The organism is Halobellus sp. GM3 (assembly GCF_052545375.1).
Map to the genome: position 1 here is coordinate 57672 of NZ_JBQWLT010000009.1, position 55203 is coordinate 112874.

At 65.9% G+C, this 55203-nt stretch carries 55 protein-coding genes, 2 tRNA genes and 1 pseudogene (2 of these 58 running past the window's edge); 31 read left to right on the forward strand and 27 right to left on the reverse strand.

Annotated features, from left to right (window positions below; genetic code table 11):
• Positions 1 to 1293, reverse strand: partial view of a NosD domain-containing protein gene (locus tag ACT3HL_RS14025; protein WP_445087397.1) — the 5' portion only. It extends 825 nt beyond the left edge of the window; 1293 of the gene's 2118 nt are visible here — the first part of the coding sequence; it begins with the start codon at positions 1291 to 1293; the stop codon falls past the left edge of the window.
• Positions 1293 to 1907, reverse strand: a complete 615-nt coding sequence (locus ACT3HL_RS14030; RefSeq protein WP_445087398.1) for a nitrous oxide reductase accessory protein NosL — start codon at positions 1905 to 1907, stop codon at positions 1293 to 1295. Before ACT3HL_RS14030 ends, ACT3HL_RS14025 begins: the two co-directional genes overlap by 1 nt.
• Before the next feature lie 230 nt (positions 1908 to 2137).
• Here ACT3HL_RS14030 and acs point away from each other — a divergent pair, with 230 nt between their 5' ends.
• Together acs and ACT3HL_RS14040 are read left to right on the forward strand one after the other, a co-directional pair.
• Positions 2138 to 4120, forward strand: a complete 1983-nt coding sequence (acs, locus tag ACT3HL_RS14035) for an acetate--CoA ligase (protein ID WP_445087399.1) — start codon at positions 2138 to 2140, stop codon at positions 4118 to 4120.
• A gap of 80 nt (positions 4121 to 4200) precedes the next feature.
• Positions 4201 to 4659 carry a pyridoxamine 5'-phosphate oxidase family protein gene (locus ACT3HL_RS14040; protein WP_445087400.1) on the forward strand — a complete coding sequence of 153 codons (459 nt, stop codon included), beginning with the start codon at positions 4201 to 4203 and terminating at the stop codon, positions 4657 to 4659.
• 15 nt (positions 4660 to 4674) lie between these two features.
• Here ACT3HL_RS14040 and ACT3HL_RS14045 read toward each other — a convergent pair whose 3' ends face one another.
• A complete protein-coding gene (locus tag ACT3HL_RS14045) occupies positions 4675 to 5433 on the reverse strand; it encodes a GNAT family N-acetyltransferase (protein WP_445087401.1) in 759 nt (252 codons plus the stop codon).
• A gap of 215 nt (positions 5434 to 5648) precedes the next feature.
• Here ACT3HL_RS14045 and ACT3HL_RS14050 point away from each other — a divergent pair, with 215 nt between their 5' ends.
• Positions 5649 to 6080 (forward strand): DUF7510 family protein, encoded by a 432-nt coding sequence (locus ACT3HL_RS14050; protein ID WP_445087402.1) that lies wholly within the window; start codon positions 5649 to 5651, stop codon positions 6078 to 6080.
• 33 nt (positions 6081 to 6113) lie between these two features.
• Here ACT3HL_RS14050 and ACT3HL_RS14055 read toward each other — a convergent pair whose 3' ends face one another.
• Positions 6114 to 7139: a glycosyltransferase gene (locus ACT3HL_RS14055; RefSeq protein ID WP_445087468.1), complete on the reverse strand. Its 1026-nt coding sequence runs from the start codon at positions 7137 to 7139 to the stop codon at positions 6114 to 6116.
• A gap of 103 nt (positions 7140 to 7242) precedes the next feature.
• Between ACT3HL_RS14055 and ACT3HL_RS14060 the strand changes: the two genes are divergently transcribed.
• Entirely contained in the window at positions 7243 to 7941 is a 699-nt protein-coding gene (locus ACT3HL_RS14060) for a 2,5-diamino-6-(ribosylamino)-4(3H)-pyrimidinone 5'-phosphate reductase (protein WP_445087403.1), read from the forward strand.
• 159 nt (positions 7942 to 8100) lie between these two features.
• Positions 8101 to 8439, forward strand: a complete 339-nt coding sequence (trxA, locus tag ACT3HL_RS14065) for a thioredoxin (RefSeq protein WP_445087404.1) — start codon at positions 8101 to 8103, stop codon at positions 8437 to 8439.
• Between the two features lie 62 nt (positions 8440 to 8501).
• On the opposite strand, the gene ACT3HL_RS14070 is transcribed toward trxA, so the two are convergent.
• The gene (locus ACT3HL_RS14070) at positions 8502 to 8714 is read right to left on the reverse strand and encodes a hypothetical protein (RefSeq protein ID WP_445087405.1); all 213 of its coding nucleotides are present in this window, start codon (positions 8712 to 8714) and stop codon (positions 8502 to 8504) included.
• 133 nt (positions 8715 to 8847) lie between these two features.
• On the opposite strand from ACT3HL_RS14070, the gene ACT3HL_RS14075 reads away from it, so the two are divergent.
• Positions 8848 to 9573, forward strand: a complete 726-nt coding sequence (locus ACT3HL_RS14075) for a ribosome assembly factor SBDS (RefSeq protein ID WP_445087406.1) — start codon at positions 8848 to 8850, stop codon at positions 9571 to 9573.
• Positions 9574 to 9618: 45 nt separating this feature from the next.
• On the opposite strand, the gene ACT3HL_RS14080 is transcribed toward ACT3HL_RS14075, so the two are convergent.
• Positions 9619 to 9951, reverse strand: coding sequence for an FUN14 domain-containing protein (locus tag ACT3HL_RS14080; RefSeq protein ID WP_445087407.1), 333 nt, complete (start codon positions 9949 to 9951; stop codon positions 9619 to 9621).
• A 122-nt stretch (positions 9952 to 10073) separates the two neighbouring features.
• On the opposite strand from ACT3HL_RS14080, the gene ACT3HL_RS14085 reads away from it, so the two are divergent.
• Positions 10074 to 10559: an Lrp/AsnC ligand binding domain-containing protein gene (locus ACT3HL_RS14085; protein ID WP_445087408.1), complete on the forward strand. Its 486-nt coding sequence runs from the start codon at positions 10074 to 10076 to the stop codon at positions 10557 to 10559.
• Positions 10560 to 10765: 206 nt separating this feature from the next.
• Here the strand turns inward: ACT3HL_RS14085 and ACT3HL_RS14090 are convergent.
• Positions 10766 to 10839, reverse strand: a tRNA-Lys gene (locus ACT3HL_RS14090).
• A 133-nt stretch (positions 10840 to 10972) separates the two neighbouring features.
• On the opposite strand from ACT3HL_RS14090, the gene ACT3HL_RS14095 reads away from it, so the two are divergent.
• The 4 genes from ACT3HL_RS14095 (at position 10973) to dpsA (ending at position 15374) form a co-directional block, all read left to right on the forward strand.
• The gene (locus tag ACT3HL_RS14095) at positions 10973 to 12424 is read left to right on the forward strand and encodes an NAD-binding protein (protein WP_445087409.1); all 1452 of its coding nucleotides are present in this window, start codon (positions 10973 to 10975) and stop codon (positions 12422 to 12424) included.
• A gap of 168 nt (positions 12425 to 12592) precedes the next feature.
• Positions 12593 to 14449, forward strand: a complete 1857-nt coding sequence (locus tag ACT3HL_RS14100; RefSeq protein ID WP_445087410.1) for a cation:proton antiporter domain-containing protein — start codon at positions 12593 to 12595, stop codon at positions 14447 to 14449.
• A gap of 107 nt (positions 14450 to 14556) precedes the next feature.
• A complete protein-coding gene (locus ACT3HL_RS14105; protein WP_445087411.1) occupies positions 14557 to 14754 on the forward strand; it encodes a hypothetical protein in 198 nt (65 codons plus the stop codon).
• An 89-nt stretch (positions 14755 to 14843) separates the two neighbouring features.
• Entirely contained in the window at positions 14844 to 15374 is a 531-nt protein-coding gene (gene dpsA / locus ACT3HL_RS14110) for a DNA starvation/stationary phase protection protein DpsA (protein WP_445087412.1), read from the forward strand.
• A gap of 11 nt (positions 15375 to 15385) precedes the next feature.
• Here the strand turns inward: dpsA and ACT3HL_RS14115 are convergent, their stop codons facing one another.
• From ACT3HL_RS14115 to ACT3HL_RS14140, 6 genes and pseudogenes are all read right to left on the reverse strand, one after another.
• Positions 15386 to 15838, reverse strand: coding sequence for a metal-dependent transcriptional regulator (locus ACT3HL_RS14115; protein ID WP_445087413.1), 453 nt, complete (start codon positions 15836 to 15838; stop codon positions 15386 to 15388).
• A gap of 36 nt (positions 15839 to 15874) precedes the next feature.
• Positions 15875 to 16042, reverse strand: coding sequence for a hypothetical protein (locus ACT3HL_RS14120; RefSeq protein WP_445087414.1), 168 nt, complete (start codon positions 16040 to 16042; stop codon positions 15875 to 15877).
• 233 nt (positions 16043 to 16275) lie between these two features.
• Positions 16276 to 16512: pseudogene (locus ACT3HL_RS14125) on the reverse strand (DUF7552 domain-containing protein); the annotation flags it as partial.
• Between the two features lie 9 nt (positions 16513 to 16521).
• Positions 16522 to 16755, reverse strand: a complete 234-nt coding sequence (locus tag ACT3HL_RS14130) for a hypothetical protein (protein ID WP_445087415.1) — start codon at positions 16753 to 16755, stop codon at positions 16522 to 16524.
• Between the two features lie 281 nt (positions 16756 to 17036).
• Positions 17037 to 18242, reverse strand: a complete 1206-nt coding sequence (locus ACT3HL_RS14135; RefSeq protein WP_445087416.1) for an ABC transporter substrate-binding protein — start codon at positions 18240 to 18242, stop codon at positions 17037 to 17039.
• Between the two features lie 507 nt (positions 18243 to 18749).
• A tRNA-Leu gene (locus ACT3HL_RS14140) sits at positions 18750 to 18832 on the reverse strand.
• Between the two features lie 82 nt (positions 18833 to 18914).
• On the opposite strand from ACT3HL_RS14140, the gene ACT3HL_RS14145 reads away from it, so the two are divergent.
• Positions 18915 to 19223, forward strand: a complete 309-nt coding sequence (locus tag ACT3HL_RS14145) for a transcription initiation factor IIB family protein (protein ID WP_445087417.1) — start codon at positions 18915 to 18917, stop codon at positions 19221 to 19223.
• A 130-nt stretch (positions 19224 to 19353) separates the two neighbouring features.
• Here the strand turns inward: ACT3HL_RS14145 and ACT3HL_RS14150 are convergent, their stop codons facing one another.
• The 5 genes from ACT3HL_RS14150 to ACT3HL_RS14170 form a co-directional block, all read right to left on the reverse strand.
• Positions 19354 to 19866: a pantetheine-phosphate adenylyltransferase gene (locus ACT3HL_RS14150; RefSeq protein WP_445087418.1), complete on the reverse strand. Its 513-nt coding sequence runs from the start codon at positions 19864 to 19866 to the stop codon at positions 19354 to 19356.
• Positions 19867 to 20007: 141 nt separating this feature from the next.
• Positions 20008 to 21075, reverse strand: coding sequence for a tyrosine-type recombinase/integrase (locus ACT3HL_RS14155; RefSeq protein WP_445087419.1), 1068 nt, complete (start codon positions 21073 to 21075; stop codon positions 20008 to 20010).
• Positions 21065 to 21487, reverse strand: coding sequence for a DUF5805 domain-containing protein (locus ACT3HL_RS14160; protein WP_445087420.1), 423 nt, complete (start codon positions 21485 to 21487; stop codon positions 21065 to 21067). Before ACT3HL_RS14160 ends, ACT3HL_RS14155 begins: the two co-directional genes overlap by 11 nt.
• A 1819-nt stretch (positions 21488 to 23306) precedes the next feature.
• Positions 23307 to 24791, reverse strand: a complete 1485-nt coding sequence (locus ACT3HL_RS14165) for an MATE family efflux transporter (RefSeq protein ID WP_445087421.1) — start codon at positions 24789 to 24791, stop codon at positions 23307 to 23309.
• A complete protein-coding gene (locus ACT3HL_RS14170) occupies positions 24791 to 25390 on the reverse strand; it encodes a TetR family transcriptional regulator (RefSeq protein ID WP_445087422.1) in 600 nt (199 codons plus the stop codon). Before ACT3HL_RS14170 ends, ACT3HL_RS14165 begins: the two co-directional genes overlap by 1 nt.
• Before the next feature lie 185 nt (positions 25391 to 25575).
• Here ACT3HL_RS14170 and ACT3HL_RS14175 point away from each other — a divergent pair, with 185 nt between their 5' ends.
• Positions 25576 to 26166: a TetR family transcriptional regulator C-terminal domain-containing protein gene (locus tag ACT3HL_RS14175; RefSeq protein ID WP_445087423.1), complete on the forward strand. Its 591-nt coding sequence runs from the start codon at positions 25576 to 25578 to the stop codon at positions 26164 to 26166.
• Positions 26167 to 26292: 126 nt separating this feature from the next.
• Here the strand turns inward: ACT3HL_RS14175 and ACT3HL_RS14180 are convergent, their stop codons facing one another.
• Positions 26293 to 26949, reverse strand: coding sequence for a TRIC cation channel family protein (locus ACT3HL_RS14180; protein WP_445087424.1), 657 nt, complete (start codon positions 26947 to 26949; stop codon positions 26293 to 26295).
• Between the two features lie 269 nt (positions 26950 to 27218).
• Between ACT3HL_RS14180 and ACT3HL_RS14185 the strand changes: the two genes are divergently transcribed.
• Positions 27219 to 27389 carry a DUF5786 family protein gene (locus tag ACT3HL_RS14185; protein ID WP_445087425.1) on the forward strand — a complete coding sequence of 57 codons (171 nt, stop codon included), beginning with the start codon at positions 27219 to 27221 and terminating at the stop codon, positions 27387 to 27389.
• A 15-nt stretch (positions 27390 to 27404) separates the two neighbouring features.
• Here the strand turns inward: ACT3HL_RS14185 and deoC are convergent, their stop codons facing one another.
• Positions 27405 to 28046, reverse strand: coding sequence for a deoxyribose-phosphate aldolase (deoC, locus tag ACT3HL_RS14190; protein ID WP_445087426.1), 642 nt, complete (start codon positions 28044 to 28046; stop codon positions 27405 to 27407).
• A gap of 104 nt (positions 28047 to 28150) precedes the next feature.
• A complete protein-coding gene (locus ACT3HL_RS14195) occupies positions 28151 to 29305 on the reverse strand; it encodes a mechanosensitive ion channel domain-containing protein (RefSeq protein ID WP_445087427.1) in 1155 nt (384 codons plus the stop codon).
• A 173-nt stretch (positions 29306 to 29478) separates the two neighbouring features.
• Between ACT3HL_RS14195 and ACT3HL_RS14200 the strand changes: the two genes are divergently transcribed.
• The 8 genes from ACT3HL_RS14200 (at position 29479) to ACT3HL_RS14235 (ending at position 39098) form a co-directional block, all read left to right on the forward strand.
• Entirely contained in the window at positions 29479 to 32592 is a 3114-nt protein-coding gene (locus ACT3HL_RS14200) for a right-handed parallel beta-helix repeat-containing protein (protein WP_445087428.1), read from the forward strand.
• 151 nt (positions 32593 to 32743) lie between these two features.
• A complete protein-coding gene (locus ACT3HL_RS14205) occupies positions 32744 to 32899 on the forward strand; it encodes a rubrerythrin-like domain-containing protein (protein ID WP_445087429.1) in 156 nt (51 codons plus the stop codon).
• A 490-nt stretch (positions 32900 to 33389) separates the two neighbouring features.
• Positions 33390 to 33980, forward strand: a complete 591-nt coding sequence (locus tag ACT3HL_RS14210; protein WP_445087469.1) for a hypothetical protein — start codon at positions 33390 to 33392, stop codon at positions 33978 to 33980.
• Between the two features lie 387 nt (positions 33981 to 34367).
• The gene (locus ACT3HL_RS14215) at positions 34368 to 35189 is read left to right on the forward strand and encodes a DUF63 family protein (RefSeq protein ID WP_445087430.1); all 822 of its coding nucleotides are present in this window, start codon (positions 34368 to 34370) and stop codon (positions 35187 to 35189) included.
• Positions 35190 to 35426: 237 nt separating this feature from the next.
• Positions 35427 to 36290, forward strand: coding sequence for a PfkB family carbohydrate kinase (locus tag ACT3HL_RS14220; protein WP_445087431.1), 864 nt, complete (start codon positions 35427 to 35429; stop codon positions 36288 to 36290).
• Positions 36291 to 36295: 5 nt separating this feature from the next.
• On the forward strand, positions 36296 to 36802 hold the full coding sequence (locus ACT3HL_RS14225) for a hypothetical protein (protein WP_445087432.1): 507 nt from the start codon (positions 36296 to 36298) through the stop codon (positions 36800 to 36802).
• 66 nt (positions 36803 to 36868) lie between these two features.
• Complete coding sequence (locus tag ACT3HL_RS14230) at positions 36869 to 37597, forward strand: phosphorylase family protein (protein WP_445087433.1); 729 nt, start codon at positions 36869 to 36871, stop codon at positions 37595 to 37597.
• 4 nt (positions 37598 to 37601) lie between these two features.
• A complete protein-coding gene (locus tag ACT3HL_RS14235) occupies positions 37602 to 39098 on the forward strand; it encodes a universal stress protein (protein ID WP_445087434.1) in 1497 nt (498 codons plus the stop codon).
• 12 nt (positions 39099 to 39110) lie between these two features.
• Here the strand turns inward: ACT3HL_RS14235 and ACT3HL_RS14240 are convergent, their stop codons facing one another.
• Both ACT3HL_RS14240 and ACT3HL_RS14245 read right to left on the reverse strand, forming a co-directional pair.
• Entirely contained in the window at positions 39111 to 40421 is a 1311-nt protein-coding gene (locus ACT3HL_RS14240) for an NAD-binding protein (protein ID WP_445087435.1), read from the reverse strand.
• Positions 40422 to 40498: 77 nt separating this feature from the next.
• On the reverse strand, positions 40499 to 40771 hold the full coding sequence (locus tag ACT3HL_RS14245; protein WP_445087436.1) for a DUF7511 domain-containing protein: 273 nt from the start codon (positions 40769 to 40771) through the stop codon (positions 40499 to 40501).
• 218 nt (positions 40772 to 40989) lie between these two features.
• Here ACT3HL_RS14245 and ACT3HL_RS14250 point away from each other — a divergent pair, with 218 nt between their 5' ends.
• The 9 genes from ACT3HL_RS14250 to ACT3HL_RS14290 all read left to right on the forward strand — a co-directional run bounded on the left by ACT3HL_RS14250 (position 40990) and on the right by ACT3HL_RS14290 (position 50277).
• Positions 40990 to 42048 (forward strand): phosphate ABC transporter substrate-binding protein PstS family protein, encoded by a 1059-nt coding sequence (locus ACT3HL_RS14250; RefSeq protein WP_445087437.1) that lies wholly within the window; start codon positions 40990 to 40992, stop codon positions 42046 to 42048.
• A 33-nt stretch (positions 42049 to 42081) separates the two neighbouring features.
• The gene (pstC, locus tag ACT3HL_RS14255; protein ID WP_445087438.1) at positions 42082 to 43017 is read left to right on the forward strand and encodes a phosphate ABC transporter permease subunit PstC; all 936 of its coding nucleotides are present in this window, start codon (positions 42082 to 42084) and stop codon (positions 43015 to 43017) included.
• Positions 43017 to 44732, forward strand: coding sequence for a phosphate ABC transporter permease PstA (pstA, locus tag ACT3HL_RS14260; protein WP_445087439.1), 1716 nt, complete (start codon positions 43017 to 43019; stop codon positions 44730 to 44732). Before pstC ends, pstA begins: the two co-directional genes overlap by 1 nt.
• Positions 44733 to 44735: 3 nt before the next feature.
• On the forward strand, positions 44736 to 45614 hold the full coding sequence (gene pstB / locus ACT3HL_RS14265; protein WP_445087440.1) for a phosphate ABC transporter ATP-binding protein PstB: 879 nt from the start codon (positions 44736 to 44738) through the stop codon (positions 45612 to 45614).
• Between the two features lie 2 nt (positions 45615 to 45616).
• The gene (phoU, locus tag ACT3HL_RS14270; protein ID WP_445087441.1) at positions 45617 to 46288 is read left to right on the forward strand and encodes a phosphate signaling complex protein PhoU; all 672 of its coding nucleotides are present in this window, start codon (positions 45617 to 45619) and stop codon (positions 46286 to 46288) included.
• Positions 46289 to 46290: 2 nt separating this feature from the next.
• On the forward strand, positions 46291 to 47388 hold the full coding sequence (locus tag ACT3HL_RS14275) for a PhoU domain-containing protein (protein WP_445087442.1): 1098 nt from the start codon (positions 46291 to 46293) through the stop codon (positions 47386 to 47388).
• 6 nt (positions 47389 to 47394) lie between these two features.
• Positions 47395 to 48660 (forward strand): TrkA C-terminal domain-containing protein, encoded by a 1266-nt coding sequence (locus ACT3HL_RS14280; RefSeq protein WP_445087443.1) that lies wholly within the window; start codon positions 47395 to 47397, stop codon positions 48658 to 48660.
• The gene (locus ACT3HL_RS14285) at positions 48657 to 49907 is read left to right on the forward strand and encodes a potassium transporter TrkA (protein WP_445087444.1); all 1251 of its coding nucleotides are present in this window, start codon (positions 48657 to 48659) and stop codon (positions 49905 to 49907) included. Before ACT3HL_RS14280 ends, ACT3HL_RS14285 begins: the two co-directional genes overlap by 4 nt.
• 100 nt (positions 49908 to 50007) lie before the next feature.
• Complete coding sequence (locus tag ACT3HL_RS14290; RefSeq protein ID WP_445087445.1) at positions 50008 to 50277, forward strand: ubiquitin-like small modifier protein 1; 270 nt, start codon at positions 50008 to 50010, stop codon at positions 50275 to 50277.
• Between the two features lie 73 nt (positions 50278 to 50350).
• On the opposite strand, the gene ACT3HL_RS14295 is transcribed toward ACT3HL_RS14290, so the two are convergent.
• The 4 genes from ACT3HL_RS14295 to ACT3HL_RS14310 all read right to left on the reverse strand — a co-directional run.
• Positions 50351 to 50710 carry a MarR family transcriptional regulator gene (locus tag ACT3HL_RS14295; protein ID WP_445087446.1) on the reverse strand — a complete coding sequence of 120 codons (360 nt, stop codon included), beginning with the start codon at positions 50708 to 50710 and terminating at the stop codon, positions 50351 to 50353.
• Positions 50711 to 50927: 217 nt separating this feature from the next.
• The gene (locus ACT3HL_RS14300; protein ID WP_445087447.1) at positions 50928 to 51737 is read right to left on the reverse strand and encodes a CPBP family glutamic-type intramembrane protease; all 810 of its coding nucleotides are present in this window, start codon (positions 51735 to 51737) and stop codon (positions 50928 to 50930) included.
• Between the two features lie 272 nt (positions 51738 to 52009).
• Positions 52010 to 54025: a SpoVR family protein gene (locus tag ACT3HL_RS14305; protein WP_445087448.1), complete on the reverse strand. Its 2016-nt coding sequence runs from the start codon at positions 54023 to 54025 to the stop codon at positions 52010 to 52012.
• 16 nt (positions 54026 to 54041) lie between these two features.
• Positions 54042 to 55203, reverse strand: the 3' portion of a protein-coding gene (locus tag ACT3HL_RS14310; protein WP_445087449.1) for a DUF444 family protein. Its footprint extends 203 nt past the window's final position; only the last 1162 of its 1365 coding nucleotides appear in the window; its start codon lies off the right edge, out of view; its stop codon occupies positions 54042 to 54044.

Here is a 55203-nt window from a genome sequence, read left to right on the forward strand (position 1 = left end):
CATGAAGCCGTCCCGCGCGGTCTCGGCCCCGCGGACGGTCAGCCCTTCCACGGACGAACCGGGGCTCTCCCGGGCGACGACGCCGCTCGCCGGCGTCTCGATCGCGACGTTTGAGACAGACGCGCCGGCCGCGCCGTCGAGGACCACGGCGGCGTCGCCGTAGCCGTACGCCAACTGCACGGTCGTGTCCCAATCGGCCGTGTCGTTCCGGAGCTCGCGCCCGCGGCTCCCAACGTCCCCGACGCCGGTGATCCGCAGGTCGGCGACGGCCGCGCCGTCGGCGCGGACGAAGACGACGCTCCCGTTCCCGTCGCCGCGGAGGACGGTCTCACGTTCGTCAGATCCTGCGGTGTCGCCCCGCTCGGCGCCCGCTCCAGCGAGCGTCACCGAGCGGTTCACCACCACGCGGTCGACCTCGTACGTTCCCGGCGGCACGTAGACCGTCGTGTTCGGAGGCGCGGCGGCGAGCGCCGCCGAGACGGTCGGCGCGCTCGCGACGTCCTCGGCAACCGGGTAGTCACCGCTGTCGGCGATCCGATAGCCACCCGCGTCGTCGCCGGTAGCCGCTTCCGACCCGTCGGTGTCGGTCGGGAGAGTCGGGGCGTTCGAGCCGACCACGACGCTCACTGGCCGCTCGCGCCGCGCGGACGCGGCCGCGACCGTCTCGTCGGCCCACGCGCGGCGCTCGTCGATCGACGACTCGAACCGCTCGATCCGCGCTGGGAGCGGGTCGCCGACGCGGGTCTGAAGCGTCTTCCAGTCGACGACCTCCCCGCCGTGATCGGCGGCGAACCGCTCGGCGTCGGCCCGGTCGGAGAACGGAAGCGTCACCGGGCCGGACGGCACCGCGGCGTCGCTCCCCACGACGAAGTGCGCAGACCCCGCGGGCGTCCAGCCGACCGCGCGGCCGCGCGCCGGCACGACGAACCCGTCTTCGGTCAGACTCGGCTCGACGTCCGAGAAGTCGGAGACGTAGACGGCCAGCGGATCGCCGAACTGCCGCTGGGCGCTCGCGTCGCCGAGCTCGCTCGCGGCCGTCTCGACGCCGACGTAGCCGACGACGTAGCGGTAGCCCGAGTAGAACACCTCAACGCGCGGGATCTCGAACCCCTCCGCGTCGGCGCGACGGGCGTCCACTCCCGTCCCGCCCATACTTACCGTGTCCGCGAAGTCCACCGGACGCAGCGACTCGCCGCTTTCGGGCGTCACCGCGAACGAGAGGCTCGCGACGACGAGCGCCCCGGTCACCGCGACGGTGAGCCATCGGGTCCCCGTCGGCGAGAGGACCGCCATCACATTCCGAGGCCGGCGACGACTTCCGGCGTGACGCCGTCGTGCGCCGTGAGCGACCCGCCGTGTGACGACTGGAACGACTCGGCGTCGGCCCGGTCCGAAAAGCCGATCAGGTCCCGGCCCATCGTTCCCTTCACCTCGGAGTCGACGACGTACGTCACGTCCGCCGCGGGGGCGAACATCGACGCCTCGTAGTGCCGCGTGATGAGGGTGTCGCCGCCGTCCTCGAACACCTCGTACTCGACGGCGGAGTAGTCCGTGACGTAGAACGCGACGTCCTCCCAGCCCTCGTCGTCCCGCTCGAACTCGTACTGATAGGCCTCCCACGTGCTGTCGAACCGCGCGGGGTTCTCGTGGTCCTCGGGCTCTCGATCAGCGTAGAATATCTCTGCCGTCGGCCCCGGGTGCTGTCTGATCACCATCCCGCAGACGTCGCAGGTGGCGTCCTCCGGGACCGTGACCGCGGCCGGCGCGTCGCCGTCGCCCCCGCCACTCCCTCCGAGACACCCGGCGACTGACGCCGCCGCGGTTCCCGCGCCGGCGAGCAGGAACCGCCGGCGGCGCATCGAGACGTGGTTTCCGCGGTCGAGCCCTCCACCTTGCTCATCGCACATACCGGGGGCTACGAGCGTGTTCGATAAAACACTCCGGACGATTCCAGCGGTTCGGGAGGCGCGAACCGGGGGGCGCTGACGTCGGCACCGGTCCGTGGGCTGGCGCCGCGGCGGTCCGAAACAGAGTGGATATTCGACGGTTGACACCGGTGCAGTCACCCGGTTCGGTTCCGGTTCCGGGACGGCGTCGCACAGATTTATGAACCGCTATCCGAATACTGTGAACGAACATGAGCAACGACGACGGCGACGGCGACCTCGAAGCACGGCTGGTGGAGCAGGAAGCCTTCGAGCCCCCGGCGGAGTTCGTCGAGCAGGCGAACGTCTCCGAGGAATCGATCTACGAGGAGTTCGAGGAGAACTGGCCGCGCTCGTGGACTCGCGCGGCGGACCTCCTCGATTGGGAGACGGAGTACAATCAGGTGCTCGACGAGTCGAACGGACCGTTCTACGAGTGGTTCGCGGACGGTACGCTGAACGCCGCGTACAACTGCGTCGACAGACACGTCGAAAACGGCGACAAGAACCGCGTCGCCATCAAGTGGGAGGGCGAGCACGGCGAGACCCGGACGTACACCTATCAGGACCTCTACCGCGAGGTCAACGAGTTCGCGGCGGCGCTGCGCGATCTGGGCGTCGAGGAGGACGACGTCGTCACGCTGTACATGCCGATGGTCCCCGAACTGCCCATCGCGATGCTCGCGTGCGCCCGCATCGGCGCGCCCCACTCGGTCGTCTTCGCGGGCTTCTCCGCGGACGCGCTCGCGACGCGGATGAACGCCGCGGACTCGCGGTATCTGGTCACCTGCGACGGCTACTACCGCCGCGGCGACGCGCTCGATCACCTCGCGAAGGCCAACGAGGGCCTCGGGGGCGTCGACCACGGCGTCGACGCGGCGGTCGTCGTCGACCGCCTCGGCGACGACGGCTTCGGCCACGACCTGAAGGGCAACCAGTACGACTGGGACGACCTGCTCGCCGCACACCAGGGCGACCGCGTCGACCCCGTCGAGCGCAGCGCCGAGGACATGCTGTTCCTGATGTACACCTCGGGAACGACGGGCCAGCCCAAGGGCGTCAAGCACACGACGGGCGGGTATCTGGCCTACACCGCGTGGACCTCCCACGCGGTCCTCGACCTCAAGCCGGAGGACACCTACTGGTGCTCCGCGGACATCGGGTGGATCACGGGGCACTCCTACATCGTCTACGGGCCGCTGGCGCTCGGGACGACGACCGTGATGTACGAGGGCACGCCGGACTACCCGGAGCGGGACCGCCTGTGGGAGATCGTCGAGAAGTACGCCGTCGACGTGTTCTACACCGCGCCGACGGCGATCCGGGCGTTCATGAAGTGGGGCGGGGAGTTCCCCGAGCGACACGACCTCTCGAGTCTCCGCCTGCTCGGGACGGTCGGCGAGCCGATCAACCCGCGCGCGTGGAAGTGGTACTATAAGCACATCGGAGACGAGTCGTGCCCGATCGTCGACACGTGGTGGCAGACCGAGACTGGCGGGATGATGGTCACGACGCTGCCGGGCGTCGGCACGATGAAGCCCGGCTCTGCGGGCCCGCCGCTGCCGGGGATCGACGCGCGCGTCGTCGACACCACCGGCGAGGAGGTCGACGCCGGCCGCGCGGGCTATCTCACGGTCAACAAGCCCTGGCCGGGGATGTTGCGGACGCTGTATAACAACGACGAGCGGTTCCTCGAGGAGTACTGGGAGGAGTACTCCGACGCCGACGCCGACGAGTGGGTGTACTTCCCGGAGGACGGCGCGAAGATCGACGACGACGGCTACATCACGATCCTCGGCCGCGTCGACGACGTGCTCAACGTCTCCGGACATCGGCTGGGGACGATGGAGATCGAGTCCGCCATCGTCGGCGTCGAGGGCGTCGCGGAGGCGGCGGTCGTCGGCGGCGACCACGAGGTGAAAGGCGAGGCCGTCTACGCCTACGTCATCCTCGAGGACGGCTACGAGGGCACAGCCGAGATGCGCGATCAAATCGTTGCCGGCGTCGAGGACGCCATCGGGCCGATCGCGCGCCCCGAGCAGGTGATCTTCACCCCCGAACTGCCGAAGACGCGCTCGGGGAAGATTATGCGGCGCCTCCTCGAGGAGATCGCAAACGGCGAGGAACTCGGCGACACTACGACGCTGCGCAACCCCGATATCGTCGGCGAGATCCAATCGAAAGTTCAGAAGTAACGCGCGCTCGGACACGGGGCCGAACGTGACGGCGCGGCACCGCCAGAGTATTTACCGATACCCGCGAACCGCTTCAGTGAATGAAGCGTCTCGACGACGACGAGATCGAGGAGATGCTCATCCGAAACGGTATCGGGCTCCTCGCGATGGTCGACGAGGGGAAGCCGTACGCGATCCCGATGTCGTTCGGCTACGACGCCGGTCGGACGGTGTTGCCGATGCAGTGGGGCGGCGGCTACAACAGCCGCAAAGACCGGGCCATCGAGTCGAACCCGAGCGTCTGTCTCACCGTGTACGAACAGGACCCCGACGACGGGGCGGTCTGGCGGAGCGTCATCATCGAGGGAGCGGTGTACGAGGTCCCCGAGGAGGACACAGACCGGGCGTTCGCGGCGCTGGCTGCGAACGCCGAGTTCCCGGCCGACCTCGGCGTCTGGGGGATCCCGTTCGACGACGTCGAGTTCCGTCTCTTCGGGATCGACATCGAGAACCGCACCGGGCGGGAGTTCGCGACGGAGTACGGCGGTCGAGAGAAGTGATCCGCTAGGGGGAGTTCACAGGTACGCCGCGTCCCACCGGACGGGCTTGCGCCTGTTTCCACAGTCGTTGCACTCTAAGCGTTCCATCGTGTCGATGGCGACGTCGAAGCTCTCCTCGTTGCCGCAGAGCCACCCGTACCGCTCGGTCCGGTCCTCGTCGAGATAGACCGCGAAGAAGGGAGCGTCCGACCCGCGAACGGACTCGTCGTAGGCGACGTACGCGGTCGTTCCGTCGGGGGTCAGCCGCTCGACGAGTTCGGCCGGGTCGCTCTCGCTCTCGTCGAGGGACGTCGAGTAGACCCGCTCCGTGAAGGACTGATCGCGGATGTCGACCGTCCGCTCGCCGATCTCCTCGAACCCCCGCTCGGCGTAGAAGGCCACGCCCTCCTCGTTCTCAGAGAGCACGCGACCCTCGAGTCGATCGACGCTCTCACCGACGAGGTCGCGTCTGAGGCGCGCGAGCAACTGCGAGCCGATTCCCTCGCCGCGGTAGGACGGGAGGACGTGGAGCCAGTCCAGATAGCCCACCGTCTCGCGTCCGTCCGCGATCTCGCTCTGGGCGAATCCGACGACGGCGTCGCCGTCGACCGCGAGGACGAACACCTCGCGATCGTCGCGCAGGGCCGCGGTCAGCCGGTCGGTGCCGTACCACTCGTCGACGGCGGCGGTGAGCGTCTCATCGTCGATCGCGTGTCCGTACGAGGCGCGGAGCGATTCGCCGGCGACCCCTCGGACGTCGTCGACGTCCTCCGCCGTTGCGTCTCGGACGTGCATACCCCCAGTTCGACGTCTTACTACTTTACATTCGGGGTCGATAAATTCCGATAGTTGTACGGGGAGCTACGATACTCTCGGATATCGAAACACTCGGGGAGGGCGGGGCGTTCGATCGTTCGGGCTGGTCGGGCGTCCGTCACGCCCCCGCTACGCCCTCCCAACGGGTCCCGCCGCCCGACACTATAAGTACGAAGCCGACGATCTATCCCGGTATGGACACACGCGGAGACGGCTCCGTCGACGCCGAGGAGGGCAGCGACGGTCGTCCGGAGCGAGTCAACTTCGCCGTGAACGTCGAGAACGGCGAGACGGTGATCACGATGCGGGGCGACCGCGACACGGCCGTGATCGTCCGCTCGGCGGCCGGCGAGCGGATCTATCTGCCGCCGGAGGACTTCGACCGCGAGGCGAGTGGGCGGGACGACAGCGCCTACCAGTCCGACCGCGACGACAGCGCCTACCAGCCCGCTCACGACGAGAGCCCCTATCGCGGAGCTCGGGCCAGCCCGTACCGGGGCGTCGAAGACGAGAGCCCCTATCAGGCCGCGAGACAGGGGCCCCCGAAGGAGGGGCTCGTGCCGACGGCCGACGGGTACCGGATCCGTCACCCCGAGCCCGCGACCGACGTCCGGCTCCTGCGGTAGCGAACGGGGAGAACGGAAGCGAACGCGACGCGGCTACAGAACCCGGTCGTAGAACGCGAGCGTCTCCTCGACGACCTCGTCCCACGTGACCGGGTCGTACGCGGGAGCGCCCTCGAGTGCGAGCCCCCGCTCGATCCCGTCGGCGATCGACCCCGACTCCGGTTCCACCTCGACGACGCAGCCCTCCGGGAGCACCTCGTTGACGCCGCTCTCGGTCGCGACGACGCGGGTGCCGGCCGAGAGCGCCTCCGTGATCGTGATGCCGAACGGCTCCGCGAGCGACGGCGAGACGAACAGGTCCGCGGAGGCGTAGTAGTCGCCGAGCACCTCCTCGGGGACGTAGCCGACCCACTCGATCCGGTCGGCGACGCCCAAGAGCTCCGCGAAGCGCCTGAGCTGCTCGGTGAGGTGCCCGGAGCCGCCGATCACGAGCGTGACGTCGTCGCGGCGGAGTTTCTCCATCGCGTAGACGAGGTGGGCGATACCCTTCTGATCGGTGTGCCGACCGACGAAAAACAGCATCCCGCCCTCGATCCCGAGCTCCGATTTGAAGTCCCGCCCGGTCGTCTCACACGTCGAGAAGCCGTTGTAGATGACCTCGCAGTCGGCCCCGTACTGCTCGCGGACGTGGGAGGCGGTGAGTTCACTGACCGCGATGTGGTGGTCTGCGCGCTCTGCGAGCCGACGCTCGGTCTCGACCTCGCGCGTCGGCGGATCGAGGTTGCGATCCGTCGACAGCGAGTGGAACGTCGTCACCCACTCGACGTCTGCCTCGGCCTTCGCCCGGGAGCCCGGACCGTACCCGAACCAATCGTGCGTGTGGACGATGTCGGCCGTTTTCGCCCGCTCTGTGAACGTCGAACTCATCCGGCCGACGCGGGTGGTGATATCTCCGTCGCCGGTCGGCACGCCGACGATCCCCGGTCGGTCCTCTGGGGCGTACTCCGCGGGGAGCACGAGTTCGACGTCGACGCCGCGGTCGGACAGTCCGTCGAACAGCTCCCCGACGTGCGTGTCGAGCCCACCGCTCACGTTCGGCGGGAACCCCCACCCGAGCATCAGCACTTTCGGCGGCATTTCGTGCGAGGGTACCACAGTCGCTCACATAAGTCCTGTCCGTCGCGACCGAAACCCGCTTTGCGCCCGCCTCCCGACGAGCGGTATGCACGTCGTCGTCAACGCCGCGATGAGCGCCGACGGGAAGCTCTCGACGCGCCGCCGCGAGCAGGTCCGGATCAGCGGTCCCGAGGACTTCGCCCGCGTCGACCGGCTCCGCGCCGACAGCGACGCGGTCCTCGTCGGCGTGGGCACGGTGCTCGCCGACGACCCGCATCTCACGCTCGACGACGAGTCGCTTCGCACAGAGCGGGACGCACGCGGCGACGATCCGAACCCCGCCCGCGTCGTCGTCGACTCCCGGGGACGGACGCCGACGGACGCCCGGATCCTCGACGACGCGGCGCCGACGTACGTCCTCGTCTCCGACGCCGCGACCGCCGAGCGACGGGACGAGCTGGCGGCCGCGGGCGCGACGGTCCTCCGCGTCGAGAGCGCGTCCGACTCCGGCGCCGACGAGCGGGTCTCGCTCCCGCCGGGGCTCGCCGAACTGTCCGCGCGCGGCGTCGAGGCCCTGATGGTCGAGGGCGGCGGCGAGACGATCTTCTCGTTTTTCGCGGCCGGGCTCGTCGACGAACTCTCCGTCTACGTCGGCTCGCTCGTGCTTGGCGGCCGCGACGCCCCCACGCTGGCCGACGGCCCCGGGTTCGTCGAGGCGTTCCCGACGCTCTCGCTGCGGGGCGTCGAGCGGGTCGACGACGGCGTTCTCCTCCAGTACGCGGTGGGAGACCGAGACGGCGAGTGACCGCCGACACTCGGGGCTTCGGCGACGCCCCGACGACAGACGCCTCGCGGCCGCAGCCGCACATTTCGAGGGCGCTGTAGTCGGGGGTCCTCCCATCGGTCGTGCGGCGCGAGCCCCAACCCTCGAAATAGGTAAAGGGCTCCCCCCGAAAGAGGGTGTATGAGCACGCCCGAATCCACCGGTGCCCCGATCCACGTCGAGAGCGCAGACCACTTCGCCGACCTCGTCGACGAGCACGACGTCGTCCTCGTCGACTACCACGCGGAGTGGTGCGGTCCCTGCAAGATGCTCGAACCCACCGTCGAGGCGATCGCCGCCGAGACCGACGCGACCGTCCTGAAAGTAGACATCGACGAGCTACAGGGCCTTGCGCGCGACGCCGGCGTTCGCTCGGTGCCGACGCTGCAGTTCTACAAGGGCGGCGAGGAGGCCGAACGCGTCATCGGCGTCCAGGACAAGAGCGACCTCGTGAACATCATCGAACAGCTGTCGGCCTAACCCCGACGGGGACCGCCGTACCAGCCCGCGACTCGTCTACCACGCGATCGAGAACAGAGGCCTCACTCGGTTTCGACGACCGCACCGGTCGTCCGTCCCGCGCCCGTCAGCGCCGCGTACTCCACGTTGTGCCCGGTCGTCGACCGGTGTTCGGTCGAGCGCCGCTCCGCGTCGGGTTCGCTCTGAGAGACAGACTCGGTCGGACAGTCGTGACAGACTACGTGATACATCGACGTCTCGCTTCGATCCGAATCAGAACCGTCAGCCTTCGCCATACCCACTGCTCGTAATACGGCGGTTTAGTTAATCGCCGATTACACACCGACGCCGCGCGCGAAATCTGCGATTAATCGCCGGCTCCCCCCGGATCGGGGAGAGCTTTTTACGCCGGAGCGAGTACGGGACGGTATGATCTCACTCGAGGAAGCCGTGACGGCGCGACTCGAATCCCACGGCGAACGGTTCGAGGTGCTCGTCGATCCCGACGCCGCCCTCGCGATCAAACGCGGGGAGTTCGAGGGCGATTTGGAGGACGTGATCGCAGCCGAGGACGTCTTCGAGGACGCCTCGCGAGGGGACAGACCCGCCGAGTCCGATCTCGAGACCGTCTTCGGGACCACAGATCCCTTGGAGATCATCCCCGAGGTCGTCACGCGCGGGGAGATCCAGATCACGGCCGACCAGCGCCGCGAGATGCAGGAACAAAAGCGCAAACAGCTGATCAACCGGATCGCGCGCAACGCGGTGAACCCGCAGATGGACAACGCGCCGCACCCGCCAGAGCGGATCGAGCGCGCGCTCGAGGAGGCCGGCTTCCGCATCGATCCGATGGACCCCGTCGAATCGCAGGTCGACGACGCCCTCGACGCGCTGCGACCCGTGATCCCGATCCGCTTCGACGAGGTGACCGTGGCGGTGCAGATCCCCGCGAACTACGCCGGCAAGACGCAGGCGCAGGTGCGCCAGTACGGCGACCTCGAACGCGAGGAGTGGCAGCCGGACGGCTCGTGGGTCGGCGTCGTCACGTTCCCCGCGGGGATGCAAAACGACTTCTACGACATGGTGAACGAGTACACGTCCGGGGAGGCCGAGACGCGGATCCTCAAGGACAAAGACGAACTCAGTACGCGGTAGCCCGCACGAGGGCGCGAGACAGTCGTCTCGCGAGACGGCGCCGACCTATCCCTTCTTGAACCCGACGAGGAATCCGCCGGTGAACCCCGCCGAGATCGACAGCGTCGAGAGGATCGTCGAGACCCAATCCGGCGGCGTGCCGTTCGCGGCACCTTGCGTCGTCTGCACGATGCCCGCCGTCAGGCGCTCCCAGTCGACCGTGAGAATCCCTCGGGACTCGAGGAATTTGAACAGCGCCAGTTCGAGACCGACGATGACGGCGATGATCTTCGCGACTTTCTTGGCCGCGAATCCGATGATTCCGCCGATGACTGCGCCGCTCCCGAACTCCAAACCGAGCTGCGTCGGGTCCAGCGACAGTTGTAACGAGCCGAGCATATCCGGACGTCCACCGCGCGGTATAAGTGGTTTGTGGGAAGCCGCCCGGTCCGGCGGCCGGCGATGGCGATACGTACAGAGGCGCAACATACAACCGATGCGACGTGAAATGGTCTCACACTATGGACGAGCGCGACATCCGCCTTCTGAAGGCCATCTCCGACCTCGGGACCGGGAGTCCGGAGCGCCTGCACGAGGAGACGGACATCCCCGTCTCGACGATCCACTACCGGCTGAACAACCTCCGAGAGGAGGGGATCATCGAAAACGACCTCTACGACATCGACCTCGAGAAGGTCGGCCTCGGCGTGACCGTGCTCGTCGAGTTACTCACCGACTACCACGGCTCACACCACGATTTCGAGGACGACATTCTGGCCGTCGAGGGCGTCTCGCAGGCGTACTTCACGATGGGCGAGACCGACTTCGTCGTCGTCGCGCACCTCCCGGATCAGGACATGGTCGAGCGGCTCATTACCGACCTCGAGACGATCGAGGCGGTCCGCCGGACGAACTCGACGTTCGTCGTCTCGACGCTCAGACACAGCACCCGCGCGCTCCAGAACTACGACATCGAGACGCTCTTGGCCGAACTCGCCGACGACTGAGCCACTCCGACTCCACATACGCCGCCTCCCGTTCCCGACACTCGCCGCTCGCGGGGGTGCTCGCGACGAGGATACGGGCCGGACGCGATTTGAACCGGAGCCAGACGGTCCGGGCGTGCGGCCCTTCGGGCCGGTCCGGGCTGCGACCGGCAGGGCGGCGAATCGCGTCGTAGTCACTTCGTTGCTCACAGTCGTTCGCAACAGAACGGGCCGGACGCGATTTGAACGCGCGACCGTCTGATTAAGAGTCAGACGCTCTGCCGGACTGAGCTACCGGCCCACTGCACTCGTCCGTTCTGGTGGCGCGATTAAAGATGTTTCCTTTCGGGCGGGTGGTCCACCCGACCACGGCCAGCGGTCCACTCGGGCGAACGGGTGCTGTTAAGTGTCGGCCGACCGGAGATGCGGGCAGAATGAGCGCCGGGGTCACAATCTCTTCGATGTCCACCTACGCGATCCTCGGGTGCGGGAGCGTCGGATACGCGGTGGCCGAAGAGCTCATCGAGGAGGGCAAAGACGTCCTCATCCTCGACAAAGACGAGAACCGCGTCGAATCCCTCCGCGATCAGGATCTGAACGCACAGCAGACCGACATCGCCGAGGGCGACGTCGCCGACGCTGTCGCCGACAGGGACGTCGTTCTCATCCTCGCCTCGGACGTCGAGGCGAACAAGGCGGCCGTTTCCTCGATCCGGGACCGCGGCGGCGATCAGTTCATCGTTGTCCGCGCCTCCGATCCGGTCTCGGAGGACGAACTCGACGAACTCGGCGCGGACGTCGTCATCAACCCCTCGGAGGTCATCGCCGACTCGGCGCTGCGCTCGCTGGAATCCGGCGAACTCGAGTACAAGGCCAGACAGCTCGCGGAGATCCTCGAAGGCGCGTCAGCGGGGTTGGCGGTTCTCACCCACGACAATCCGGACCCGGACTCGATCGCCTCCGCGGCCGCGCTGCAGGCGATTGCGAGAGAGCACGGCATCGACGCGGTCATCAACTACGACGGCGACATCGGCCACCAAGAGAACCGCGCGTTCGTCAACCTCCTCGGCATCGAGTTAGTGCCGCTGTCGGAGGGGAAGCCGCTCTCGGAGTACGGGGCCGTCGCGCTGGTCGACCACATGAAGTCTGGCGATCCCGAGATCGACTCGGAGGTCGACATCTTCATCGACCACTACGAGCCCGACGACGACATCGAGGCCGCGTTCATGGACGTCCGGCCGAACGTCTCCTCGACGTCGACGATCCTCACGAAGTACCTCCAAGAGTTCGATCTCACGCCGAGCGAAGCCGTCGCGACCGCGCTCCTCTACGGGATCCGCTCCGAGACACTGGACTTCAAACGGGACACGACGCCCGCGGACCTCACCGCCGCGGCGTACCTCTACCCCTTTGCCAACCACGACACGCTCGAACAGGTGGAGTCGCCCTCGATGTCCGCGGAGACGCTCGACGTCCTCGCGGAGGCGATCCAGAGCCGCGAGGTGCAGGGCAGTCACCTCGTCTCGAACGCGGGGTTCATCCGCGACCGCGACGCGCTCGGGCAGGCCGCCCAGCACCTGCTGAAACTCGAGGGAATCACCACGACCGCCGTCTTCGGCATCGCCGACGACCGGATCTTCCTGTCGGCGCGCTCGAAGGACATCCGGATGAACATCGGGAAGATCCTCCAAGACGCCTTCTCGGAGATCGGCGAGACCGGCGGTCACTCGACGCAGGGCGACGTTGAGATCCCGCTCGGGATCTTCACCGGCATCGAGACGAGCGCGGACAACCGCGACACGCTCTTGCAGCTCACCGAGGAGGCCGTCCGCCGGAAGCTCTTCGAGGCGATGGGCGTCGAGAGCGAGGGGAGCAACGGGAGCTAAGCGACGCGCCACGCCTCCGCCGTCCAGCGTCGTCCGTCTCCGCAGAGCGACGCGCCGGACGGGATGTCGGACTTCGACCCGCGCCCCGGTTCTGACGCAGCGGGGTGACGCTCCGGGTAAACGACAGAACTTAGCCGCGTCGACCGAAGCGCACAGATACATCGAACCGTGGCCAGCAGCCTCCTTCCAGTCATCGCGACGATACTCGTCTCCGGGATCGGCGTGCAGTTGCTCGCGAGGCGCGTCCGAGTGCCGAGCGTCGTGTTCTATCTCGCTTTGGGGATTCTGCTCGGACCGTTCGGACTGGGCGTCGTGACGGTCGATACCTTCGGCGACGGGCTGGAGACGATCGTCGGACTCAGCGTGGCGATCATCGTCTTCGACGGCGCGTTCGCGCTCCGGATCGACCGGCTCCGCGAGGCGTCGACGGCGTCGCTGCGGCTGGTGACGATCGGCGCGGCCGTGACGTTCCTCGGCACGGCCGCGGCCGTACACGCGCTCGAACGAGTCGGCTGGCCGATGGCGTTCGTCATCGGGGCGCTCTTGGTCGCGACGGGGCCGACCGTGGTGACGCCGATTCTGGAGGTCGTTCGAGTCAGAGAGCACGTCGCCGCGGCCCTCGAGACCGAGGGCATCCTCAACGACGTGACGGCCGCGATCGCCGCCGTCGTCATCTTCGAGACGCTTCTGCTCGACGGGCTCGGCGCGACCGCCGCGGTGCTGGCGTTCCTCGAGCGATTCGGCGTCGGCGTCGCGGCGGGGCTCTTGGCGACAGTCCTCATCTACGCGCTCTTGGAGTACGGCGTCACTCGAGAACGGGGGCCGCAGGCCGCCCGCTTTCTCGTGTTGAGCGCGGCGGTCGGCTCGTTCGCCCTCGCGGAGGCGGCCGCCGCCGAGGCCGGGATCGCCGCCGCGGCGACCGCCGGCATCGCGCTCGGCAACGTCGATCTGCCCCACCGAGAGGCGATCGAGGAGTTCGCTCGCGACGCGACACTCATCGTGTTGGCCTTCGTCTTCGTCTCCTTGGCCGCGCTGATCGACGTGGGGGCGATCGTCCGCCTCGGCGTCAGCGGGATCTTGCTCGTCGTCGTGGTGATGTTCGTACTCCGGCCGCTGGCGGTCGGGATCGCGACCGCCGGGATCGAGCGATTCACCCGATCGGAACGGCTGTTCCTGGCCGCGATCGGCCCCCGCGGCATCGTCCCCGCGAGCGTGGCGACGCTCTTCGCGATCGAGTTGGCGACGCGGGGCGAGACGGCGGCCGCCCAGACGCTTCTCGGGACCGTCTTCGTCGTCATCGCGGCGACCGACGCGGTGGAGGCCGGACTGGCGCGGCAGACGGGCGAGATACTGGGAGTGACACCAATGCGTACGATAATCGTCGGCGGGGGCCGGGTCGGCCTGGCGCTCGCCACGCGACTGGAGCACAGAGGAGAGTTCGTCGTCCTCGTCGAGGACGATCCGGCCCGGATCGAGGCGGCGCTTGACAGGGGAATTACGGTCCACGAAGGGGACGGGACGGAGTCCGACGCCCTGCGGGAGGCCGGGATCGAGGACGCGAAGCGCGTCGTCGCCGCCACGGCGGACGACGACGACAACGTACTGATCTGTCAGACCGCCCGCGCGAAGTTCGGTATCGAGGACCTGTACGCGCAGGTGAACGACCCCCAGAACGCCGATGTATTCGAGTCGCTGTCGGTCACCGCCGTCGACGGCCCGACGGCGACCGCCTTCGCCCTCGACAACGAGATCGGGCGGCCGGAACTGGCTAACTGGATGTCCGACCCCGGAAGCGCCCACGCCGTCGAGGAGGTCCGAGTGACCGACGACGCGCTGGTCGACACGTCGATCAGGGACCTGAACGAGCGGATCCCCGGCGGGTGCCTCATCGCCGAGATCGGGCGGGGGGAGGCAGCGCACGTCCCCGACCCCGACGAGACGCTCTCGTACGGCGACCACGTCACGTTTATCGGCGACGCCGCGGCCGTCGAGACCGCGGTCAAGCGCTTCCACCCGCACGAGTGACGGCCCGAGCGCTCGTTCGACGGTATGCGGTCGCCCGCTCGCTGCCGCGGGAGCGCCCGTCTCACCCTCGCAGAGAATATCACACCTCCGCCCGGAACGGTACCCACATGTCGCTCTCGCCGGCCTCGACTCTCTGCATCGGGGGCGCGGACATCGACGCGACCGATCCAGCGGAGGGCATCGACGTATCGAGCCCGACGGTGCTGTGGGTGTTACAGCCTGAGCGCGACGACACGGAGACGACGATGAACGAGCACCTAGGCGGTGAAGGACGAGTGAGGAAGCTACGCTGGACGAATTTATGATGGATGTATTGATATATTTTTAGGCAACACGAAAAAATGTTTGGATATTGATAAATTATAAGTGGTTTGGACGCCTACGTACAACCGCAATGAGTACCCAAGAAACCGTCCGCAGGCAAGCCGGTAGCATCCACGAGAACCCCGTACGGCTCGACGAGGAGAAGGCCGAACAAATCGTCACGGCACTCAACACGGACCTCGCCGACGCGTACGTCCTGTACCACCAGCTCCACAAGCACCACTGGAACGTCGAGGGTGCAGAGCATCTCGGGATCCACCGCTTCCTCCAAGAAGCCTACGAGGACGTCGAAGAGGCCGCTGACGACGTCGCCGAGCGCATCCAAGCCATCGGTGGCGTCCCGAACGCCAGTATGGGGGCGCTCTCGGAGGCCGCCACGGTCGAACCCGAGGACGAAGACGTCTACGACATCCGCACGTCCTTCGAGAACGATATGGAGATGTATGGCGAAATCATCGAGAGCTACCGCGAACACATCGAGCTCGCCGAGGGCCTCGGCGACTACGCGACCGGTGAGATGCTCCGCGAACAGTTAGAGGACCTCGAAGAGCACGCGCACATCATCGATCACTACCTCGAAGACGACACGCTCGTCCGGTAATCCACGACCGACTAACTGCCCGGAGACGTATCTTTCTGCGGTTCTCCGTCTGCGGAGTTGGAGTGGTCAGAAGGAAGAAGACGGATTGGTTTCGAGCGAACGTCGTCTGGCGGGAGAATCGTTCCTTCTAACCGTTTGGCGATCTCGCGGTCCACGACCCCAGCAAGGAGTAGGGCCTCTCGGGCGTAGTCGTCAAGTTCGAGGACGTCGCGGAAAAACCTGCAGAATGTCACGTGTGTTTCATACAGACCAGCCGCTCGTTCCCGCCCTTCCTCAGTCAATTCGACACCGGTGTACGGTTCGTGTTCAACGAGTCCGTTCTCTGCGAGTCGCTGTATCATTTCGGTCGTCGCCGATGGCGAGCGATCAACCAGTCGCGCAATCCGCCCTGAGCGGACGGGAGGTCCCTCCATCTCCTCGAGCGCGTATATAACAACGAGATACTGTGCAGTCTTCCCGGTCAATTTCGACCCCTCAAAACCAATTGCGGTGGCGCTCGATTACTGTTCCAGCTCGATTGGAGTATCCGTCGCGATCCACCCGTCAGTATTTCCAGCTTCCAGAAAGACGACTGTTCCCGGACACGTTTCGCACACCGAGATGGTGGGGCCTGACTCGTCGACCTCCGCTGAGGCGAGTTCTTGGTTCGCCTGTGACTGCACTGCCATATACTTGTTTTAGGCATACCTAAAGTGAAAAGTGTTCCGTTCCAGACGCAGATCAGCGCGACGGGTTGTGCACCGCACCAACGTCCCCGACACAATATAGTAGCGTTTGCACGTCTTCGCTCATCCCATCGCACGACTGCGTGCGATCGAATGCGCACTCAGTTGCAAACGCTACTATAACTCTGCAGCGCGGTTCGGGTTGCCGTCTTCCCATCCTGCGTGGAGCGCTTCGACTCCTGACAAACGATCAGGTCGTAGTACGGGAGTTGCGGGTCGTATCGCCGGAGCGCGGTCCGGTAGTGCTCGGTCGCCTGAGCAGCGGTTCTGGCGGTTGCTCGACTCTCGAAGCGTAGCCCAGCGGCTGGAACCGGGCGGTCGCCGTACCGGGCACAGATCAAGTAGTACTCACCAGTCTCGCTGGCCAGCGCCTCGATGTGATCGCGGATTTCGACGAGCGTTTTTCCAACCATAGCGAATCGTTATTCGGGTTTTCGGCCGGTGACGATCGAGTATTGCTCCGGTGAACTCACGGTCGACGACGTCGTGTCCTCGACCGGCGTTCGGCCAACAAGAACCCCTGCGTCGGTCCCGACATCAAGGGCCCGCCGTGATTCGTCGCTGACCACGTCACGAATGCTACCTCCCCACACGCGACGATCGCCGTGCTGAGTGATTTCATCGGCGTACCGGGCCGTGGCGTTCCCGTCGGTCATTCGAGTTGATTGTCACCTCCGGATCTTCATAGGCTGCTCTGCGCGTATGAACGGGTCCGCGTCGGGGTTCGCCGCCAACGCGATACCACGACTGTCCGTCCGAGAGACGGTCCACGTCGGTACCGTCGGAATCCCGTAGTCTTCCGGGTCGTTGTAGAGTGCCGCAATGACCCACGTCCGAGCCCGCATACAAGATGTGGCTCTCGTGGGCGATGGAGTCGACTGGGTCGATGGCGATGCGGTGTCTCGCTTTCCCGAGTGGGGTCCTTCGTCTCGCATCCTCAGATAGTTCCGTTGATGATGTCCGCGACGCGCCGGGGATCGAATAGCGTGAGTGAATCTTCGTGCAACGTCTCCATCCCGTCCCACTCACCGAATGAATCGGGGTAGAACTGCCTCGCCGCTGCCTCTGTCTGGAAGAGATTGATGACCGGCCCTTGGTAGGAGCCGCCACCGCGATAGAGTCGGTCGTTCTGGACGGCTGAAAGCTGGCTGCCGATCGGGTCCTCACGCATACTCTCCATCCGAGACTCGAACTCAGACGTCGAGACGTGCGAGAAGCCGTATTGGAACACGATCGCGTCGGGATCGACTTCGAGCAGTTGTTCGTAGTCCCACTCCGCGTAGCTTCCCTCGATGTGGTCGTCAAACGCCCCGCGCATCTCCAGATCCCGGTACTGCTTGTGGTTGTTCCCGTCTTGGACGGGATAGGCGTAGAACGAGCCCCCCTCGAAGTCGGAGTTGACCGACACTAAGCCGACCGTCGGCCGGTCCTGAGTCGGCGGAAGCGTCCCCTCGATGGTCGCCAGCATCTCGTCGTGGATCGTAGCGAACGCCTCGTAGCGCTCGGTCTCGTCGAACGCCTCGGCGACGACCTCGAAGGCCTCATAGAGCGTATAGTAACCGTAATCGTGCCAGTCGTCTCCGCGTCGTCGGATGTAGTTCCCGAGGAACGGACCGACTTGGGTGGCGACCTCCTCAGCGTCGTTCTCGCTCCAGTCGTCGGCCAAGACGCCGAGCCAGTTGGGATCGATCAGGTGAACATCGCAGTCCAGTTCGTAGAAGATCTCTTTGTCGAATTCGCCGCCCTCGGCAATCGGCGCCACGTCCGCGAACGAGACGTCCACGCCCGGTAGCGCGTCGTAAAACGCCGTCGGCATCGTGTCGGGATTCCAGAGCCCTCTGAGGCCACCGGCTTTGCCCAGTGCGATGCCCATATCTCCGTACGTGCTGAGAAACGCCGACCAAGTCTCCGGCGGTTCCTCGAAGTCGACGGTACCCATCGGCTCCATCGTTACCGAATAACCGGCATCCTCGGTCGTGCTCGGAGTCGAAGTCTCCGACTCCGCCCCTGTCGAAACCGGGGTCGACCCACCGTCTGAGCCCCCTGTACAGCCAGCGAGTAGCCCACCGGTGACGACTGCGCCGCCGTACTTCAGGTAGTCTCTCCGCGTCGGTGCCTCTCGGTCCTCGGCGTCAGGTGCCATATGATTTAGGCACACCTAAAAGATTAAAGCCGTTTCGAATGTTAGGCCAGCCTAAAACAGCGGGAGATCGGTACGGGACACCGCGCCGCGGGCACATCTCCGGGCCGTTCTCCGGCAGCGAAAGCCCACGTGCGGGCATTCACCGACAGCGTCAGGTGACGTGACGCACAGACGATCCCCTCTGAAGTCACACGAATCGCATCACCCGTCCCGATGCTGTCAGGAACCACATCTTCCTGTCTATTCTCCGTCGTCAACCTCCAGCACGTCGTCCACCGAAATCGCCACTTCGCCGGGCGCGGAACGTACGAGTGATCCGAGCGCTTCAGCGGCCCGCCCACGAGCGTGCAGACTCCCGTCGGTCAGTCGCCCCGTCAACGCCGCAGATGCGTCCGTGAGCTTCGCCGGGTAGTAACTATCGGGGTACAAGGCTACAACCCCGCCTGAGGCGGGGGGCTGTCAATTTTGGGTGCACGAGTGAAACCGCAAGACGAGAGGGACACCGAGTGCGCGGGACAGGATTCGAACCTGCGGAGGTCTATACCACAGCGTCCTAAGCGCTGCGCCGTTGGCCGCTTGGCTACCCGCGCGCACGTGCACCTAGCCCGAACTCCCAAATCAACCTGTCGCTCCGCGCGGAGGGTTCTTATGCGGCGCCGTCCACGGGCCAGTATGTACAGCGCCCGAGACCAAGTCACCAACGAAAAGTGGCTTCAACGGATCGAACGCGGGGCAGACCGGCTCGGACTCGGCTCCGAAACCCGCTCGTACGCCGCGGATATGTTTCTCTCGCAGGCGCCCGAGGAGGACCGATCGAAGCGCGCCGTCGCGGCCGCGAGCCTCTACGCCGGGGCGCTGATCGCCGGCGAAGAGTGCTCCCAATCCAGCGTGGCCGACGCGATGGGCGTCGCGCGGCTCAGCGTCCAGCAGCGGTGGAAGGCGGTCCTCGAAGCGGCGGGCTTTCGGCCACCGTCGTGGTGACTCTCGGAGGAGATCGCCCACCAGATGCCGTCCCCCGATCAATTTTCCGAGCGCTCGTAGTGAGAGAGACCATCGTGCGCTCTCATAGATCTCCGACGTCCCGTCAAGCGAGAGTCGATAAACAGGACCGTTACTCCCCGTCAGTGTCGCCACTGGGACGCTTCGGTCCGCGCCCCTCGCGATCCGGCGTGAGGTTTCCGTGCCGATCGATCTCGCCGCGGACGATGCGCGTCGAGGAGATGCGCTCGCCGTCCTCGGCGGTGACGTGATCGACGATTTCGATATCGAGCGGATCGTGGCCGCGATCCCGGCGGATCTCGTTGATCCGCTCGCCGCCGTCGCGGGTCTCCGGGGAGACGATCAGAACGTCGAATTTCGGTTCGGTTGCGATCCCCGTCGGTTCCTCCAGCTTCCGTACCTCGAAGTTGCGACCGTACGTCTCGGCGATCGGTGACAACTCGTCGACGAGGTCCTGCCGCCGGTCCCTGAAAGAGCGAACGTATCGATCGACGTGGCGGGTCTTCGGGGCGAGTTCGTCGCTGGTCAGCCCGACCGTGACGTCGCCCAACTCGAAGGCGCGCTCGAAGAGCGCGAGGTGTCCGTCGTGGACCGGGTCGAACGTCCCACCCAACGCGACGTGCATACCCGGCCGAGGTCCTCCCGAGACTTAAACGGGACGGGTCTGCGTTGGGCACCGGGTGCGTGCTCGGACGGTGAACAGCCAGAAGAATTTTGTATAGCACTATAGGATTCACACGGACTCGTACGGACGGAGAAAGCGACGTCAGTACAGCGAGTAGATGTGCTGATCGTACGTCTCGCGGACGCGATCACCCCAGTTGTGGGTGTACGTATCGATGATGTCGCCGCCGACGTCCCCGCGGAGGTACTTAACGATTCCACGGTCGCCCGTTCTATCGCGGAGGTGCGTGGTGAAGAAGTGCCGGAAGTAGTGAGGGGTGACGTTCTCCTCGGCGCTCCCGCCGGATCGGTGCCACCCGGCGTCGCTCGCGTGTCGTTCCACGAGGTGATGCACCATGTGGGGCGTCAGTCGCTCGCCCCAGCTCCCGGAGGTACTGAGAAAGAGCGGCTCGGCGGGCGAACGCGTCGCCGGCCGGATCGCGAGCCATCGTCGGAGTGCGGTTTCTAACTCCTCGTCGATCGGGACGACCGTCGATCGCTTTCGCTTGTTGGAGGCCGCCCGCTCCTCGCCGTCGACGACGCGTCCGGCTTCCGGCTCCGCCGAAACGTACAGCGACGGCCCCCGACCGTCGAGTTGCGGCCGCGAGGAGACGCCGTCGTGGGAGACGCTCCGCAGCGGTTCGTCGTCGTCGAGCGCGACGTCTTTGAGATCCAAGTTACAGAGCTCGCCGACTCGAACCCCCGTTTTCAGGAGCGTAACGACGACCGCGTGATCCAGCGGATGGGGCACGTCGCGCAGAAACTGCCGCATCGACGGGAGCGTGATCTCCCGACGGGAGGGGTTCGTATCGATCTGCTCGTCCATTTCCTCCATAACGAGGGTCATCGGGTTCGATTCGAACGCGCCGACCTGCGTCATATACGCGTAAAAGCGGTGGAGATACGACGCGTACGTCGCGATTGTGCTATCCGCGTTCGCCTCGCGGCGGAGCGAATGAATCCACGCCATACAGTCCCGATGGGAGGCGTCCCCGATGGATTCGGTTTCACCGCCTGTTGTCGGTGAATCTCCGAGAAACGCCTCGAACCGACGCAACACGCGCTCGTAGGCGTCTCTCGTCCGGTCGGACTTCCCGTGGTACGTCATATCCTGTAAGAAGTACGCGATCGGATCCTCGTCGGACTGCTCACTCTCGGAGTCAACGCTCATCGGTACCTCTCGACGAGTCAGTCAGTGTATATCCTCCACGCCGGCCGCTATAAATAACGGTCCCCGCGGACTGCAACTGCTGGAGCGTCGCTTCGAGGCGCTCTTCGGCGTCGGCGGTGAGGGCCTCGAGCAGCTCGTCCCACGAGCGAGACTCCCCGTCCGCGAGCGCATCGATCACCCGCCGCTCGAAGTCACTTCCCCCATCGTCCCCCGAAAGATTCGCTTTCGAATCGTCGCCTGCCGGTAGGTCGGGAACCTCGAAATCGCGCCGACCTGCCTGAACCATCGTCCGAACGAACTCACTTTGACTCATCCCCAATTCGTCGGCGTGTGCTTTCCAACGCTCTTTCTGGTACTCCGGGACGTAGGTCAGCACCGTCTTTCGCCCCCCATTCGAGTCCTCGACACCCATAACTCCGCCTGCGTACGCCCATCACTTCAGTGTATGCATATATGAAGATAAGAGACCTTAGATGTGAATATACTATCCGCTATCTACGCTCTATCTAATTTATTTGTGGTAGTGAATACAGATTTGGAGAGGGTGATAGTAGAAATCTATCTAAGTTTTGAGCTGGTGTAACGATTCGCCACAGCGGTTGGGAGAGAAACGACCCGGGGTCTCGACGAGAGGGGTGTGAGAAAGACGGCTACGACTACAGTAGCGTTTGCAACTGATTGCACATCCGATCGCACGCAGTCGTGCGATCAGATGCGTGAAGACGTGCAAACGCTACTATAGCCCCCCGACACGACGAAACGCGCCCGTGTATTCTGAAGGCTCTGACCTCGATTACCGTGTTCAGTATCCCGAGTCGAGGCCTACCGTTTATCTCTTGAAGAGGCGTCTTGGACACACTACCCCGGGGGTCATTGGGGTGAACACGGGGATCTAGCAGATAGCAACTGGGTGGTTTTTCGGGCCGACCGATCTCCACAGCATCGGTTATCTCACAAGGCAAGTAATTTTGCTCGACGTCACAGGTGTCCGGTTTTGGAGAGCGTACGGGGAACGCTTCGATTGAGAGTGTCAAGAGGACAGACAAAACGGGCTCAGCGGAGTGTGTATAGTTTCGTCCGGTGATCGATACTCCAGATTAAGTTTTACAGCGGGTTCACGATCTGCGTCTCTGATGTGTATCGACGGCGTCGACCACACCACTGGGGAATTCTACACGCGAATCGGCGCCGCAAGGGAAACGACCACGCAATCGTCAGTCGATCGAAATCGCGGTAGATTTCGTCAGATCTGATCAGTGTGCGAGCTGGATCAGGCGGCACACGTGAACGGAGGCTATTCCGCGCATTAGCCGGGCCGGAACGGGATCCACGATGAATCCCACCGCTTTGGGGATAGTAGCTCGGTCTTTCCGCACAGTGTTCTCGCGGGATATCGGCTGAACAGGCACAACACCACGAACGCCGCTGATATCCTCCGTCGCTTGTGATAACAGCTCACCGTTCAACGCTCGCCACGAGTTTCCTACGGTGAGTTACTGACGGGAGATCGTACTGTTGACGGGAATCAGTCGGAACGAAGCGGATTCTGAACTGTCCTCTGGGGGTCGTCCGAGAGCGTCACTCTCTCGTGACGAAAATACCTGATTTCTGAACCAAGCCTGTCCGCACACCTAACAGACAGTATCCGAACGTGCAGGCGGTGGACGCCACATCCTCGAAGGAAGTGCGAACGCGCCGGCTGCTCAAATCGAGTGCCACGATACCTATGGCTCTGCTGATGCCCGCGGGATTCATCGTCACACAACAACACCCTCCACCGCCAAGGACCGGATAGCGGCTTGGTACCGCCAGCAGTCCACCGGAGTAGGCGCTGGGGGACTACCCGCACCGAAAGGACCGATAATCCGCTGAGTGAACTCCAAGGCCTGACTCTCTGCGCTCGAGATTCCTCCGCGTTTACGCGGACGGGATGTCAAGAATCACCAGTATCAGACAACCGTGGCGGGCGGGATCAACCACGTCGCTAGACGACCCCATACATTGCATCTCGCTATATCAACCACGGCTGCGTAGTGAATAAACGTATCCAACTATATTGACAGACAATTGATATATCTGAGTGTGAGTGTTGCCGAATACACGCTCTGGGCAGTGCGAGTTCGGGGTATGGCGTTCGCCGCGGGCAGTGTTTGCAACTGTTTCTCAGTCGACCACATCGCGACCGTGTAATGGAGTCCGAGGGTTAGTGACGTGGCAGAGTAGATTTGCTCTCAATCTCCGTCTGAGGGGACCTCCGTGACAGTAGTCGAGAGGTCGAAGCGGGAATCTGTAAAATCCGTGTCTCGCCACGTGCCTCGTCGATACCACGTGTACGCGATTATCGCCCCTGCGACGTTCGAGATGGCGAACGAGAGCCAGATCCCGCGTTCCCCGAGGGGGCCCGCAGTGAGCAACGCGACTGGGAAACGGATGACGCCGAGCGTCAACACCGATATCGCCGCGGCAGTGAGCGTTTTTCCGGCGCCGCGGAAACTGCCCGTGTACGCCCGCATAATGCCCATAAACCCGAATGTCAGCGCGACGTACTGGATGAACTCCGCACCGACACCGACGACTTGGGCGGCGTTCGCTTGATCAGCACCCACGAATACCGAGACGATGGGCTCTGGAAATAGGAAGGCGACGATCCCAGCCGCCGTGAGGACCCCGAAGAGCACTTTCGCCGCTAGCCCCGCCGCTTTTTCCGCTCGGTCCGGTTTGTCGGCCCCGATGTTCTGCCCGGTCATCGTTTCCACGCCACGGGCGACGGCGAGCGCGGGGAGGAAGGCGACCGAGAACACGCGCGTACCGATGCCGTATGCGGCCACGACCGTATCGGGGAACATCGCAACGATGACCAACAGCAGGTTCATCGAGACTGCTCGCCCAGTCCCTTCGATGGACGCCGGCAGGCCAATGCGAACAAGGCGACGGAGATACGAGAGGTCGGGGAGCATATCGCGGAGGTGGATCTCGACCCCTCGGTTCCCGCGGAACATAATCGCCAAGCCGACGACGAGTGCGAGTGCGCGCGAGAACACGGTAGCGATGGCCGCGCCTCGGATGCCGAGTTCGGGGAACGAAAGCGTGCCCACGAGCGGCGCGTTCTCGACGACCGTCCACCCGAAGATCAGGAAGGGATCGATGATGATGTTGAGCACGACCGACCCGAACATCACGAGCATCGGCGTGATCGTGTCGCCGTAACCGCGCATAAGCGCGACGAAAACGGCGAATCCGAACATAAACAGCAGTCCGAGCGAGATGACCTCCATATAACTCGTCGCCAGCGGCAACACGTCCGGTGAGGCGCCCAACAGACTGAGGAAGGAGTCGACGCCGACGTAGCCGATGCCGCCGAGGAGGACTGAGGCGATGGCGGCGAACGTCACGGTCTGTGAGGCGGCGTATTCGGCTTCGCGGTCTTCGTTTGCACCGGTGAACTGAGCGACCAGCACGCTGCCGGCGACGGAGATGCCCATCCCGAGCGAGATGAGCAGGAAGACCATCGGGAACGCGAAGCTGATCGCTGCCAGAGCGTCCGTGCTGTACTGGCCGAGCCAGAACGTGTCGGCGAGGTTGTACGCCGTCTGGAAGAGATTCGTCGCGACGATCGGCATCGACAGGAAGAACAGCGGCTTACCGATGCTGCCCGATGTCAGGTCGAATTCCTCGGGGCCCCTGAACAGCGAACGAACGAGACTTCGAACTCCCATTAGGGTGTCGCCTCCGATAGCTCGTCTGCGAGGAGGTGTCTCTCGGCGTACCGCGTGACAGCCTCGGAGCGCGTCTCAGTCGAATGACCGGCGGCGACACGCCGAGTATGGGCTCCCGTGAGGGCGGTTACGAGAAACTCTGCAGCGGCGGCGGGTTCGATCGTCGCAGTGAACTCCCCCGTCTCCACGCCGGCAGCGATGATCTCCCGCATCCGCTCGAGGAGCATCTCGTCGAAGGTCGCGAGTCGCGTCCGGATGGTGTCGTCGTACGGCGCTTGTGCGGTCACTCCGAGTAGCGCGGTTCGAAACTCCTGCCCGGGCGCGGCTTCCTCATCAGTCAGGGCCGTCCCGAGGAGCGCATAGAGCTGTCCACGCGGGGGACCGCCGTCAGCTGACGGAAGCTGTGCAGCGTATCGTTCGTACAGGTAATCGAGAAACTCGATGAAGAGGTTCTCTTTGCTGTCGTAGTGGTAGTGGATGGATGCTTTGCTCCGGCCTGCCTCCGAAGCGATATCTTCGAGAGTGAGGTCGGCGTACCCCTGCTGGCAGAGCGCCCGGTACGTCGCCTCGAGAATTTCGGTGGCTGTATCGTCGTCCATTTCGGTTGCTACCCTAACTTACTGACTAGTTAGTCAAAAAGGCTTCGGGAGAGAACTTACCTCTGTGAAACGCACAAATAGTGGGCTAAATTCGGTATTTGATCTGACTAATCAATAAGTAATCTGTCCACGATCGACCGTTTGAGCCACAACCGTTATCCAACCACACGAAAAAGCAGTGTCTGATGACCGACCCAGCGGACCGGACCTTCTCGGAGTCTGAGGAGGCGATTATGAAGGCCACCTATCGGGCGCTTCGCGAATATGGGTACGCCGACCTCACGATACAGCGGATCGCGGACGAATACGGGAAGTCCACGGCCGCAGTGCACTACTACTACGATACGAAGGACCAACTCCTCGCGTCGTTCCTCGATTATCTGCTGGAGCGGTTCGTCGATTCGATACGCGACGTCGAGACGACCGACCCCGAGGAGCGCCTGCAACTGCTGCTCGATGAGCTCCTCGTCAAACCACAGGAGAACCCCGATCTCTCGGTCGCGTTGTTGGAGATGCGGAGTCAGGCGCCGTACAAGACGGCCTTCCGCGATCGGTTCGCGCAGAACGACGAGTACGTTCGGTATCTGCTCAAAGCGGCGGTCAATCACGGGATCGACGAAGGAGCGTTCACCGACGTCGACGCCGAACACGTAACCCGCTCACTGATGACGATTATCGACGGGGGTCGGACCCGGGCAGTGGTGTTGGACGATCTCGGAGCCCTCGTAACGGCCCGGCGGACTGCGGGTGAGTACGTCGATGCGGTGTTACGGTGACGGTCTCGGACATAGTAGCGGTTGCAACTGATTGCACAGCCGACCGCACGCCGTCGTGCGGTCGAGTGTGTACAGACGTGCAACCGCTACGATAGTTGAGGACTCCACCCTATCCGCGGCAGGATATCAGTCGCGCGTCAGGGTCAGAACTCGCGCTGACGGGAGCGACCAGCCATAGATGAGCGCCGCGATCCGCGTTCCGACGACCGTGACTGCACACACCGCCGCAGCGGTGCCGCCCGTACCACCGGCGGCGACGACCACCCAGTACGTGCTACCACCCAGTACCGCGCAGCTGGCGTAGAAATCGTCGAGCAGAATGAACGGTGATCGGTCGAGCAGGATATCCGCGACCGCACCGCCCCCGACGGCGTTGATCGTCGCGGTCGCGACGACGCCGAAGGCCGGGATGCCGGCCTGCGTTGCGACGATGGCGCCCGTCGTCGTGAACGCGGCGAGCCCGATCGCGTCCGAGAGCCGCGTCAGGGGGTGGCCGTCGGCCGGCTCGAGTGCGGCGCTCACGCCGATCGCCAGCCCGACGCCGAGCAGGCCGAGACCGATCTCGACGGGTGAGCTGAGCGCGAGCGGAACCCGATCGACGAGGAGGTCGCGGGTCATCCCGCCGGCGAACGCCGTGGCGAGGCCGACCACGGTCACCCCGAACAGATCGAACTCCTCGCGTATCGCCTTGGTCGCGCCGACCAGCGCGAACGCGACGAGTCCGACCGTGTTCATCGCGGCGAATGGGTCGACGAACAGTGACTCGAGGAGCGCCTGCGTCACGGGTGACACTCCGATCGCGGCGCTGATGAGCGCTTCGTCTCCGGACCGTCTCGAACCGCACCCGCGTTATCGCACGACGTCGATCGATCGGGAGCACGCAGTTGCACGCGCCACAACCGGCTCCACGTGAGTAGCAGGGGACTCGTTTGGAACACGGTATCCCCCGCGGCGCGGTATCGCCTCGCTCCGCGTCTACACGAACCGTGGGACAGGCTGCCGATCACCGCTCGGTTCGTGTGGTTCATCTGTGTCCGGCGGCACCGGCGGGTATGGGCTTCGGAAGCTACGACGAATCCGAACAGCAGGAGCAGACCACCGAGGCGGACGAGGGCGAGGCCGTCAACGTCCACGAGCACGACCACGACGGCGACGTCAACGTCGAATCCGACGTCGACACCGACGCGCTGGTCGACCGGCTGGGCGAGATGCGCGAAGAGTAACCGGAACAGTCTGTCTTACTTCTCCCCGGGGAGTCCCTCCACGATCGCGACGCCCGAGGAGGCGCCGATGCGCTCGGCGCCGGCGTCGATCATCGCCATCGCGTCCTCGTACGAGCCGATGCCCCCGCTGGCTTTCACCGGGAGATACTCCGCCATCAGCTCGACGTCGGCGGCGGTCGCACCGCCGGTTGCGAACCCCGTCGAGGTCTTCACGAAATCGGCGCCCGCCTCGACCGCGGCCTCGCAGGCGCGGCGTTTCTCAGCGTCCGTCAGGAGCGCCGTCTCTATGATGACTTTCACCGGGATGGGGACCGCCGCGACGACCTCCGCGATGTCCTCGGCGACGGCGCCGTCGTCGCCGGCTTTCAGTCGGCCGACGTTGAGCACCATATCCAGTTCGTCCGCGCCCGACTGCCAGGCGTCGACGGCCTCGCCGTGCTTCGCGGCCGTCGAGTGCTGCCCGTGCGGGAACGCGATGACGGTCGCGAGCGTGACGTCCGGGGCGTGCGCGACGGCCTCGGCGAGGTAACACGGCGGGATGCAGGCGTTCATCCCGTACTGCGCCGCCTCCTCGAGGACGCGTTCGACGTCGCCAGCGCCGGTCGTCGGCCCCAGTACGGTGTGGTCGATGCGCGCGGCGAGTTCGGATCGGTCCATAGCGGTCACTCGGTGTCGACCGGCAAAAAGCGCGGGGGAGGTGTCTGTGTCGGGCGCGGCGCCTCAGTGCGTCGGGTGTGGCACTCGCGGCTTCGGGGCGTCACCTACGCGGCGTCCGTCTTCTCGGAGCCTCCCGCGTCCGTCTCATCGACGCTCGGCGGCGTCGCCGTCGCGGGGGCGCCGGCAGCGCCCGCCGCGTCGAGCGGCCGCGTCTCCGTCACTGTCACGTCGCGTTTGGGATACGGGATCTCGATTTCGGCGGCGTTCAGCGCCTTGTACAGCGCGCGGTTGAGTTGGTGCTGCGCGCGTCGGCGGCGCGTGGGGCCGTTGACCCAGCAGAGCAACTCGTACTGGAGCGCCGAGTCCCCGAAGGACCGAAAGCGCGCCCGGGGCTTCGGCGAGTCGAGGACCATCGATTCCGAGAGCGCGACGTCGACCGCGAGCTCCTCGAACGCGTCGATGTCGGTCCCGTAGGCAACCCCGAGGGGAATCCGAACGCGGCGGCGGCGCTGCGGCGCGGACTCGTTCGTCACTTTCGAGGCGTTGAGCGTGGCGTTCGGGACTGTCACCATCACCTCGTCGCGAGTGAGAAGCGTGGTCGAGCGGACGCCGACCTTGATCACGGTGCCCGCGGTTCCGTCGTCGAGGACGATGTAGTCGCCGATCTTGTAGGTGTCGTCGAAGTACAGCGCGATTCCGCCGAAGAAGTTGGCGACGGTGTCCTTCGCGGCGAAGCCGATAGCGATGCCGGCGACGCCCGCGGCGCCCAGAAGCGGCGTGATCTCGATCCCCCAGAGCCAGAGTAGCGTCCCGGCGCTCCCGAGGAGGACCGAGAGCGTCCAGACGTTCGAGAAGACGGGGGCGAAGTCGAATCGACCGCCCTCCTCGTTGACGGCGGCGACGAGCCGGTTCACGACCTCGTTGGCGGCGTACGCCCACACGAGGACGATGACCGAGAGCGAGGGCTTCCCGAACAGGTCGTCGAGCGTTCCCGGCTCTAAGAGGACTGACGACCGCACCGCGGGGACCTGCGTGAGCAGATACACGCCCGCGAGTGCGGCGGTGACGACGAGCGGCGCTCTGAGCGAGGAGATGACGATGTTGTCGTACTCGGTGTCGGTGTTCGAGACGTACTGCCGAGCGAGGCGGAGGATCACGAACTCCATTCCGACGGCGCTCACGACGGAGACGACGAGTACCACGAGCGTCGCCTCAGTGGCCGACAGCCCCTCGAACAGGCGAAGTAGCGATCCGATCATACCCGATGAAAGCGGGTGCGTGAGATAACCGTTTCTCAGAGACCACCCCGAGGCCACTCGTTCCCCGGCGTTGCAACGCCTCCATACATTTTTCACACAGAGGATACTCGGGAGAGGTAGTACGTGACTGTAGGGTGGTCTCCCTGAGGAACAACTGGGTTCGGAGGGTCCTGATGGCGTGTGTCGTCGTCGCTGTAGCGGCGTCGATCGCGGGAACGGCGGCCGCCACCGAGAGCGCCCAGAGCAGCGAGATCACGTTCGTCGAGTCGTCCATCGCGACGGACACGACGTGGACGCCGGACGACGGGCCGTACCGGATCATTCAGGACGTCGAGATCGAACCCGGTGCGACACTGACCATCGAGCCGGGGACGACGGTACAGATAGCCGAGCGCGTCACCCTCACGGTGAGCGGTTCCCTGTCCGCGAACGGGACTGAGGCCCGGCCGGTGACAATCAAGCGGAGTCGAGGGACCTCCTCGGATCGCCGGTGGAGAGCCGTCCGGTACGACGGGACCGATGCCTCGCGGCTCGCGATCCGAAACACCACGCTCGAGGGGGGCGTCGACGGGATCGCCGTCTCGAGCCGCGAGGGGTCGATCTCGATCCGAGACTCGACGCTGCGGGACTTCGAGTCGGCGGGAGTCTCCGTCGACGACGTCACCGCGACGCCGCGGATCACGATCGAGGGGTCGGCGTTCCAGGGGATCGGGGGGCACGCGGTGCGAGCCAGTCCGTCCTTCGGCGCGACCGAAGGGGTGTCGCTCACCGCGTATCCGATGAGTAACTCGCCCCTGTGGAACAACTCCTTTTCGCTCGACCCGGGGGTCGGGGTGTCTCTCGATACCGTTCAACTGGAGTACCCGTCCTCGGCATCGGTCGACAGGGTCGGGCCGGAAACGCTCCGAATTGGCATCGACCGGAACCGAAACGGCAGTATCGACCGCCCGTTCTCGGGACTTGTGACCGACGTGTCGGCCGTCGACGGGCGCATACAGATATCGCTCTCCCGGTCGGTCCGGATACCGAGCGACGGGCGTCTCACCGTCGAGTACGATGGCGTGCGGAACCCGGAAACGCGGGGGATCTACCCGGTCGGCGTACGCCTGCTCGACGGCGGCATCTCCCAACTCTCCGACGGCGTGTACGCCTCGTACAACGTGGGGGAGGTGACCTCTCCGTTCCGGTCGGCGCCGACCACGGCGACGCGCGTCCATCGGCTCAGCGTCCGGGAGTCGACGTTCAGCGACATCGACGGGACGGGCGTCTTCGTCGCCGCCGACCGGGTGTCCGCCCTTCGAGTGCACGGAAACCGCATCGACGGAACGCGGGGCAGCGGACTCGCTGTCCGGGCGGCCGAGAGCGACAGTCGTTTTTGGTACAACGAAATCGCCGCCAGCGATGCCGGCATACAGGTCGAAACGCGGTCGGGGGCGGTCGTGAACGCGTACGGAAACCGGATAGACGGGGGCGAGACCGGCATCAGGATCCGCCAGTCCGGGACGCGAATCCGGGAGTCAGCGCGCGTCACGCTGCGTGAAAACGCGGTCAGGGGGAGTTCCGGACACGGCATCGACGTGACAACGCGGACCGTCGAACTCGGCGTGGAGCTGTCGAACAACACCGTCCGCCGGAACGGTCGCGACGGGATCCACCTCTCGAACTGGATCGTTCGGGGCGGCGTGATCGACGACAACCGAATCGGACACAACGGGGACGACGGGCTCTCGATCGACGGAAGCGTCGTCACGGGCGTCAGGCTCGCCCGAAACGACGTTGCGAGAAACGGGGGCGACGGAGTGGCGATCCGCACCCGAGCCGCGGCGCGTGACCTCCAGATACGCAACAACACGCTGACCGACGGCGGCGGACACGGGCTCACGGTGAACACCGACCTCATCGTCCAGCGGCTCGACGTCGGCGGCAACCGCCTCGGAAACAACGCGGGCGCCGGACTCCTCGTGTCGAGCCCGATCACCCACAGCGGATCGCTCGCGGTCACGGACAACGTCGTCGGGGCGAACGCCTACGGCGTCGTGGTCCGGGGGACCGTCGAGACGGAGATCCGCCGCAACGACATCGTGTTCAACACGAACGCCTTCGCCGAACCGACCCCGCTGGAGGGCGTCGAGCCGGGGACCGGGATCTACGTGGCGGAGGGTGACGACGGGGCCATCATCAACCAGGCGCGGGCGGAGATCCCGCTCGAAGAACTCGTGGCGAACCCCTCGATCGAGCGGTTGAGCTACGCGCGGCTCTGGGACGATACGGTCGTCGTGCTCCGGCGTGACGGGGAGAGCCGCATCCGGGCGGCGGAGGCAAGCGCGCTGGCCATTCGGCGGGTCAGCGAGGCGGTCCCGACGGGGATCGCGATCCCGAAGACCGGGGCGGAAAACGAGAGCGTCCGAGTCGTCGACAACGACATCTACGGGCAACAGCGCGGGCTAGCCGTGGACATCTCACCGCTCATCTCGGCGAACACCACCGCGCGGATCGTGGTCGAACCGGTCCGGACCGTCCACGCGGAGTCGAACTACTGGGGGTCCGAAGCCGGGCCGTATCACTCCTCGATTCTCCCGGAGGGGGAGGGAGACCGCGTGCTGACCCTGCACGGATGGGCCGACTTCATCCCGTTCCGCACCGAACCGAGCGGGCCGCGGTACGCGCGGCCGACACCGCGGATCAGCGCCCCCAACGCGGCCGTTCCCGACGAGCAAGTGCAGGTCTCCGGGGCGAAGTCGTCCGGCGACCGGCACCCCGTCGATCGGTATCACTTCACCGTGGCCGGGGCGGCGAGTCGGGCGCACGCGACGCCGGAATACACCCTCGTGATGCCGTCTGATCGGCTCCGCGTCGAACTGGCCGTCGAGGACTCCCTCGGGATTGACAGCGCCAACGCGACGGCGGTCACGATCGAACCGCGGGAGGCGACGGCGACGCCGGCGGCGGCGACGGCTGAGCAGACGACAGCGGCGAGTCCGCCGTCGACCCCGGCGCGACCCGGATCCGACCCCGGGCTTCTCGAGAGCATCGCATCCGTCTGGGGGCTACTCGGCGGCGTGTTCTTCCTGTCCGCTGTGGCACTCGGTGGCTACGGGATGGCGCTGACGTTCCGGGGCAGCGACCCACCCGTGGGCGGGATGCAGATCCAAGCGCTCGCCGCCGCCGGGATCCTCGTCTGGATCGTTTCGGGACTGCTGTGGGCCGGGCCGCTGGTCACGCTCGGCCTCGGAGCCGCGCTTACGTGGGGCGTCCTGACCGGTCTCGCGTACCTCCTCGCGAGGTGAGCGCGTTCTTCGGGGAATCCTGGGGTGCAACGTGCGATTTGACCACGAACGCGCGAGCAGTCGCCGCCGTCGGAGACGTCTACTGCATTTTGATGACCTTATATGTCCTATTAAGATTAATATTTACGTACGGATACCGAACCACTAGCCGATGCCACACAGCCAAGATATCGACGTCGCGAACAGCCCGGACCTAGAGTCAACATACGAATGTCTCCTGTGTGGGAAACTCGTCAAGTCTACCACACACCCCGGACAGTGTGACTGCGGCGGCGAGTTCCAAAACTGGGGAAACTCCCTCGAGTGACATCCTCTCCGCGGTAAACGGCGGAGCTTCCCACAAGCGGAAGCTTGCTGGTTTGGGAGATTTACGGTTTCACATCCCCGAGGGAATGCTGGCAGTGCCACGCTACCGTTACCCCTATCAACCGTCGAAAAGACGGGATTCGGGGTAATCTTTCTCTTCCTGCACCCCGTTCGTCCAGTGGAAGGGGTGCCTTCCATAACGAAGGGGCGAATCCCGAGATTGTCTCATTAGGATAGGGCGGATAGACCGCCTCGGTTAGCATTCAGTAGAGGGTGTCATAGAAGGCTTCCCACACCAGACAGGAATCGATCAGTACAGGAAATGTAGTGATCATCGAGGTTTATCGCCGATCGCGAAGAACCCCCGTGAAAGATACGGAGCGCGTATTTAGCGCACAATCACGCGTTGACTTCTCAAAAAGAGAGTGCTCAAGTTCGGGATTGATACTAGCTTCTTAACATTCTTGATGGCGCCGGTAAAATCGCCATTTATGCGCCGTCGCGCATTCCTCGCGTCCGCCCTGACCGCCGCCTCCACCACCGCTGCGGGGTGTAATGCTGTCGACTCGCGAACCGAACACACGAACCCGACGGTGAAAACTGACGACAGTCCCCGGGATGATGGGAAATATCTCGAATTTCGCGAAGACGGCACTGACCTCGCTACCGTGGGCGTTGATCCCCGGTTTGCCCCCTTGCCGAACCATTTCCACACGTCGATTTCGCACCCTGGGGATACCGAACTGCAGTCGCTCACACAGCGGTTTGTGGCACTGGGCGGTGACGGCACCCCGCCACAGCTCTCGCTCCAAGGTCCGTTTATGGGCGACCACGAACCCCATCCGTCCGTATCACTGTTCCGAGAGGGGACGGCTGCAGTCGTCGAAGTCCACCAGTTCGGCGAGATGGCCAACGAGACCGTATTCATTGACCTCCCCGTCACCCGATGGCCGGAATCGGCCCGACGAGTCGTCGTCGAAAGCACCGTCAAACTCGTCAAGCCGGGGCTACCCGACCGAACACACGTCCTCGACGGACAACTCGAATTCGAGGTTCCCGCTGAGACCGAAGCCGGCGACTGAACCGCTCAATACGCACACTTCTTCCCACGGCTGATTCAGCTGTGAATCGTGAAATAAACACCGTGACAACTCTTCTATGACACCCTGTTCAGTGCGCTATCGAATATCTTAAAACTACGTGCGGGCGCTGTATTCCCGCGCTGAAGCGCGAGGTTTTAGCGCCCTGATTCGCTTGATAATTTCCTTCCACAACCGATCGGTACGGCTGTGAGCGCGGGGTTCTGAACGGTCATCGCTCTGGCCCGTGGCTACCGCGTTCGATTGACACGCCTGCGATTGCCACGCCTTACGGGAGTCTCCGCGCGCTCGTCCAGAGGTGTCGGGCGCGGGACGTTTCCCGATCCCGCTTGTAAAGACTTACCAGCGACACCCGAGGAATGCTCGTGTATGGCGATACTCCCGGAGGGGTTCACCCTCCCACCGCCGGCGTACCTCGCGGTCCTCATCGCGGGAATCGTCGTCGTCGCGCTCGCGGTTCGCCGGCGTCGCCCGGCGGTCACGTCCGACCGGGTCCTCGCGTTCACCCCGTGGATGGTCTTGGGCTCCGCCCTGCACGTGCTCTACGTCGTCGATGCGCTGCCGGCGGCGGTTCGACCGCTGGCGGGGACGCCCGCCGTGTACCTCACGGTCGCGGTCGTCGGCGTGGGAACGGTAGTCGTCGCCGACGCCCGGCTCGGGTCCGAGGCGGTCGCCCGCGCGCTCGCGCTCACGGGCGGCGGGCTCGCGCTCCTGTCGGTCGTCGGCGTGTTCGCGTTCGGCGCGGCCGCGGGATCGCTGTCGCCCGGCGTATCGGCGATCGCGCTCGTCGCGGCCGCCCTCCTCGCGGCGGCCGTCTGGAAGGCGTTGACGCGAGCAGTCCCCGAGATCAGTCGGACTGGCGCACTCGGCGCGCTGGCGGTTTTCGCGCACGTCCTCGACGGCGTCTCGACGGCGGCCGGAATCGATATCCTCGGCTTCGGCGAGCGGACGCCGCTGTCGCGGATCATCATCGAGGTCGCCGCCGGGCTCCCGACCGAACCGGTGCTGGGGTCCGGGTGGCTGTTCGTCCTCGTGAAGATCGGCGTCGCCTCGCTCGTGCTGTGGCTCTTCGCCGACCTCGCGGCGGAGGACCCGACGGGAACGAACCTCCTCCTCGGCGTCGTCGCCGCCGTCGGTCTCGGGCCGGCGGTCCACAACCTCCTGCTGTTCGCCGTCTCCGGGCCGGCGTGACCGGCGGCGCCCGTGACGCTGTCGCCGTCTCCCGCGCCGCCGACGTTGCGGCTTTCTCCTTCGCTGCCGACGTTGTGGCGTCCCCCTGTGCCGCCGACGCACGCAGATCCCACCCGCCCGGCGTCGGCGACGCGTTCGTATCGAACTCTCTCAACGGTCGGTGACGCGGTCGGGTCGCCGCCGATCCGGTCTCCGGGGTCCGAGCGTTTTTGTAAGCCGGTGTCCTCCCTCCGAGAGATGCCCCGAGTCATCTGCGCCGGCCACCTGAACTGGGACGTGACGCTCCGCGTCCCCGCCCTGCCGGACCCGGACGGGGAGGTGTCGGTCGACTCCCGCCGCGCCGGCGGCGGCGGCAGCGCCGCTAACGTCGCGAACGGGCTCGCCGACCTCGACGTCGCCCCGGTGCTCTTGGGGAGCGTCGGCGACGACGAACACGGCCGGATCGCGCGCGCGGAACTGGACGACCGCGGCGTCGACGTCTCCAACGTGGTCGTCGACAGCGACCTCGAGACTACGACGAAGTACATCGTCGTGGAGTCCTCCGGAGAGGTGATGGTGCTCGGCTGCGCCGGCGCGAACGAGGCGTTCACGGCCGCGGATCTCCCCGACGAGTCCCTCGCGTCGGCCGACCACCTCCACATGACGAGTCAGGACCCCGAGACCGCCGCCCGCCTCGCCGAGCGCGCGCGTCGGCAGGGCGTCCCGGTCAGCTTCGATCCCGGCCGCCGGATCGACGACCGGGGGTACGGACCCGCGATCACGTCGGTCGAGTACCTCTTCTTGAACGACCGCGAGGCGGCGCTCGCGCTCGACGCGTTCGATCTGTCCGAGCAGACGCTCGTCCTCAAGCACGGGCCGAAGGGCGCGGAGATCAGGGACGGGACGCGCCGGGCCGCACACCCGGGCTATCCGATCGACGTGGTGGACACGACCGGCGCGGGCGACGCCTTCGCGGCGGGTTTCATCGCCGCGCGCGTGGGGGGCGCAGACGACGAGCGCGCGCTCTCGGTGGCGAACGCCTGCGGGGCGCTCGCCTCGAAGGCACCCGGCGCGCGGACGTCGCTCACGTGGGACGACGTGCGGACGTTCATCGGCGAGTGATCCCCGTGTTCTCCCCCGCACTCACCCCGCTCACCGCCGCCGCGAACGCCCCGGCGTTCGTGCTGGTCTGCGTCGCCTGCGGCTTCCTGGCGGCGCTGGTGATGGACATCCCGATGTCCCAAGAGGAGGACGGCTTCGTGCCGGCGTACGTCGCCGCGGCGATCGTCCGCCGCGTCCCGCCGGCGGCGGTCACGTTCGCGCAGGGGGCCGTCGCCCACCACGCGGCCGGAGCGCTCGCCGGCGGGCTCTACGCGGGCTGCTATCTGGCACTGTCGGCCGCCCTCCCCGGGACCGTCGCGGTCGGCGGCGTCGACCTCCTCCCGCACGTCCTCAGCACGGCGGCCGTCGCCGCGTTCGTGTACGCGTTCTTCGCGCACGTGGTGCTCCCGCGCGCCGGCCGCCGGATCTACGAGGAGCGCGCGACGGCGGTCCGCGGCCAGTGGCTCCGCTCGTCGGTCGTCTTCGGGGCCGTGATCGGCGTGATCGTGCCCGCGTTCGCGACCGTGGTCTGAGCTCCGGAGTCACCCCGCGGGACGCTGACCGGGTCGTTTTTCACCGCCTCGCGCGACGCATCGGGTATGGCGAAACAGCCGCACCTCCTCGTCGAGTCCGGCGACGTGCACGAGACCGCGCTCATCCCCGGCGATCCCGGCCGCGTCGATCGGATCGCCGCGCAGTGTGAAAACGCGGAGACGGTCTCGCAGAACCGCGAGTACAAGATCGTGAACGCGACCTACGAGGGCGTTCCGCTGACGATCTGCTCGACCGGCATCGGCTGTCCCTCGGCGGCCATCGCCGTCGAGGAACTCTCCCGGGTCGGCGTCGAGACCGTGATCCGCGTGGGGACGACGGGCGCGCTCCAGTCCGGCATCGAGATCGGGGACATGGTCGTCGCGACCGGCGCGGCGAAGGAGGAGGGGACCTCCAAGCGCTACGAGGACGCGGTGATCCCGGCGGTCCCCGACTACGACGTGCTCTCGGCGCTCGTCGACGCCGCCGAGGACAACGGCGAGGACGTCCACGTCGGCCCGATCGTCTCCGACGACGCCTTCTACAACGAGACCGACGCCTACGTCGACGAGTGGGAGGCCGCGAACCTGCTGGCGATCGAGATGGAGGCCGCGGCCGTGTTCTCGCTCGCGCGCCGCAAGGGCCTCGCGGCCGGCGCGATCTGCACCGTCGACGGCAACCTCGTCGAGGGGACCCAGAAGGGCGCCGACTCCGACGAGGAGCTCCCGGAGAAGGCCGAGAACAACGTCGAGCGGGCAATCGCACTCACGCTCGACGCGGTCGTCGCGCTCGCGTAGGTAGATGTCCGAACCCGGACGTCGGCTCCTCGAAGCGGTCCGCGGCCGCCTCCCCGACAGGGCGCGGGAGCGGTTCTCCGCCGCGCGGAGTCGCGCCAGACGGGTCCGGCGGCGGGAGCTCTCGGAGTTCCGCCGCTGGATCCAGACCACCGCGAACCTGTTACACCTCTCGGTCGTGTTCTTCGTCCCGGCCGTCATCGGGTTCGTCACGTACCTGTCGAACCACGTCCAGACGCTGTCGTTTCTGCTCTTCCCGCCGCTGGCGTCGGGGACGTACACGCTCTTTTCGGATCCCGAGGGCCGGTACGCGAACCCGATCCGGTTCGTCGCGAGTCTCAGCGTGGGGGCGCTCTGCGGGCTAATCGCTCAAACCGCGACCGTGTGGTTCTCCGCCGGTGGCGCCCCCGGCGTCGTCCGCCCCGAGACCGCAGCGCTCGCCATCTTTCTCACGGGACTCGTCACGTGGGGTGCCGACGTCGAGGCCCCCTCGGCGTTCGCGACGGCGCTGCTCGCGCTCGTGACGGGCGAGGTCGACCCGACCACGTACGTCGTCAGCGTCGTGTTGGCCTCCTCGATCGTCGCCGCCGCCTTCGTCGTCTGGCGCGAGGAGTTCTACGAGAAGCGGGCGTCGTTCCTCTACGAGACGGTCCGCGGCGACGACCACGTCCTCGTGCCGGTCCGCGGCGACACCGGCGAACAGACCGCCTTCTTCGGCGCGCGATTGGCCGCCGCCCACGAGGCCGGGAAGGTCGTCCTCCTCGATATCGTCTCGCCGTCGACGGGTCCGGCCGGCTCCGAGGCCGGCGCGGGCGAGGAGGAACGCGGCGGCGCTGACCGCGGCGGGGGCGGACGCGGCGCCGCGGAGCGATCCCACGCCACGACAGACGATCGAATCCGGCGACTCGAGGGGCTCGCTTCGACCCTCCGGACGCGAGTCGGCGTCCCCTGCGAGGTCGCCGTCGCCGAGGGTGAGGCCGTCACGGCGACGATGCGGGCGGCGCGGAACGCCAACTGCGACCTGGTGGTAGCGCCGTACGAGGAGGACCGCGGCGCGCTCTCGGACTTCGTCCGGGGCGTCTTCGGCGGCGATCTCGACGCGGTCGCGTTCCGGTCGGTATCCGAGCGGCGCCGCTGGACCCGCGTGTTGGTGCTCGTGGCTCGGCCGGGCGACACCGCGCACGCGATGATCGACTTCGCGACGCGGCTTTCGGGCGGTGGCACCGTCAGCGTCACCACCTGTATCGGCAGCGAGTCCGAGCGCCGCCCGGCGGAGACCAACCTCGACCGCCTCGTCGAGACTGCCGAGGGAACCGTCGAGACGCGCGTCGCCCGCTCGCCGGTCGAGGACTTCATCGCCGCGAACGCGGATGCGTACGACCTGCTCGTCATCGGATCAAGCGGCGATCGGTCGCCCGCCTCGCGATTCGTCGCGCCGCCGACGTTTCAACGGCTGCAGTCCGTCGAGTGCGACGTCGCAGTGTTCGACCGCGGGTCGCCGTAGCGACCGCCTGTCCTACGCTTTTCGTCCGTCGTCGCCGGGAGATTCGTCGCCGCCGAGTCCCGACCCGTCGTCGACAGAGTCACCGTCGGAACCGCCGGCCGTCTCCGCTGCGGATGCGTCGGGGCTGGCCTCGTCGACGGCTTCCGCCACGGCCTCCATCTCGTCGTCTCCCTCCGCGTGGAGCAGTCGGTGTTCGAGCGTCTCCGCGCTTCTCCCGCCGAGGGCGGACTCCGCGAGGAAGTGCGCGCCGAGCGCCGCCGGACTGATGACGGTGTCGGCGCCGGCGCGCTTGAGCTTGTTCACGTTCTCGCGCTGCGTCGCGGCGGCGACAATCGTCACACCGGGGTTGAGCTGGCGGGCGGTCAGGATGGTGAGCGCGTCTTCGGCGTCGTTGTTCGTCGCCGCGACGACGGCCTGCGCCACTTCGACCTTGCCGCGGTACTGTGCCTCCTCGTCGCTCGGATCGTCGGTCAGGACGGTGTAGCCGCGCTCTGAGAGGCGTCGGGCGCGCTCCTCGTCGGGGACGACGACGAGCACGTCGGCCTTATCGGTCAGTTCTTCGAGGATCGGTTCCGTCAGGTCTCCGAACCCGAGGACCAGCACGTGGTTTTCGAGGATTTCGAGTTGTTCTTCTGTCATATATCCGAGTGCCTTCGAGAGCCGCGCCTCGATGAGCGGGGTGAAGACGACCCCGAGGACGACCGCGAACGACGAGACGGTCACGAGGAGGACCGACAGCGCGAAGAGTTTACCGACTGCCGAGATCGGAGTGATGTCGCCGTAACCGACGGTGCTCCCGGTGACGAGCGAGAAGTAAAACGCATCGAGCAGGGTGCTGACGTCCCGAAACTCCTCGCGCAGCGCGAACGCCCCGGCGGTTCCGTAGGCCTGGGCGCCGCCCAACGCGGCCAGAGAGGCAATCTGCGCCGTCGTGAGCGAGAGCTCGCGGTCGAACGACCGGGTGTTGATTCCGACGACGACCAACGCGAGTCCCGAGAGCGCGATCAGCGGGAAGGACAGCTGCGAGGACTGCAGGACGCCCTGTGCGGCCGTGACCGGAAACAGGACGAGCGTGGAATACCATGCCGCGCGCAGGCGTCGCTGGAGGCCGTACGCGCTCAAGAGGAGGACGAATCCGGTCAGCGTCCCGGTGAACGCCGTTATCTGTCGGACGACGCCGGGGACGGCGACGCCGAGGAGCTGAAAGTCCGCGCCGCTGCCGACGCCGATGTTGGCGATGCCGGTCACGACCGACAGCACGCCGACGAGGAGCGTCAGCACGACCGACGCGCGCGCGCCGATCCAGTCCCGCGAGAGCGCCATATCCCTCCCTCCCGCGTCATCGACTTAATAAGCTCGCACTCGGCGCCGCCCGCGAGGCCGCTATTACCGCCCGCTCGCTACCGCCAAGCCTCGAGTTCGACGACCGCCGAGAGATCGACCGAGAGCCACGTCTCCATCCGATCGAGGCCGGTCAGTCCCGGCGGGTGAACGGTCGCTCGGTCCGGCGTGTCCTCGTAGCTGACGATCGCCAGCCGGAGCGGTTGCGTTTCTCCGGGTGCCGCGCCCCCCGCCGGCATTCGCTCGGACGCGGGCCGGGCGCTCGGTCGTCCCGTGGGGCGCATCGTTCGGTGGCTGTCACCGTCTCCGGGTGAACGAGGGGAACCGCTCATCTCTCGTGTGCCCGATCTGCGGTGGGACACAAAGACGCTGCTAAGAGTGTGGTATATCGCTCTGGTCTGCGCCCTATCGAACGTGGCACTCTGAGTGATATATAGCTCTCAGTTCCGGTATGTTCTGTCTGTAGGCTATCGGGGCGGTACGTACCGGTCGGACCCGACAATACACCTATTATAAACGGGTTTAATACGCGAAGCCGCCCGTTCAGGTGATGACGCGCGACTCAGAGCGTCCGTCGGATCTGGTAACGCGGAGAAAATTCCTGCTGTCGTCCGGCGTCGCGGGGACGGTGGCACTCGCGGGGTGTAGCGGAAGCGGCGAGACCGGTGACGGCGGGAGCAGCGACAGTGGCGGTAGCGGTGGGAACAGCGGTGGGAGCTCGGATGGCGGGAGCTCCGGAGACAGCAGTGGTGGCCTCTCGGGCGCAGTCGTCAACTCCGGGAGCAGCACCGTCTACCCGGTCACCAACGCGATGGCCGAGCGGTTCATGGAGCAGCACCCGGAGGTCAACGTCACCGTCGACTCGACCGGCAGCGGCGGCGGCTTCGAGAACCACTTCTGCCCCGGAAACGCCGACATCAACGGCGCCTCCCGAGGGATCAAAGACGAGGAGGTCGAGCACTGTACGAGTAACGACGTCGAGCCCGTCGAGTTTCACATCGCCAGCGACGCGCTCACGATGGCGGTCAACAACGACGCCGACTGGGTCGACAGTATGACGTTCGACGAGATGTCCCAGATCTGGCGCGAAGACGGTGCCGAGCTGTGGTCCGACGTTCGCGACGAGTGGCCCGACGAGCCGTTCGAGCTCTACGGTCCCGCGTCGACCTCGGGGACGTACGACTGGTTCAACGCGAACGTCATCGGCGAGGACTACAACCACACCGCGCAGCACGAACCGACCGAGGAGGACAACCTCATCGTGCAGGGGATTCAGGACTCCGAGTACGCGATGGGGTACTTCGGCTACGCCTACTACAACGAGAACTCCGACGCCGTCAAGGCGATCAGCGTCGCTGCGGAAGAGGGCGACGAACCGGGTGCACCGAGCCTCGCCGCCGCCAAGGACGGCACCTACCCGATGGCCCGCCCGCTGTTCATCTACGGCAGCGAGCAGTCCATCCAAGAGAAAGAACAGGTCTACGAGTTCCTCAACTTCTACCTCGAGAACGCCGAGACGGATATGGTCCAAGAGATCGGCTACGTGCCTTCGAGCGTCGAGATGCGCGATGAGAACCTGAGTACGCTGGAAGACGTCTACAACGGCTAACTCGAGTGTATTCGCGGACCGGAATTCTCACCAATGAGTAACGAATCAGCGAAATTACAGCTCACCGGCGGTGAGCAGCGCAGAGTCGTCCGAGAGCGACTGTATCGATACCTGTTACTGCTCTGTGCGTCCGTAACGGTCATCATCACCGGGAGTATCATTTTCGCGCTCGCGTTCGACGCCGTACAGTTCTTCGAGATGGTCAACCCGGTAGAGTTCTTCACCGGGACGACGTGGATAACGGACCGCGGACAGTTCGGGGTCCTCCCGCTCGTCACCGGCACACTCATGGTCACAGTCGTCGCCGGGCTCGTGGCGATTCCGGTCGGCGTGCTCGCGGCGATCTATCTGAGCGAGTACGCGAGCGACCGCGCGCGGTCGGTGTTGAAACCGGCCTTAGAGATCCTCGCCGGGATTCCGACGGTCGTGTACGGATACTTGGCGCTGATATACCTGACGCCGTTCCTTCGCACGCTCGGTCTCGACCTCGGGACGTTCAACGTGCTGAGCGCGTCGATTATGGTCGGCGTGATGATCATCCCGATGGTATCGAGCCTCAGCGAAGACGCGATGAGCGCCGTCCCGGCGTCGTTGCGCGAGGGCGGATTCGCCCTCGGTGCGACGAAGTTCCAAGTCTCGACCGGAATCGTCGTCCCCGCCGCCATCTCCGGCATCTTCGCGTCGTTCATCTTGGCGCTCTCACGAGCGATCGGCGAGACGATGGTCGTGGTCATGGCGATGGGGCTCCGGCCGCGGATGTTCGATCTGAGCGCGCCGCTTTCGAGCCTGCAGGAGTCCGGACAGACGATGACCTCGGCGATGGTGCAGGCCGTGACGAGCGACGTCGGGGCCGCCTCGCCGACGTACAAGAGTATGTTCGCGCTCGGACTGACGCTGTTTGCGATCACCTTCGCGATGAACTACCTCAGCAACTGGATCGCCGAGCGGTACCGGGAGGAGTACAACTGATGGCGCAGCAGCACTCGGAGGATTCACGACAGGGGTTCGTCGGTAAATCCGGAGTGAGTCGGCTGCGCGGGCGTCTCTTCGAGGGACTCACACTCGCGGCGACAGTGTTCGGCCTCGCGATGGTGACCGCGTTGCTGTCGTACGTGTTCAACGACGCCATCCGGCCGTTCAGCGCGGATCCCGAGTGGCACCTCGTGTACGGACTGACGGTGCTTCTTCCGGCGCTGGTCCTAATCGCGACGTACTACACGTCCGAGGAACCGTCGGGTGAAGTCGCTCTCGCGAGTACAGGAATCCCGGTCGTCGGCCTCGTCGTTGGCGCCGCCTTGGCGGTGCTGTTCATCGAGATCATCACCCCCGCGGACTGGTTCGGTCTCGCGATCGGTCTCATCTGTGCCGGGGCTGTCGTCCGAGCACACCAATGGAAGCGCCCGAACGCCGCGGTCGAACGGTTGGGCGTGATCATCCTCGCTCCGCTCCTCGCCATCGTGGGCGTCCCGGCGATGAACGTCGACTTCACGTTCGCCTCCCCGCTGACAGACACGGAAATCGTGACGATCGCTTTTTGGACCCCCGAGATTCTCCCGAGCGTGGGCGATCTGCTCCGGCCGGCGCTGACTGCCGTTCCCGGCTGGGTCCTGCTCGTCGTCTCGGTGACTGTCCCCGCGGCGATGGTCTTCGGTCGGCTGGTCGAGCGTCGGCGCGGCGACGGCCGCGGCCTCCGTGAGACCATCGCGGTGTCGGTCGTCTTCGTGACGGTCGGTTCGTTCGTCGCCCCGGCGACGGGGTTGGACGCGCAGAATTGGGTGCTGCTGGCGACGACGACAGCGATCCCAACCGGTGTGTATCTGGAGGGCGTGTTCCGACGACGAGCGGGGACGCTGGGCCTGGCGTTTCCGATCGCGCTCGTTGCCGGGGTCGTGGTCGGAACGGTTCTCACGGACGCGATGGGGTTCGCGGGACCGACGTCGTGGTTCGGGTGGGACTTCCTGACCAGCGCGACGTCGATCACGCCGGAAAAAGCAGGGATCTACCCGCCGCTCGTGGGATCGGTCCTGATGCTCGTGGTCATCATCACGCTCGTGTTCCCCATCGGCGTGGGTGCCGCCATCTACCTCGAAGAGTACGCGCCTGACACGGGGAGCCGCGGTCGGCTCGTCGATCTCATCGAGATCAACATCGGGAACCTCGCCGGCGTTCCGTCGGTCGTCTACGGGCTGCTCGGACTGGCCCTGTTCATCAAGGGGATCGGACTAGCAGCGGGGATCGTGATCGTCGGCGGGATGACGGTGGGGCTGTTGATCCTCCCGATCGTCATCATCTCCGCGCAGGAGGCGATTCGAGCGGTCCCGGACTCGCTCCGACGGGCCTCCTACGGGATGGGCGCGACGAAGTGGCAGACGACTCGAAACGTGGTCCTGCCGCGGGCGCTCCCGGGAATCTTAACGGGAACGATTCTCGCGCTGGGACGGGCGATCGGCGAGACGGCACCGCTCCTGATGATCGGTGCGGCGGCGTCCGTTCGCCTCGCGCCGAATGGGTTCTTCGACAAGTTCAGCGCGATGCCGCGTCAGATTTTCGCCTGGTCCTCGGAGTTCGATCCGGATTTCCGCTTCGGCGTTCTCGCCGCGGGGGTCGTCACGCTACTTCTCGTCCTCCTGTTGATGAACGGAACCGCGATCGTCATCCGAAATAAGTATCAGCGGAGTGAGTAGAAAATGGCAAACGAAACGCAGGAACGACGCGGAGAATCGCTCGGAAACGCTACCTCGGTCCAGTTGAACGATGGACAGGCGAAAGCAGAGGGATCCGTCGAACAGCCGACCGCGTCCGACTCCGAACCCGCCGACAGCATCATCACCGCTCGGAACCTCGACGTGTTCTACGGAGACGAACGCGCCCTCGACGACGTGACAATGGAGATACTCCCCGAGCGGGTCACCGCGATTATCGGCCCCTCCGGCTGTGGAAAGTCGACGTTCCTCCGGTGTATCAACCGGATGAACGACCTCGTTCAGGCCGCGCGCGTCGAGGGGAGCATCGACTTCGAGGGGATCGACGTGTACGGAGACGACGTCGACCCGGTGGCGCTTCGACGACGGATCGGGATGGTGTTCCAGCACCCGAATCCCTTCCCCAAGAGCATCTACGATAACGTCGCCTACGGGCTTCGGACTCAAGACGACACCGAGAACATCGACGAGCGGGTCGAGCGGGCGCTCGAGCGCGCCGCGCTCTGGGACGAAGTCAGCGATCAGCTCGACAAGAGCGCGCTCGACCTCTCCGGGGGCCAGCAACAGCGGCTCTGTATCGCTCGCGCGATCGCCGTGGACCCGGACGTCATCCTGATGGACGAACCCGCCTCGGCGCTCGATCCGATCGCCACCTCGAAGATCGAGGACCTGATCGAGGACCTCGCCGAGGAGTACACGGTCATTATCGTCACACACAATATGCAGCAGGCGGCTCGGATCTCCGATCGGACCGCCGTGTTCCTCACGGGCGGCGAACTCGCTGAGTACGACGATACCCAGAAGATCTTCGAGAACCCCGAACATCAGCGCGTCGAGGATTACATCACGGGGAAGTTCGGGTGACGATGACGCGGAAATCCTATCGGCGGTCGCTCGCGGATCTCCGCGCGGACGTGCGCTCGATGGGTGACCTCGTGAGCGAGCGGCTCGGGCTAGCGCTCGAGAGCGTCGAGTCCGGCGCGGAGAACCCGGCGCGGACGGTTATCGACGGCGACGAGGAGATCAACGAGACGTATCTCGAACTCGAGAACCGCTGCGTCGACCTGATCGCCCTCCAACAGCCCGTCGCCGGCGATCTCAGGTTCGTGACCGCCTCGTTCAAGATCATCACCGACCTCGAACGCGTCGGGGATCTGGCGGTGAACCTCGCGCAGTACGCGCTGGCGGAGCGACCGACGCACACCCCGGAGGTCGGTGTGGCCGACATCGGTCGCGACGCGAAGTCGCTCCTCGAACGGGGACTCGACGCCTACGAGTCCGGCGATGCCGACGCCTGCCGGGCGATCAGCGCCGCCGACGACGCCGTCGACGCGCTCTGTCAGCGGGCGAGCGAGACGGTCACCCGCGACCTCATCGGGCGAGGGCGCGACGACCCGTGGTCGGTCGAGCGCCTGCTCGATGAGGTCTCTCGGGTCCTCCTGACGATCCGCGACATCGAACGGATCGCCGACCACGCCGTGAACGTCGCCGCCCGGACGCTGTATATGGTCGATCACGACCCGGAACTCCTCTATTGACGATGGACACGCGCAAAATCCAGTCGGTCGGCGGCGGCACCTACACCGTCTCGCTCCCGAAGGCGTGGGCGGAGGCACAGGGGCTCTCCGCCGGCGACACCGTCAATCTGCACACCCACGTCGACGACGTGCTGGCCATCCAAGCGCGGGAGGACACCGAGCAACCGCCCGGACGCGTCGTCGTCGAGGTCGGCCAAGACGACGTGGCACCGCTCGAACAGACGCTGCGTGCAGCCTACACGGCGGGCGCTAGCGAGGTGGTCCTCCGGTCGGAGGCGACGTTCACGGCCGAGCAGCGGCGCGCCATCGACGAGGTCGTCCGGAACCTGACCGGCATCTCCGTCGTCGAGGAATCAGACGACGAGATCACCGCACAGACGCCGCTGGATCCGGGCGAGGTCTCGGTACGGCAGTCGGTCCGACAGCTCTCTTTCGTTGCGCGCTCGATGCACCGGGACGCCACGGCGGTACTGACCGACGGTGCCGCCCCGGAGAGCCTGCTCGGGCGCGACGAGCAGGCCGACCGGCTGTACGCGCTGATCGAGCGGTCGTTCGTCCGCGGGCTCGCGCGCCTCGACGAGGTGGACGCGCTCGGGCTCACCCGGCCCGCGCTGTTCGAGCTGTGGCTGACGGCGCGCGAACTGGAGCGGGTCGGCGACCACGCCGAGCAGATCGCGGCCCTCGCCGCCGACGGGGGCGTCCGGCTGAGCTCCGCCGATCGCGACCGGATCGAAACGGCAGCGCAAGCGGCGCGAGAGGCCGTCTCTGACGCAGTCGGCGTCGTCGTCGGCGACCGCGCCCCCGACAGCGCGCGGCGCGCGTTACGGAGCCGCGATCGGGTCCGCGCGGCGGTCAACCCCGTTGACGGCGGGGGCCGAGACCTCGCAGACGCCGACGCCCGCTCAGTGCTCGCCCTCGAGCGCGTCCGACGGACCGCCGAACACGGCGGCAACATCGCCGAGATCGCACTGCAGGGCGCGGTCCGCCGGGGCGAACTGAGCGCGAGCGACTCAGAAGCGGCGGCGTGGAGCGGTTCCGACGGCGTCGCCGACGACGCCTCTCCCGACAGCGACAGGTGTAAACCGTCTCCCCGAGAGTAGCCGTCGATGGCGTCGCTCCCAGTTGAGATCCTCTACGGGCTCTACCTCGGCGTGTTGACCGGACTCGTCCCCGCGCTCATCGCGTGGCTCCTCGGATTCGGGTTCAAGTACTTCACGGGTATCACCGTTCCCGGGCTGGGGGTCGTCGGCCTCGGCGTGATGATCGCCGGGCTCAACGGCGGCCTCTTGGCTCTCGCCGATCCCTCGCTCACGGGGTCGACGAACCAGTTGCGGCTCACGGTCGCGCTGTTGGTCGTCCTGATGGGAACCCTGTACGCGCACGGACAGGGCGACAAGATGGGCGCGGCGCTCCCGAAACGCCTCAGTCTCCGCGAGCTCACCAAGCGGACGCTGTCGGCCGACGTGGTCGAACTCGTCGGCGGTCGCGGACAGGTCCGCATCGAGGTCGTCGGCGACGTCGGCGACGTCGAGGGCTATCCGCCGCTGCCGGCGGCGATCAGGGAGTCGATCCGCGCGGAGACGTGGACGTTCCCGGCGGACCTGCCGCTCGTCGAACTGGAGGCCCGCGTCGCCGCCGCGCTCCGGACCGACTACGACCTCGTGGAGGCGACGGTGACGCTCGACGAACGCGGTCGGGCGACGATTTCGGCCGCGCCGCCGACGAGCGGGCTCTCGAAGCACCTCGCCCCCGGTGAGCGGGCCGTCTCGGTCGACGCGCTGGTCCCGACGGGCGCGGCCCGCGGCGACGAGATGGCAGTATTGGCCGACGGCGAGCGGTTCGATGCCCGACTGCTCGGCGTTGTCGACGGCGGGGCGAAAGCGACACTAACCGAGGACGGCAACACAGAGGAGACGACCGGAGCCGCGACCGACGGCGGCGCGAAACCGGACGGCGGCAGTCCCGCCCCGGCGGCGACGCCCGACGCCTCGGTCCCCGTAGCCGCCGGCGGTATCGTACGAGTCACGCTCGCGGTCGGCCGAACGTCGGCGGCGAGACTGATCGCGGCCGAGAACGTCGCCCTCGCCGTCCGTTCCCGGGGGATCCGTCGGGAGTTCGAACTCGTCGGCCTCCTCAGGCGGACCGGCAAGCGGTTCCGCCGGTTCACTGTCGGCGAAAAGAGCGCACTCGCGGACGACACGATCGGCGATTCGGCGGTTCGAGACGTCCACAGCGTGGCGATACTCGCGGTCAGACACGCCGGGTCGTGGGTGACTGCCCCCCGCGGCGGGCAGCCGATCGACGCGGGCGACGAACTCATCGTCGTCGGGAGTAAGGCGGATCTCGACGCGTTCGCGGGGGTGGTGGCGTGACGTGGCTTTCGCTTCCGCTCGCACACTGGCCGCCACTCGCCGTTCCGCTGCAGATCAGCGGTGCAATCTCGGACGACCCGACACTCACCACCGTGCTGACCCGCGTACTCGGTCTCGCCGCGCTCGCGGCGATTCTCGCGTCGCTCGCGGCGATGCTCTACCGGTGGTACACCCGCGAGGAGATCCCGGCGTGGCTGGCAACGCTCGTCGGCGCCTCCGGCGTCGCGCTCTACCTCAACGCGGTGGGGCTGTTCCAGCAGGCGGTCGGGTCGAACCCCGCAGAGGTGTTCGCCCCGATGGTCGTCCTCGTCAACGCGGCGTCGATCGGGGCCGCCATCGTGGTGTCGCCCGCGGGACGGGCTGTCGGCGACCGCGTCGTCCAGAGCGCGTTCGCCATCGTTGGCTCCCGCGAACTCGACACCGAGGTGAGCCGACTCGTCAGCAACGTCGGTCGCGTCCGGCCGGTCGAACTCCCCGAGGAAGCCGACGACATCGGGGACATCGAGGGCCACGAGCCCGTTCCGGCGGCGACGAAGGCCGAACTGGCGGGGAAGACGCTCCTCGTTCCCCGCAACCTCCGCGGCGACGACCTCCGGAACCGCGTCGTCGCGCGCGTCAAGGAGGACTACGGCGTCGGCTACGTCGACCTCGAACTCGACGACGACGGAACCGTCGTGACGCTATCGCTGGGGCGGCGCGTCGCGGGCTTGGGGACGACGCTCGCGCCCGGGTTCGTGGCCGTCGCGATTCGGGCAGACCCCGGTGCCGGTGCGTCTGCCGGCGACGCGGTTCAGCTGTGGCGACGGGTCGAGACGGGCGAATCGGACGGGGCGTCCGGCGCGGGAGCCGAAACCGCATCGCGCGTCGCCAGCGGCGAGCTCCGGGCGGCGACGGGAGACGTCGCCACGGTGATTCTTGAGGAGGCCGACGCCGAGTCCCTCGACCCCGACGCGACGTACCGGCTCCTCACCCTCCCCTCGGACCCCGGGGCCGAGAGAGAGTTCACGTCCCTGCTCCGCGCGGCCGACGAGACGATGGACGTCGTCACCGTCGACGCGGGGAGCGAACTCGACGGCGCGACGCTCGGGAGCATCGACGCCACCGTCGCGGCCGTCCACGCTGCGGGCGGCGCGATCGAGGCGATTCCCCCGCGGAGCCGCGAACTCACCGGGGGCGACACGCTGTATCTGGTCGCTCGTCCCGAACGGCTTCGCGAGATCGTCGGGCTGGCCGCCGCATCGCCCTGACAGCCGCTGCGGCGCTCGCGTGACGGCCGCCGGTGTGGACGGCTCGGATCTGTTCGGGAGACCCCGTAACGCTCAACTCCTCCGGGGCGCGAGTGGTGGTATGCACACGGTCACGTGGCGACTGTTCGCGGATCTCGCCGAAGCGGCGGGCGGACGGGAACACACCGTCTCGGTCGACGCCGACGGGACGGTCGGCGACGCGCTCGATGCGCTCCTCGGCGGGAACGACGCGCTCACCGAACGCGTCCGCGACGGCGAGGGGATCGCCGAGGAGATCAACTTGATGCGGAACGGCTCGCCCGCCTCGCTCGAGGCGGACGTCGCCGACGGCGACGAACTCGCGATGTTCCCGCCGGTCACGGGCGGGTAATCACGACGAGATGTAACCGATCGATTGTGTGGCCACGTCATCAGATCACCGCGTTCGAGTTCTTCGAACGCCGTCACTGCACAGTCTCCATCTCGTCGGTTCGTAGCTCTTCGAGACGCTCCCCACCGTATTGCTCGTCTGCGGATTCGTGGTGCCGGTGGAGCCGGTAGGCCGATTGGAGCCGTTCCTCGTCGTTCGTGATCGCCCAGTACGGGCGCTTGTGCCGAACGAGACCGCGCTCTTTCAGTCGAGAGAGGATCGCACTGACGGCGTCCGCGTATAGATCGAGTCGCTCGGCGATCGTCGCCGCTTTCCACGCCCGGTCGTCGTTCGCGTCGAGGAACACCACAATCCGCTCGGTGTCGTTTCGCTCCGCGAATTCGTCGGCGTCGGCGTCCTCGAACTCGTCGATATCGATGGTGCCGCTCGACATAGTGGTATGTTGGTACTGTTGGGACAAAGCTATTTGGATATTTGTAACACATCAGGCGATGCATTCGAGGAGGTGCGACCCACTCCCGGGTCCGACCAGAACGGATCGAGAACCCATCCCCGTGAACAAATCCCGGTCGTCGCTCGCGGCTGCAACGATCAATACATGGGACTCATATCCCACGCTTGCTTCGAGTCAACCGTTGTGACTGTTCGTGTTATTTTTGCACACTGACCTCGTCGAGACTCGTGCTTACAGGCTGGCGGTGCGTGTCGTGTCTCGCCCGCCGGTCTTGCCAGAGCAGCCATAGTCCGATCACTCCAGCGAGCAGGACGAATCCGATTGTGATCAGTTCATAGACCACTGATGTCGTCGCTACTAGTGACCCGGTCACATCCACTGCGAAGTGCCAGACGACGAGCGGCCAGAGGCTCTCCAACCGGAGCGCAACCGCACCGAGTCCGATCCCCAAGGGAATGATCAGCAGCATCTGTGGAAGCCACTCAGCCAGCGAATTCCCCAAGATGACTTGTGAGATGTGGGCCAGACCAAACATCGTGGCCGGCAGTACCACAGCTAACAGACGGCTGCGAGGCTCGAGCGCCCGGAGCAACACGCCACGATAGATGAGCTCTTCGGAGATAGCGGCCCCCAGCGCCACGCCAACGACGATCACGACGAGTGCTGCCCACGGTGGCAGGGTTTGTCCCTGAATCAGCGAAATTTCGGGAATGGCAAGGCCGAACATAGCCGGGACAAAGACCACCGCTGCGAAGGGGAGCAAGTAGACAACTGCACGCCGATTGATTGGTGCTGTGAGCCGAATTTTCTCCCACCAACCGAGCCAAGTGACGAGCGCGATACTCCCTGCGACGATGACCCAATTAAGGATGAGCCCAACCCCGTGTAGTGTCAACTGTGGGACGGCAGCTTCGAGGATAGTTCGTGTGACTAGTGTCAAGAAAATAAGCCCGGCTGTGAGTCCGAGCGTAAATCCGACTGGACGACGCTCAACAATCGATACCATACACGTTGTTCGCTCCGTGATTATATATAGACGTATTGACACAGATGATATGGTAACATATATCGAAGCTAGTCCTGACCCAGTCCACTTAGAGGAATTCACCTCAGCCTGCTCGGTTGCGGACGCGCACTCGAGGCGTTAGATTGCTACGATCAATAAGAAAGCACGATCTGATAGCTAGATCACCCATCAGAGGTGTGGAACGAATCCCGGTGGGTCGACGATTCCCGGGCGGTATTTCACACTGGGAGTTTCGGAGCGAGCCAAACACCTTACGATAGCCACTCCTCGGGCTTGGTATCGTAGTCGACGTCGGAGGCCTGAATCCGTTCTTCGAGGTCGTCGTCGAGTTCGAACTCGTCGAACGCCTCGCCGTCGTAGCGGATCCGGACGCCGACCTCCGTCGGCTCCGGCTCGCGGTTGCGCCGGCGGGCCACCTCGATGTCGTGGTCGTCGAAGGCCTTCCTGATCGTCATCAGGTTCACCGGACGGCCCCACAGCTCGTGGACGCGTTTGAGGACGTCGCGCGCCTCCCCGAGGTCGAGCATGATACCGTTGTAGCGGTGCCCGAGGAGCAGCTCCCCGCGGTTCTCGAAGTTGTCGTCGAAGACGGCGACGGTCGGCTTCCCGAAGTTGGTGAACTGAAGCAGCAGCTTCTTTTTCACGTCCGCGGCCGCCGTCGAGGCGACGCGGAAATCGCCCGTCGAGCGGGTGTACTCGTAGGTGAAGTAGTGGTTCTCCTCGACGAACTCCGGCGAGAGGAACGCGTCGACGAACGTCACGTCGTTGTGGCTCTCGCGAACCTCACGCATCCGCTCCCAGCCGGCCGTCTTCTCGACGTCGTCGATCGCCGCCTCGACGCTGTCGTACCTCGCGTCGTCGAACATGTACCGGGAGATCCCTTCGAGCTCCGAGCGCCTGATCCGGCGGAGGAAGCCCCGGTTCTGCGGCTTCACGAGCGAGAAGTGCCGCTCGGCCAGCCCCTCGTAGGTGAGGACTTTCCACGGGTAGCGGTCCACGTCGACGGCGTCGGGATCCGACAGTGCGCGGTCGAGCGTCTCCCAGTCGACGCGGGGGTCGTCCGCCGGGAGCGACGCGAGGTCCTCGAGGGTGTCGCGGTCGATCGAGTCGATCTCCGCGGTCGGTTCCAACAGCTCCTGTACCGCCTCGAAGTCGACGACGTCGTGGAAGTTCCGCCACGTGATCCCCTCGACGCGCAGCAGCTGCTCGGCGATCGCTCTCCTGTTCGTCGTGTTCTCGACGTACTCCCACAGCTCCTTGCCGAGCTTGTAGGGGTTGAGACCGGGCGAGCCCAAGACCCGCGACTGGTGGTCGGCGTACGTGAGGAACTCCGCCGTCGTCGCGAAGCGCTCTTCGCCCATCATCAGCGACTCCCAGTAGGCCGCCCACCCCTCGTTCATGGTCTTCGTCATCTTCTGTGGGGCGAAGTAGTACGCCTCCCGGCGGAGCAGGTCGAGGACCTCTTTCTGCCACGTCTCCATCTCCACGGCCTCGCCGGCGTCCGCGTCGTAGACCGTCCCGTGCTCGCGGAGGAACCCGAGCACGTCCGACCGCGGCCGGTCGAAGTCGGCGGCGGCCGCCTCCGCCTCGGCGAGGTCGTCGAGCCACTCGTCGTCGAACACCGCGCCCCTGACCGCCGAGGAGAAGTCCATCTCGTCGAGTCGCTCGCGGAGGTCCTCCGGTTCGACCGGATCGCGGTCTCTATCGGCCGTGAGCGGTCGGTGCTGGTCGATGGTGTCCTCGAGGCAGGTGACCGCGTCGACGAAGCGTTCGAGCGCCTCGCGGTCGATCTCGGGGTCGTCGACGTACCGCTGGATCGTCTCGGCGTGGCGCTCGAGCATCGCCGCGGCGTCGAGGTCGCCGTCGCCCGAGAAGCGGCTGAACCACTCGTTGTTCCGGAAGAAGTCGGCGTGTGCCTCGACGTGGGTGATGACCGCTTTCTGGTCCGCCAGCGTGTTCGACTCCTGCAGGAAGGCGTGGCTCGGATCGTCGTTGTTGACGATCTCGAAGGCCTTGCCCATCCCGAACTGGTCCTGCTTCCGCTGGCGGTCGTAGGTCATCCCCCAGCGCCAGTGCGGATAGCGGCGCTGAAAGCCGCCGTAGGCGATGAGCTGGTTCATCTCGTCGTGGTCGACCACCCAGTAGTTCACCGGGTAGGGATCGAGTCCGAGTTTGCGGGCGAGCGCGGCGGCCTCGCGAACCGGCTCTTCGAGCCGATCGGCCTCCTCGCGCGCCGCGCGTCTGAAGCGTCGTAGTCTGGTAGTCATCGGTCTGGGTTCGGTGTCATTGCGTCGAGCCGGTCGCCGTCGGCGACACGGCCGAGGACGCCGGGCCGAGGATCTGATAGATCGCGTCTGTGACCTCCTCGGGCGCGCCCACGGACGTGACGACGACGTCCTCGCGCGCCTCGAACGCCCGGGCGACCTCCTCGGCGTGCGTCGCGTTGATCGCGGTCCCCCCGGGCTGGGTCTCGACGTAGGCGTGGCGGTTCGCCGGGATCTCCTCTATGAGGGGTATCACCCGGTCTTTCGTGTCGTTCGAGGAGTTCTCGGAGTCGCCGGCGGCGAAGACGTAGCGGTTCCACTCCGCCCACGGGTACTCCTCTGTGAGGATCTCCTTTGCGAGCTCATACGCGCTGGAGATGCGCGTGCCGCCGCCCGAGCGGATGCCGAAGAACTCCTCGCGGTCAACCTCCCAGGCGTCGGCGTCGTGGGCGATGTAGACGAACGCGGCGTTGTCGTACTTCCCCTGTAGGTACCAGTCCAACGGCGTGAACGTCCGTTCGACGAGCTCTCGTTTCTTCTCGCGCATCGATCCCGAGACGTCGCGGATGTTGACGACGACGACGTTGCGCTGTTTCTTCTCGACGGTCTCGGGGTGGCGGTACCGCTCGTCGTCGCGTCGGAACGGGACCTCGCGCAGTCCCTCGCGGCGGATCCGCTGGACCGCGGTGGTCCGCTCGACGGTCTCTTCGACCTCCGCGAAGGTGGCGAAGCGGCCGCGCTCCCCCTCGGGAATCTCGTCCCACTCGGCCTCGATCCACGCGAGCGAGACGAGAATGTTCCGCTCTCGACACCATCGGTAGACCGACTCGGGCGTCTCGCCGGCGACTTTCATCGCCGCGCGGACGAACGCCTCGTCGAAGTCGGTCGCGAGCTTCCGCTTGAGGCCCTGCTTGAACAGCCGCTCGAAGTCGAGCGTGCTGTTGGGGCCGGTCCGGGTGACGTCGGTGAACTCGCCCTCGACCTCTTCGATCACCTCCTTTCCTTTGGGTTCGAGATCCAAGCCGAGCTCCTCGTCGAGCTCCGCGGCGAACTCCTCGGGATCCATCTCGTAGTAGCCGTGTTCGCCACCGCTCTCACCGGGGTCGCCCTCTTCGTCACCGTCGTCTCCGTCGCCGTCTCCCGACTGCGGCTGCGGCTGGCCGATCGGCTGACCGACGTCG

Excerpts from the sequence above, each read along its gene's own strand:
- ACT3HL_RS14030 (WP_445087398.1), bottom strand. The coding sequence starts at position 1,907 with ATGTGCGATGAGCAAGGTGGAGGGCTCGACCGCGGAAACCACGTCTCG.
- acs (WP_445087399.1), top strand. The coding sequence starts at position 2,138 with ATGAGCAACGACGACGGCGACGGCGACCTCGAAGCACGGCTGGTGGAG.
- ACT3HL_RS14040 (WP_445087400.1), top strand. The coding sequence starts at position 4,201 with ATGAAGCGTCTCGACGACGACGAGATCGAGGAGATGCTCATCCGAAAC.
- ACT3HL_RS14045 (WP_445087401.1), bottom strand. The coding sequence starts at position 5,433 with ATGCACGTCCGAGACGCAACGGCGGAGGACGTCGACGACGTCCGAGGG.
- ACT3HL_RS14050 (WP_445087402.1), top strand. The coding sequence starts at position 5,649 with ATGGACACACGCGGAGACGGCTCCGTCGACGCCGAGGAGGGCAGCGAC.
- ACT3HL_RS14055 (WP_445087468.1), bottom strand. The coding sequence starts at position 7,139 with ATGCTCGGGTGGGGGTTCCCGCCGAACGTGAGCGGTGGGCTCGACACG.
- ACT3HL_RS14060 (WP_445087403.1), top strand. The coding sequence starts at position 7,243 with ATGCACGTCGTCGTCAACGCCGCGATGAGCGCCGACGGGAAGCTCTCG.
- trxA (WP_445087404.1), top strand. The coding sequence starts at position 8,101 with ATGAGCACGCCCGAATCCACCGGTGCCCCGATCCACGTCGAGAGCGCA.
- ACT3HL_RS14070 (WP_445087405.1), bottom strand. The coding sequence starts at position 8,714 with ATGGCGAAGGCTGACGGTTCTGATTCGGATCGAAGCGAGACGTCGATG.
- ACT3HL_RS14075 (WP_445087406.1), top strand. The coding sequence starts at position 8,848 with ATGATCTCACTCGAGGAAGCCGTGACGGCGCGACTCGAATCCCACGGC.
- ACT3HL_RS14080 (WP_445087407.1), bottom strand. The coding sequence starts at position 9,951 with ATGCTCGGCTCGTTACAACTGTCGCTGGACCCGACGCAGCTCGGTTTG.
- ACT3HL_RS14085 (WP_445087408.1), top strand. The coding sequence starts at position 10,074 with ATGGACGAGCGCGACATCCGCCTTCTGAAGGCCATCTCCGACCTCGGG.
- ACT3HL_RS14095 (WP_445087409.1), top strand. The coding sequence starts at position 10,973 with ATGAGCGCCGGGGTCACAATCTCTTCGATGTCCACCTACGCGATCCTC.
- ACT3HL_RS14105 (WP_445087411.1), top strand. The coding sequence starts at position 14,557 with ATGTCGCTCTCGCCGGCCTCGACTCTCTGCATCGGGGGCGCGGACATC.
- dpsA (WP_445087412.1), top strand. The coding sequence starts at position 14,844 with ATGAGTACCCAAGAAACCGTCCGCAGGCAAGCCGGTAGCATCCACGAG.
- ACT3HL_RS14120 (WP_445087414.1), bottom strand. The coding sequence starts at position 16,042 with ATGGCAGTGCAGTCACAGGCGAACCAAGAACTCGCCTCAGCGGAGGTC.
- ACT3HL_RS14130 (WP_445087415.1), bottom strand. The coding sequence starts at position 16,755 with ATGACCGACGGGAACGCCACGGCCCGGTACGCCGATGAAATCACTCAG.
- ACT3HL_RS14135 (WP_445087416.1), bottom strand. The coding sequence starts at position 18,242 with ATGGCACCTGACGCCGAGGACCGAGAGGCACCGACGCGGAGAGACTAC.
- ACT3HL_RS14145 (WP_445087417.1), top strand. The coding sequence starts at position 18,915 with ATGTACAGCGCCCGAGACCAAGTCACCAACGAAAAGTGGCTTCAACGG.
- ACT3HL_RS14150 (WP_445087418.1), bottom strand. The coding sequence starts at position 19,866 with ATGCACGTCGCGTTGGGTGGGACGTTCGACCCGGTCCACGACGGACAC.
- ACT3HL_RS14155 (WP_445087419.1), bottom strand. The coding sequence starts at position 21,075 with ATGAGCGTTGACTCCGAGAGTGAGCAGTCCGACGAGGATCCGATCGCG.
- ACT3HL_RS14160 (WP_445087420.1), bottom strand. The coding sequence starts at position 21,487 with ATGGGTGTCGAGGACTCGAATGGGGGGCGAAAGACGGTGCTGACCTAC.
- ACT3HL_RS14165 (WP_445087421.1), bottom strand. The coding sequence starts at position 24,791 with ATGGGAGTTCGAAGTCTCGTTCGTTCGCTGTTCAGGGGCCCCGAGGAA.
- ACT3HL_RS14170 (WP_445087422.1), bottom strand. The coding sequence starts at position 25,390 with ATGGACGACGATACAGCCACCGAAATTCTCGAGGCGACGTACCGGGCG.
- ACT3HL_RS14175 (WP_445087423.1), top strand. The coding sequence starts at position 25,576 with ATGACCGACCCAGCGGACCGGACCTTCTCGGAGTCTGAGGAGGCGATT.
- ACT3HL_RS14185 (WP_445087425.1), top strand. The coding sequence starts at position 27,219 with ATGGGCTTCGGAAGCTACGACGAATCCGAACAGCAGGAGCAGACCACC.
- deoC (WP_445087426.1), bottom strand. The coding sequence starts at position 28,046 with ATGGACCGATCCGAACTCGCCGCGCGCATCGACCACACCGTACTGGGG.
- ACT3HL_RS14195 (WP_445087427.1), bottom strand. The coding sequence starts at position 29,305 with ATGATCGGATCGCTACTTCGCCTGTTCGAGGGGCTGTCGGCCACTGAG.
- ACT3HL_RS14200 (WP_445087428.1), top strand. The coding sequence starts at position 29,479 with ATGGCGTGTGTCGTCGTCGCTGTAGCGGCGTCGATCGCGGGAACGGCG.
- ACT3HL_RS14205 (WP_445087429.1), top strand. The coding sequence starts at position 32,744 with ATGCCACACAGCCAAGATATCGACGTCGCGAACAGCCCGGACCTAGAG.
- ACT3HL_RS14210 (WP_445087469.1), top strand. The coding sequence starts at position 33,390 with ATGCGCCGTCGCGCATTCCTCGCGTCCGCCCTGACCGCCGCCTCCACC.
- ACT3HL_RS14215 (WP_445087430.1), top strand. The coding sequence starts at position 34,368 with ATGGCGATACTCCCGGAGGGGTTCACCCTCCCACCGCCGGCGTACCTC.
- ACT3HL_RS14220 (WP_445087431.1), top strand. The coding sequence starts at position 35,427 with ATGCCCCGAGTCATCTGCGCCGGCCACCTGAACTGGGACGTGACGCTC.
- ACT3HL_RS14230 (WP_445087433.1), top strand. The coding sequence starts at position 36,869 with ATGGCGAAACAGCCGCACCTCCTCGTCGAGTCCGGCGACGTGCACGAG.
- ACT3HL_RS14235 (WP_445087434.1), top strand. The coding sequence starts at position 37,602 with ATGTCCGAACCCGGACGTCGGCTCCTCGAAGCGGTCCGCGGCCGCCTC.
- ACT3HL_RS14240 (WP_445087435.1), bottom strand. The coding sequence starts at position 40,421 with ATGGCGCTCTCGCGGGACTGGATCGGCGCGCGCGCGTCGGTCGTGCTG.
- ACT3HL_RS14245 (WP_445087436.1), bottom strand. The coding sequence starts at position 40,771 with ATGAGCGGTTCCCCTCGTTCACCCGGAGACGGTGACAGCCACCGAACG.
- ACT3HL_RS14250 (WP_445087437.1), top strand. The coding sequence starts at position 40,990 with ATGACGCGCGACTCAGAGCGTCCGTCGGATCTGGTAACGCGGAGAAAA.
- pstC (WP_445087438.1), top strand. The coding sequence starts at position 42,082 with ATGAGTAACGAATCAGCGAAATTACAGCTCACCGGCGGTGAGCAGCGC.
- pstA (WP_445087439.1), top strand. The coding sequence starts at position 43,017 with ATGGCGCAGCAGCACTCGGAGGATTCACGACAGGGGTTCGTCGGTAAA.
- pstB (WP_445087440.1), top strand. The coding sequence starts at position 44,736 with ATGGCAAACGAAACGCAGGAACGACGCGGAGAATCGCTCGGAAACGCT.
- phoU (WP_445087441.1), top strand. The coding sequence starts at position 45,617 with ATGACGCGGAAATCCTATCGGCGGTCGCTCGCGGATCTCCGCGCGGAC.
- ACT3HL_RS14275 (WP_445087442.1), top strand. The coding sequence starts at position 46,291 with ATGGACACGCGCAAAATCCAGTCGGTCGGCGGCGGCACCTACACCGTC.
- ACT3HL_RS14280 (WP_445087443.1), top strand. The coding sequence starts at position 47,395 with ATGGCGTCGCTCCCAGTTGAGATCCTCTACGGGCTCTACCTCGGCGTG.
- ACT3HL_RS14290 (WP_445087445.1), top strand. The coding sequence starts at position 50,008 with ATGCACACGGTCACGTGGCGACTGTTCGCGGATCTCGCCGAAGCGGCG.
- ACT3HL_RS14295 (WP_445087446.1), bottom strand. The coding sequence starts at position 50,710 with ATGTCGAGCGGCACCATCGATATCGACGAGTTCGAGGACGCCGACGCC.
- ACT3HL_RS14300 (WP_445087447.1), bottom strand. The coding sequence starts at position 51,737 with ATGGTATCGATTGTTGAGCGTCGTCCAGTCGGATTTACGCTCGGACTC.
- ACT3HL_RS14305 (WP_445087448.1), bottom strand. The coding sequence starts at position 54,025 with ATGACTACCAGACTACGACGCTTCAGACGCGCGGCGCGCGAGGAGGCC.